This is a genomic window from Micromonospora coxensis (assembly GCF_900090295.1).
GTDB classification, from domain to species: Bacteria; Actinomycetota; Actinomycetes; order Mycobacteriales; family Micromonosporaceae; genus Micromonospora; species Micromonospora coxensis.
In genome coordinates, this window is record NZ_LT607753.1 from 6,469,195 (window position 1) to 6,526,865 (window position 57,671).

General features: G+C 73.4%; 46 protein-coding genes and 2 pseudogenes (2 of these 48 only partly in view). 32 read left to right on the forward strand and 16 right to left on the reverse strand.

What is annotated here, in order from left to right; translation table 11 throughout:
* Positions 1-2,256, forward strand: the 3' portion of a protein-coding gene (locus GA0070614_RS28705; RefSeq protein ID WP_088978877.1) for a non-ribosomal peptide synthetase. 807 nt of this gene lie to the left of the window's left edge; only the last 2,256 of its 3,063 coding nucleotides appear in the window; its start codon lies beyond the left edge, outside the window; it ends in the stop codon at positions 2,254-2,256.
* An 89-nt stretch (positions 2,257-2,345) separates the two neighbouring features.
* Here the strand turns inward: GA0070614_RS28705 and GA0070614_RS28710 are convergent, their stop codons facing one another.
* From GA0070614_RS28710 to GA0070614_RS28730, 5 genes are all read right to left on the reverse strand, one after another.
* The gene (locus GA0070614_RS28710) at positions 2,346-3,812 is read right to left on the reverse strand and encodes a serine hydrolase domain-containing protein (RefSeq protein WP_088978878.1); all 1,467 of its coding nucleotides are present in this window, start codon (positions 3,810-3,812) and stop codon (positions 2,346-2,348) included.
* 38 nt (positions 3,813-3,850) lie between these two features.
* Complete coding sequence (locus GA0070614_RS28715) at positions 3,851-4,351, reverse strand: ArsR/SmtB family transcription factor (RefSeq protein ID WP_088978879.1); 501 nt, start codon at positions 4,349-4,351, stop codon at positions 3,851-3,853.
* Between the two features lie 192 nt (positions 4,352-4,543).
* Positions 4,544-4,969, reverse strand: coding sequence for an NUDIX hydrolase (locus GA0070614_RS28720; protein WP_088978880.1), 426 nt, complete (start codon positions 4,967-4,969; stop codon positions 4,544-4,546).
* 245 nt (positions 4,970-5,214) lie between these two features.
* Complete coding sequence (locus GA0070614_RS28725) at positions 5,215-5,640, reverse strand: DUF6069 family protein (RefSeq protein WP_088978881.1); 426 nt, start codon at positions 5,638-5,640, stop codon at positions 5,215-5,217.
* On the reverse strand, positions 5,637-7,022 hold the full coding sequence (locus GA0070614_RS28730; RefSeq protein WP_088978882.1) for an FAD-binding oxidoreductase: 1,386 nt from the start codon (positions 7,020-7,022) through the stop codon (positions 5,637-5,639). The genes GA0070614_RS28725 and GA0070614_RS28730 overlap by 4 nt, the downstream gene beginning before the upstream one ends.
* A 47-nt stretch (positions 7,023-7,069) precedes the next feature.
* On the opposite strand from GA0070614_RS28730, the gene pdxR reads away from it, so the two are divergent.
* Positions 7,070-8,533 carry a MocR-like pyridoxine biosynthesis transcription factor PdxR gene (pdxR, locus tag GA0070614_RS28735; protein WP_088978883.1) on the forward strand — a complete coding sequence of 488 codons (1,464 nt, stop codon included), beginning with the start codon at positions 7,070-7,072 and terminating at the stop codon, positions 8,531-8,533.
* A 287-nt stretch (positions 8,534-8,820) separates the two neighbouring features.
* Entirely contained in the window at positions 8,821-9,918 is a 1,098-nt protein-coding gene (locus GA0070614_RS28740) for a winged helix DNA-binding domain-containing protein (RefSeq protein WP_088978884.1), read from the forward strand.
* A 112-nt stretch (positions 9,919-10,030) separates the two neighbouring features.
* Here GA0070614_RS28740 and GA0070614_RS28745 read toward each other — a convergent pair whose 3' ends face one another.
* Positions 10,031-11,026 carry a DUF1152 domain-containing protein gene (locus tag GA0070614_RS28745; protein WP_231933426.1) on the reverse strand — a complete coding sequence of 332 codons (996 nt, stop codon included), beginning with the start codon at positions 11,024-11,026 and terminating at the stop codon, positions 10,031-10,033.
* A gap of 291 nt (positions 11,027-11,317) precedes the next feature.
* Between GA0070614_RS28745 and GA0070614_RS28750 the strand changes: the two genes are divergently transcribed.
* Complete coding sequence (locus GA0070614_RS28750) at positions 11,318-12,820, forward strand: hypothetical protein (RefSeq protein WP_088978885.1); 1,503 nt, start codon at positions 11,318-11,320, stop codon at positions 12,818-12,820.
* Between the two features lie 218 nt (positions 12,821-13,038).
* Positions 13,039-13,617 (forward strand): dihydrofolate reductase family protein, encoded by a 579-nt coding sequence (locus tag GA0070614_RS28755; RefSeq protein WP_088978886.1) that lies wholly within the window; start codon positions 13,039-13,041, stop codon positions 13,615-13,617.
* Here GA0070614_RS28755 and GA0070614_RS30405 read toward each other — a convergent pair.
* Both GA0070614_RS30405 and GA0070614_RS28765 read right to left on the reverse strand, forming a co-directional pair.
* Positions 13,599-13,966, reverse strand: a pseudogene (locus GA0070614_RS30405) (hypothetical protein). The gene GA0070614_RS28755 and the pseudogene GA0070614_RS30405 sit on opposite strands and share 19 nt — an antisense overlap.
* Before the next feature lie 68 nt (positions 13,967-14,034).
* Positions 14,035-14,478, reverse strand: coding sequence for a DUF5919 domain-containing protein (locus GA0070614_RS28765; RefSeq protein ID WP_157745115.1), 444 nt, complete (start codon positions 14,476-14,478; stop codon positions 14,035-14,037).
* A gap of 490 nt (positions 14,479-14,968) precedes the next feature.
* Here GA0070614_RS28765 and GA0070614_RS28770 point away from each other — a divergent pair, with 490 nt between their 5' ends.
* Positions 14,969-16,543: an alpha/beta fold hydrolase domain-containing protein gene (locus GA0070614_RS28770; protein ID WP_408630787.1), complete on the forward strand. Its 1,575-nt coding sequence runs from the start codon at positions 14,969-14,971 to the stop codon at positions 16,541-16,543.
* Between the two features lie 190 nt (positions 16,544-16,733).
* Here GA0070614_RS28770 and GA0070614_RS28775 read toward each other — a convergent pair whose 3' ends face one another.
* Complete coding sequence (locus tag GA0070614_RS28775) at positions 16,734-17,630, reverse strand: DUF4253 domain-containing protein (RefSeq protein WP_088978889.1); 897 nt, start codon at positions 17,628-17,630, stop codon at positions 16,734-16,736.
* Positions 17,631-17,912: 282 nt separating this feature from the next.
* Between GA0070614_RS28775 and rpmF the strand changes: the two genes are divergently transcribed.
* The 19 genes from rpmF to GA0070614_RS28870 all read left to right on the forward strand — a co-directional run bounded on the left by rpmF (position 17,913) and on the right by GA0070614_RS28870 (position 42,107).
* Complete coding sequence (rpmF, locus tag GA0070614_RS28780) at positions 17,913-18,092, forward strand: 50S ribosomal protein L32 (RefSeq protein ID WP_088978890.1); 180 nt, start codon at positions 17,913-17,915, stop codon at positions 18,090-18,092.
* Entirely contained in the window at positions 18,089-19,321 is a 1,233-nt protein-coding gene (locus GA0070614_RS28785) for a GTP-binding protein (protein ID WP_088978891.1), read from the forward strand. The genes rpmF and GA0070614_RS28785 overlap by 4 nt, the downstream gene beginning before the upstream one ends.
* Before the next feature lie 2 nt (positions 19,322-19,323).
* Positions 19,324-20,052 carry a class I SAM-dependent methyltransferase gene (locus GA0070614_RS28790; RefSeq protein ID WP_231933427.1) on the forward strand — a complete coding sequence of 243 codons (729 nt, stop codon included), beginning with the start codon at positions 19,324-19,326 and terminating at the stop codon, positions 20,050-20,052.
* 178 nt (positions 20,053-20,230) lie between these two features.
* The gene (locus tag GA0070614_RS28795; RefSeq protein ID WP_088978893.1) at positions 20,231-21,409 is read left to right on the forward strand and encodes an ROK family protein; all 1,179 of its coding nucleotides are present in this window, start codon (positions 20,231-20,233) and stop codon (positions 21,407-21,409) included.
* A gap of 40 nt (positions 21,410-21,449) precedes the next feature.
* Positions 21,450-23,039 (forward strand): sugar ABC transporter ATP-binding protein, encoded by a 1,590-nt coding sequence (locus GA0070614_RS28800; RefSeq protein ID WP_088978894.1) that lies wholly within the window; start codon positions 21,450-21,452, stop codon positions 23,037-23,039.
* Positions 23,036-24,157, forward strand: coding sequence for an ABC transporter permease (locus GA0070614_RS28805; protein WP_088978895.1), 1,122 nt, complete (start codon positions 23,036-23,038; stop codon positions 24,155-24,157). The genes GA0070614_RS28800 and GA0070614_RS28805 overlap by 4 nt, the downstream gene beginning before the upstream one ends.
* 124 nt (positions 24,158-24,281) lie before the next feature.
* Positions 24,282-25,337, forward strand: coding sequence for a substrate-binding domain-containing protein (locus tag GA0070614_RS28810; RefSeq protein WP_088978896.1), 1,056 nt, complete (start codon positions 24,282-24,284; stop codon positions 25,335-25,337).
* Positions 25,338-25,390: 53 nt separating this feature from the next.
* Positions 25,391-26,602: a Gfo/Idh/MocA family protein gene (locus tag GA0070614_RS28815; RefSeq protein WP_408630788.1), complete on the forward strand. Its 1,212-nt coding sequence runs from the start codon at positions 25,391-25,393 to the stop codon at positions 26,600-26,602.
* Between the two features lie 487 nt (positions 26,603-27,089).
* A complete protein-coding gene (locus GA0070614_RS28820; RefSeq protein ID WP_088978898.1) occupies positions 27,090-28,250 on the forward strand; it encodes an inositol-3-phosphate synthase in 1,161 nt (386 codons plus the stop codon).
* Positions 28,234-29,253: an SCO3242 family prenyltransferase gene (locus GA0070614_RS28825; RefSeq protein WP_088979729.1), complete on the forward strand. Its 1,020-nt coding sequence runs from the start codon at positions 28,234-28,236 to the stop codon at positions 29,251-29,253. The genes GA0070614_RS28820 and GA0070614_RS28825 overlap by 17 nt, the downstream gene beginning before the upstream one ends.
* Positions 29,250-30,134: a sugar phosphate isomerase/epimerase family protein gene (locus GA0070614_RS28830; protein WP_088978899.1), complete on the forward strand. Its 885-nt coding sequence runs from the start codon at positions 29,250-29,252 to the stop codon at positions 30,132-30,134. Before GA0070614_RS28825 ends, GA0070614_RS28830 begins: the two co-directional genes overlap by 4 nt.
* Positions 30,135-30,196: 62 nt before the next feature.
* Entirely contained in the window at positions 30,197-30,796 is a 600-nt protein-coding gene (locus tag GA0070614_RS28835) for an EboA domain-containing protein (protein WP_088978900.1), read from the forward strand.
* A gap of 1 nt (position 30,797) precedes the next feature.
* On the forward strand, positions 30,798-31,649 hold the full coding sequence (locus GA0070614_RS28840) for a TatD family hydrolase (RefSeq protein ID WP_088978901.1): 852 nt from the start codon (positions 30,798-30,800) through the stop codon (positions 31,647-31,649).
* Positions 31,649-32,887 carry a metabolite traffic protein EboE gene (gene eboE / locus GA0070614_RS28845; RefSeq protein ID WP_088978902.1) on the forward strand — a complete coding sequence of 413 codons (1,239 nt, stop codon included), beginning with the start codon at positions 31,649-31,651 and terminating at the stop codon, positions 32,885-32,887. The genes GA0070614_RS28840 and eboE overlap by 1 nt, the downstream gene beginning before the upstream one ends.
* Positions 32,884-34,305 (forward strand): alkaline phosphatase family protein, encoded by a 1,422-nt coding sequence (locus GA0070614_RS28850; RefSeq protein ID WP_088978903.1) that lies wholly within the window; start codon positions 32,884-32,886, stop codon positions 34,303-34,305. The genes eboE and GA0070614_RS28850 overlap by 4 nt, the downstream gene beginning before the upstream one ends.
* A complete protein-coding gene (locus GA0070614_RS28855) occupies positions 34,302-35,369 on the forward strand; it encodes a polyprenyl synthetase family protein (protein WP_088978904.1) in 1,068 nt (355 codons plus the stop codon). Before GA0070614_RS28850 ends, GA0070614_RS28855 begins: the two co-directional genes overlap by 4 nt.
* A gap of 356 nt (positions 35,370-35,725) precedes the next feature.
* Positions 35,726-38,590, forward strand: a complete 2,865-nt coding sequence (locus GA0070614_RS28860; protein ID WP_088978905.1) for a PQQ-dependent sugar dehydrogenase — start codon at positions 35,726-35,728, stop codon at positions 38,588-38,590.
* Positions 38,587-40,692, forward strand: coding sequence for a ThuA domain-containing protein (locus tag GA0070614_RS28865; RefSeq protein ID WP_088978906.1), 2,106 nt, complete (start codon positions 38,587-38,589; stop codon positions 40,690-40,692). Before GA0070614_RS28860 ends, GA0070614_RS28865 begins: the two co-directional genes overlap by 4 nt.
* A 407-nt stretch (positions 40,693-41,099) precedes the next feature.
* On the forward strand, positions 41,100-42,107 hold the full coding sequence (locus tag GA0070614_RS28870; RefSeq protein WP_088978907.1) for a sugar phosphate isomerase/epimerase family protein: 1,008 nt from the start codon (positions 41,100-41,102) through the stop codon (positions 42,105-42,107).
* 122 nt (positions 42,108-42,229) lie between these two features.
* Here GA0070614_RS28870 and GA0070614_RS30410 read toward each other — a convergent pair whose 3' ends face one another.
* On the reverse strand, positions 42,230-42,436 hold the full coding sequence (locus GA0070614_RS30410) for a hypothetical protein (RefSeq protein ID WP_157745116.1): 207 nt from the start codon (positions 42,434-42,436) through the stop codon (positions 42,230-42,232).
* 188 nt (positions 42,437-42,624) lie between these two features.
* Entirely contained in the window at positions 42,625-43,131 is a 507-nt protein-coding gene (locus tag GA0070614_RS28875) for a hypothetical protein (protein WP_157745117.1), read from the reverse strand.
* A gap of 274 nt (positions 43,132-43,405) precedes the next feature.
* Here GA0070614_RS28875 and GA0070614_RS28880 point away from each other — a divergent pair, with 274 nt between their 5' ends.
* The 3 genes and pseudogenes from GA0070614_RS28880 to GA0070614_RS28890 all read left to right on the forward strand — a co-directional run bounded on the left by GA0070614_RS28880 (position 43,406) and on the right by GA0070614_RS28890 (position 46,819).
* On the forward strand, positions 43,406-44,410 hold the full coding sequence (locus GA0070614_RS28880) for a DUF3800 domain-containing protein (protein WP_088978909.1): 1,005 nt from the start codon (positions 43,406-43,408) through the stop codon (positions 44,408-44,410).
* A gap of 142 nt (positions 44,411-44,552) precedes the next feature.
* Positions 44,553-45,396, forward strand: a pseudogene (locus GA0070614_RS28885) (PhzF family phenazine biosynthesis protein).
* A 268-nt stretch (positions 45,397-45,664) separates the two neighbouring features.
* Positions 45,665-46,819 (forward strand): epoxide hydrolase family protein, encoded by a 1,155-nt coding sequence (locus tag GA0070614_RS28890; protein ID WP_088978910.1) that lies wholly within the window; start codon positions 45,665-45,667, stop codon positions 46,817-46,819.
* Positions 46,820-46,929: 110 nt separating this feature from the next.
* Here GA0070614_RS28890 and GA0070614_RS28895 read toward each other — a convergent pair whose 3' ends face one another.
* Positions 46,930-47,289, reverse strand: a complete 360-nt coding sequence (locus GA0070614_RS28895; RefSeq protein WP_088978911.1) for an ArsR/SmtB family transcription factor — start codon at positions 47,287-47,289, stop codon at positions 46,930-46,932.
* Between the two features lie 35 nt (positions 47,290-47,324).
* Here GA0070614_RS28895 and GA0070614_RS28900 point away from each other — a divergent pair, with 35 nt between their 5' ends.
* From GA0070614_RS28900 to GA0070614_RS28915, 4 genes are all read left to right on the forward strand, one after another.
* Positions 47,325-48,431, forward strand: coding sequence for a cation diffusion facilitator family transporter (locus tag GA0070614_RS28900; protein ID WP_172892526.1), 1,107 nt, complete (start codon positions 47,325-47,327; stop codon positions 48,429-48,431).
* 123 nt (positions 48,432-48,554) lie between these two features.
* Complete coding sequence (locus tag GA0070614_RS28905; RefSeq protein WP_088978912.1) at positions 48,555-49,739, forward strand: NAD(P)/FAD-dependent oxidoreductase; 1,185 nt, start codon at positions 48,555-48,557, stop codon at positions 49,737-49,739.
* A gap of 65 nt (positions 49,740-49,804) precedes the next feature.
* Positions 49,805-50,701, forward strand: coding sequence for an RNA polymerase sigma-70 factor (locus GA0070614_RS28910; RefSeq protein WP_088978913.1), 897 nt, complete (start codon positions 49,805-49,807; stop codon positions 50,699-50,701).
* 126 nt (positions 50,702-50,827) lie between these two features.
* Positions 50,828-53,971 carry a BTAD domain-containing putative transcriptional regulator gene (locus GA0070614_RS28915; protein ID WP_088979731.1) on the forward strand — a complete coding sequence of 1,048 codons (3,144 nt, stop codon included), beginning with the start codon at positions 50,828-50,830 and terminating at the stop codon, positions 53,969-53,971.
* A 52-nt stretch (positions 53,972-54,023) separates the two neighbouring features.
* Here GA0070614_RS28915 and GA0070614_RS30415 read toward each other — a convergent pair whose 3' ends face one another.
* From GA0070614_RS30415 to GA0070614_RS28935, 4 genes are all read right to left on the reverse strand, one after another.
* A complete protein-coding gene (locus GA0070614_RS30415; protein WP_157745118.1) occupies positions 54,024-54,197 on the reverse strand; it encodes a hypothetical protein in 174 nt (57 codons plus the stop codon).
* A 355-nt stretch (positions 54,198-54,552) separates the two neighbouring features.
* Positions 54,553-55,302 carry an ABC transporter permease gene (locus tag GA0070614_RS28925; RefSeq protein ID WP_088978914.1) on the reverse strand — a complete coding sequence of 250 codons (750 nt, stop codon included), beginning with the start codon at positions 55,300-55,302 and terminating at the stop codon, positions 54,553-54,555.
* The gene (locus GA0070614_RS28930) at positions 55,299-56,240 is read right to left on the reverse strand and encodes an ATP-binding cassette domain-containing protein (RefSeq protein WP_088978915.1); all 942 of its coding nucleotides are present in this window, start codon (positions 56,238-56,240) and stop codon (positions 55,299-55,301) included. Before GA0070614_RS28930 ends, GA0070614_RS28925 begins: the two co-directional genes overlap by 4 nt.
* A 170-nt stretch (positions 56,241-56,410) precedes the next feature.
* A protein-coding gene (locus tag GA0070614_RS28935) for a protein kinase domain-containing protein (protein ID WP_088978916.1) crosses the window boundary here: on the reverse strand, positions 56,411-57,671 show its 3' portion. Its footprint extends 353 nt past the window's final position; the window shows 1,261 of its 1,614 coding nt (coding positions 354-1,614); the start codon falls outside the window, past its right edge; it ends in the stop codon at positions 56,411-56,413.

Genomic DNA, 57,671 nt, shown 5'->3' on the forward strand with positions numbered 1-57,671 from the left:
ATCGGCGCCCACGTCAACGAGTTGCCGGTCGCCCTGGCCGCGCGTCGTGGCGAGACGTTCGAGGACGTCACCACCCGGCTGGTCGCCGAGTTCGGCCTCCGCTCCGACGCCGACGGGCTCTACCGCTACCGGCAGGTGCCGCTGGCGCGCGCGGTCGGCGCGGTCCGGCCGGCGGTCGCCCTCGCCCCGGTCACGCTCGGCTACCGGCGACGGGAGGCCGCTGCCAAGTTCCCCGGGCTGGACACCGTCGTGGACTGGGCGCTGCCCAACCACACCAGCCGCGGCGCCCTCCGGATCCACATCGTCGACGGCCCGGAACAGCGGCGGGTGAGCCTGCAGTTCGACCCCGGCGTGGTGAGCCGCGACGACGTCGAGCGCGTCGCCCGCGACTGGCGGGAGCTGCTCCGCGCGGTGGCCGAGCACCCCGACACCCCGTGGCACGACCTGCCCTTCACCGGGCGTGAACAGTCGCCGGCCGGCGAGGCTGCGATCAGCGCACCACCGGTCACCCTGCCCCAACTGCTCGCCGAACAGATCGGCCGGACGCCCGACGCCGTCGCGGTCGAACACGGCCCGGTATCGCTCACCTACGCGCAGCTGGGCGCGGCGATCGACGCGCTGGCCCAGCGGCTGCGTGACGCCGGGATCGGCGCCGGGGCACTCGTGGCCCTGCTGGCCCGGCGCGGCGTCGACGCGCTGGTCGCTCAGCTCGCGGTCCTGCGCAGTGGTGCGGCCTACCTTCCGCTCGACCCTGACCACCCGTCGGCGAGGAACACCCGGATCCTCGCCGACGCGCGGCCGGATCTGGTGCTGACCAGCCACGAGTGCACGAGCGTGCTGCCGGCCGTCGACGGGGCGCCGATCCTGCTGTGGGACTCGGGGAGTTCACCGGCCGGCGGCTTCACGCCGGGGCGCCCGGCGCACCCGGGTGAGTGCGCCTACGTGCTGTACACCTCCGGGTCCACCGGCCAGCCCAAGGGTGTGCAGGTGGAGCACCGCTCGCTGGCCAACCTGTTGCGGGACTTCCGCGACCGGCTCGGCTCGGGCCCCGGGCACCGCTGGCTCGCCCTCACCGCGCTGACCTTCGACATCGCCGCCCTGGAGCTGTATCTGCCGCTCATCAGCGGCGGCACCGTGGTGATCGCGCCCCCTGAGGTCGCCCGCGACGGACACCAGATCGCCCGGTTGGTCGCCGACCGGGGCGTCACCCACGTCCAGGCGACCCCGTCCGGCTGGCAGTTGATGCTCGACGGTGGCCTGGCCGTCGACGGCATCACGGCACTGACCGGCGGTGAGGCGCTCACCGAGCCGCTGGCGCAGCGCCTCGCCGGGCGTGCCGCACGACTGCTCAACGTGTACGGCCCCACCGAGACGACGATCTGGTCCACCGTCGCCGAGTTGCCGGACGCCGGTCAGGGGGCGATCGGCCGCCCGATCGCCCACACCACCGTGCACGTCCTGGACGAGTGGGGCGATCCGGTGCCGCCGGGCCTGCTCGGAGAGCTGTGGATCGGCGGGGTCGGGCTGGCCCGCGGCTACCTCGGCCGGCCCGGACTCACCGCCGACCGGTTCCGCCCCGACCCGTTCGGCCCGCCCGGAGCACGGCTCTACCGCACCGGAGACCTGGTACGCCGGCGAGACGACGGTGTCCTGGAGTTCGCCGGCAGGCGCGACGAGCAGGTCAAGCTGCGTGGGCACCGGATCGAACTGGGCGAGATCGAGGCGCGGCTGCTGGAGCACCCGCAGGTGGCCCGCGCGGCGGTGGTGAGCGTGGGCGAGGCCGGGGAGCAGCGGCTGGTCGCCTACGTGGTGCCCACGGCGACGCCACCGTCGCCACACTCCCTCCGGGAGCACCTGGCCGGCGCGCTGCCGGCGATCATGGTGCCGGCCGTCATCGCGCTGATCGATGCCCTGCCCCTCAACACCAGCGGCAAGATCGACCGCGTCGCCCTGCGCGCCCGCCCCGTCGTCGCCGCCAACCCCGACGCCGGGGTCCCGCAGGGTGACACCCCCACCGCCGCCGGGCCGGTGCGCGAGATCCAGCAGATCTGGTCCGACGTGCTCGGGACCACCGCGATCGGCATCCACGACGACCTGTTCGACCTGGGCGGGCACTCGCTGACCGTGGCGCAGATATCGGCGCGGATCCGTGCCCGGCTGGGTGTCGAACTACCCCTGCACGTCATGTACGACAGGCCCACCATCGCCGGGATGGCCGAGGAGGTGGCCGGCGCGCTGCGGGGCACACGGCTCTGACAGAGCGCGGTCCTTCGAAGCCTGGCCGTCGACCGGTTGCCCTGCGCGCCGCATCCGCCGCGTGGCCTGGGTGACCCTGGACCCGTCGGTCACGGGACGATGACGATCGTGGCGACAGCGGCGACGATGGTGGAGGCCACCACGGACACGGCTCGCCGCCGTGGGTTCGCAGCGATGACGGGCAGCGCACGCGACGTGTAGGCGGCGTGGACGGCGGCGGCTGTGGTGAGCCCGGCGCCCAGTGACCACAGCCATCCGGCGACGACGGACCAGTCACCGAGGCGGTGTGCCAGGCCGAGATAGAGCACCGCCCAGGCGACGGCGGGCACCAGGGTCAGGCGGTCGGCGGCGCGGCGGGTGGTGGAGAGCACCGCCACCGCAGGGAAGAAGGCGAACACGATCGCGACACCTGCGCCGATCCAGCCTTCCAGCCCCGGACCGGTGTCACCCGCGTGCTGTGCCGGCACGCCGAGCAGGCGCCGTCCGATGGCTTCGACGCCGCGGTCGGTGTTGCCGAGCACGACGACGCCGCGTCCGGTGACCCGGTCGAAGCCGACGTAGGAGCTGAAGCCGCCAGTCGCGCCGTTGTGCCAGACGATGTCCCGGTCGCCGTGGCGGGTGGTGAACCAGGCGTACCCGATGCGACTGTCGTCGCCGTCGTCGAAGCGGGCAGTGGCGGCTGCCCCGCCCGGCGCGGTGCCGGCGAGCATCGCCTTGACGAGCGCGGCAAGGTCGTCGGCGGTGGACCAGGCGCCGATGCCTGCGGGGGCGTATCCCGCGCCGCGCCAGAGTTCGGGGCTTCGGCCGCCGGCCTTGGTGCCGGCAGCGTGGCCGGCCGGCGGCGCGTCGACCTCCGTGACCAGCGCGGTGTCGGTCATGCCCAGTGGCTGCAACAGCTCGCGTTCGAGCAGCGCGGGGTAGGTGGTCCCGGCTTCTGCGGCGAGCGCGTGGCCGAGCAGCGACATGCCCAGATTCGAGTAGTGCACCTGCCCGCGGGTGTCATCCGGCTGTTCCTGTGCGGCGGCGTCGAGCAACCAGTCGACGTCTTGTCCGGCGTAGGGATTACCGGCGGTGAGCCCCGTCCACCAGGTGCGGAGGAACTGCCCGACGCCGGTGCCGGCGAGCCTCGGCAGGCCGGAGCGGTGGCTGGCGAGTTCGGTGTAGGTCACCTCGCCCACCGGCCCGGTCAGCTCGGGCAGTGCGGTGCGGATCGGGCCGTCCGGGTCGACTGCGCCCTGCTCGGCTCGGTGGGCGAGGAGCATGCCGGTGAGCGTCTTCTGGATCGAGCCGATCTCGAACGGCGTCTCGGCGGTCACCGGATCGCCGGCGGCGTTGCGATCACCGAGGCCGGCGATGCGCACTCCGTCGCCGTCGACGAGCGCCACCGCGAGGCCGCGCAGTCCCTGCGGGTCATCGATGACGCCGCGGACCGCTGTCGCCAGCGCCCGGTCACCTGTCACCTGGTCGGTCAGGCGGGGCACGTCGGGCCTGACGCCGAGGCCGGCGACTGCTGCTACGAGACCGACGACGATGGCGACGATGACGGGCCTGCGCATGATGCTCCTTCGAGGGGGAGGCGGTGCGGGGGAACCGGTCAGCGGCGGGCCGCGGTGAGCACCGCCAGCAGGGGTACGACCCGTTCGGCGGGCACGGCGTACCTGCCGCGCCCGGTACTGCGCAGCCACCCGGCGGCGGTCAGCTGACGCAGGTGATGATGCAGCTGACCGGTGGTGCCGAGCCCGTCCAGCTCGGCCAACGCGGCGGTGGCCTCGCGACCGCCGAGGATCTCCCGCAACAGGCGCAGCCGTACCGGGTGGGCGAGCGCGGCAAGGCTCGCCGCCACCTCGGACCAGTCGCTGTCGAGCGTGTCGTCGACCGAGCGACCGTACTGCCATTCGAAACGGCGGCCCGCCAGTCGGACGATCCCCGTGTAGAGGACCGCGCCGGTGGCGTCGTCGTCGATGCGATCGCGCAGTCCTTCCAGGGCCCAGAAGGTGCCGGCGTCGGCGGGCGCCGCATCGCTGGGGGCGAGCCGGTTCACCAGCCCGGCAACCTGTCGCTCGAGAGCGGCGAGCCGGTCCTCCACATCGGTCATAGCCACGATAGTACGTACTTACGCACTTACGTGCCAACGATGTTCTGTGGCTGCGGCCGTGGTGGAAGCGGAGTCGACGGCAGGGCCGGCCAGCCATTGCCGGGGACGACCGAGGCCAGCGCCGCCTCGTACGGTCACCGGAGCCCGAGCGTCCGCATCCGCTTCTGGCGAGGAGCGCGGGTGCCGTCGTGGTCAGGCTCGATGCTCGGCAAGAACCTTGCTGAACAGGGCGGGGTAGCTGTCATGAGCCAGGGACAGGTCGCCGAACGCGTCCTCGGTGAACCACGCGATGGCGTCGTGTTCGTCCGGCGCGACGTTGACCGGAGACCCCGTCCACGCGTCGATCAGCCAGATCTGCATGTCGAACGTGTCGGCGTGAACTTCGTGCACGGGCGGATCCGATGGCGCCGGGATGTCGATGCCCAGTTCCTCTCGAAGCTCCCGAGCAAGTGCCGCGCCGGGCAGTTCCCCGGGCTCCACGTGCCCACCGGGCAGGTCCCAGACGTCGGGGTACCACCGGCGCCGGGGAGACCGGTGACAGAGCAGTACCCGATCGCCGTCGCGCAGCAACGCCGTGACGATGCGAGCCTTGGGAGAGCCGTCCGCGGAGTTCGACACCGCCGTATCCTGCCACCGGTGGTAGCCGACACGGTGCCCTGCCGAGCGGTGGCCGGCATCCTGATCCGCCGTCGACCGTGCGCGACCGCTACCGGCCGACCCGCGTCGGATCCCACGCCGGAGCATCGCCGGTAGCGGAGCAGGTCGGCAGCATGCGGCAGCCGGCTGGCCGGCTGGGGCGGGCGTGGTGTGAGGGCTGCCGGCCCCGTTCCACACCGACGCCGGGGTGCCGTGGCGGGCGGTCGTCAGGAGGCCAGCCGACGGGCGACGACGGGGATCACGATCGCGGCCGCGACCAGGTGAGCGAGCACGAGCGTGCACTCGGTGGCGAGGTCGGCGTCGACCAGGAACGGTGGTACGAGCGACAGCGCGGTGAGTGCCACCGCCGTGCGTACCCAGGTGCGTGCCGGCCGGGACGCCCAACAACGGATCGCCCACGCGATGAGGATGCCCACGACGCTGAACGTGAACGTGAGCTGGGTGAAGCCGGCCAGGGGAATCGATTCGCCGCCGTCGGGCAGTTCGAGATCGACACCGGCGGCCATGGCGAGGGCCGCGACCGCCGTGACGGTGACGGCGGCGGCAGCCGCGGCGGCCAGGCCGGGTAGGAGCAGCCGGCGGCGCTGCCGGCCCTGGGTGCTGAGCCGGTCGGTGGAGGCGGTGGAGGTCATCGGCATCCTCTCGATCGGTCGGCCTCGGCTCGGGCGTGGCCGGGCCGGATGTTGTGGTTGAGGTGGAAGACGTTCTGCGGGTCCCAGCTGGTCTTGAGCGCGGTGAGCCTGGCGAGTTTGGCGGGCGGGTACGCGCGGCGTACCCCGCGTTGCCCCTCGTCGGCGGCGAGTGAGTTGACGTAGACGCCGTCGGCGTACGGGGCGAGCGCGGCTGCGGCCGTGCGAGCCGCTGCCATCCGGGTGTCGTCCTCGGCGGGGTCGGTCCAGCGGGAGTCGGCGCCGAACTCGAACAGGGTGCCGCGGTGGCTGAACGCGGCGTCGGCGTCGGCGATGTCGGCGATGGCGCCGCCGTGCGCCTGCAGACCGACACCGGGCAGGGGAGTGCCGGCGTGCAGGTCCGACGCACCGCGCAGCAGGAACGCCTCGATCGCCGCGGTCGGGAACTGCCGCAGGTAGTGCGCGCCGGAGTACCGGCGGTAGGCGTGGCCGCCGGAGGTGTCGTCGCGTTGTTGCAGTTCGAGGTACGACGGCGTGGTGACCCGCTCGGCGAGCGGGCGCCCGAGCGCACGCATCGCCGCCAGCAACCGGTGGGCCCCTGCGGGGTCGCCGACCCACACGAAGCCGACGGTGGCGACAGGGCCGGTGGCCGTGCCACGGACATCGGCGGTGAGGGTCGCCCGCCGCGGCGCGACGACGCTCAGGTCCCGCCAGCCTTCGAGCACCGGCACGGCGTCCGCGGCGGGGAAGTCGAACTCGGCGACCAGGGTCTGCGTTCCGGTGTCGTGCAGTCGGAACTCGAAGTCGGTGACGATGCCGAAGTTGCCGCCCCCGCCGCGCAGGCCCCAGTAGAGGTCGGGGTTCTCGGTCCGGCTCGCGGTCACCACCTCCCCCTCGGCGGTGACCATCGTGTAGGAGACGACGTTGTCGCAGGACAGCCCGTACTGACGCGCGAGCCAGCCCATGCCGCCGCCGAGGGTCAGGCCGCCCACCCCGGTGTGCGAGACGTTGCCCGCGGTGGTGGCCAGGCCGTACCGCTGCGACGCCCGGTCGAGTGCGCCGAGCAGCGCGCCGCCCCGGACCCGGGCGCGCCGCCGGATCGGGTCGACCCGGACCCCGTTCAACGGGGTCAGGTCGATCATCAGGCCGTTCGCGGGGACGGCGAGGCCGGCCACGTTGTGCCCGCCGCAGCGCACCCCGATCTCCAGGTCGAGTTCGCGGGCCAGGCGCACCGCGGTCACCACGTCGCTGACGCTCGCGGCCTGCACGATCATCCGTGGCCGACGGTCGATCATGGCGTTCCAGACGGTGCGGGCCGCGTCGTAGCCCGGGTCGCCCGGGGTGAGGAGGCGGCCGTCGAAGCGAGGGCTGGTCGCGGTCGTCATACGTCCGAGCCTGACGGAAATCGGTACACCCGGTAAGGTCCGATCGCATGGGCCAAATCAGGACCAATTCGCGTACGGCGGCGGACCTGCTCATCGATGTCGACCGGTCCGCGGCCGAGCCCCTGCACCGGCAGATCGCCGCCTCGATCCGGGGCGGCATCCGGGCGGGCCGGTTGCCGCTCGGGACGTCCCTGCCACCCACCCGCACCATCGCCGCCGATCTGGGAGTGTCACGCGGCGTCGTGGTCGAGGCCTACCAGCAGCTCGTCGCCGAGGGCTACCTCACCAGCCGGGCCGGCAGCTACACCCAGGTCGCGGTCGAGCCGGCCCCGACGCCGGCCGGCCGCCGCGCCGAGGGCCGGCCGGCGGCCCGCATCGACTTCGGGTACGGCCGCACCGACGTGTCGTCGTTCCCCCGGGACGCCTGGCTGCGATCGGTGCGAACGGTCCTCACCACCACCCCCAACGAACACTTCGCCTACCTCGACGGGCGTGGCGTGCCCGAACTGCACACCGCCCTGGCCGACTACCTCAACCGCGTCCGGGGCACGTCGGCCCGCCCGGAGAACGTCGTGATCTGCAGTGGCTACGCCCAGGGCGTCGCGCTGCTGATCCAGGTGCTCGCGGCGCGCGGCGCCCGCCGGCTGGCCGTCGAGGACCCCTGCGCGGACGACGACGCCCGCCCCGTCGCGGCCGCCGCCGGCCTGGACGTGATCGGCGTCCCGGTCGGGCCGGACGGCGTCCTCGTCGAGGAGCTGGAACGTACCGACGCGGACGCCGTCGTGCTGACGCCCTCGCACCAGTGGCCCACCGGCGGGGTCCTGTCGGCCACCGCGCGGGCCCGGGTGATCGACTGGGCGCAGCGCCGACGCGCCCTGGTGATCGAGGACGACTACGACGCGGAGTACCGCTACGACCGATCGCCCGTCGGCGCCATGCAGGGGCTGGCGCCCGACACCGTCGTGTACTGCGGCACCGCGAGCAAGACCCTGGCACCCGGGCTGCGCCTCGGCTGGCTGCTGGCGCCGGCACACCTCGTCGACGACCTCACGGCGGCCAAGGTGCTGGCCGACCGCGGCTCTCCCGTCATCGACCAACTGACCTTCGCCGACTTCCTCACCCGCGGCGAGTTCGACCGGCACCTGCGGCGCATGCGCCCGGTCTACCGCCGCCGCCGCGACGCGCTCCTGGCCGCACTGCGCACACGGCTGCCCGAACTGGAGCCGGTCGGTGTCGCGGCGGGCCAGCACGTCGTGGCCTGGCTCCCGCACGACCTCGACGAGGCCGCCGTCGTGGCCGCCGCCGCCCGGCACGGACTGGTCGTGCAGGGCGTCTCCCGGTACCGACTGAGCCCCGCCGGACCGGGCGGGCTGATCTTCGGCTACGCCACCCTCACCGAACGGGCCATCGCGGACGGAGTGGCAGCCCTCGCCGACGCGGTCGCCGAGGTCCGCAGCACTGAGCGGTCCGCGCCATCATCACCAGAAACGACGCCGTACCCGAGGCCCTGACCGGATCGGCATCAGCCCCCGACGTCGTCCCGCCACGTCCGGCCAGGATCGGACGACCCGGTGGAGCAGGGTCGACCGTGCACCGCAGCGGTGACCGGGCGTCCAGTCCGTACCCGACCTCGCTCGTGCGTGCGATCCGCACGGTTGCTGGTGAACGGTCGAGTCCGGACAGGGTCGAGGGCTCGGATCACGGGTGTGGACGCGCCTGCCCGGATCGCCTGTTCCCACGGCCCCGAGTAGCGTTGACGGGGCCGAAGATGTCCGGGGTGGGCGATAGCGTCATCGCCATGAGCGTGCTCGACCGCCGTACCCTCAATCGGGCACTCCTGGCCCGTCAGCTCCTGCTGCAGCGGCACGACATGCCGGTCGCCGACGCCCTTGAACACCTGGTGGGGTTGCAGGCACAGGAGCCCCTGGAGCCGTACGTCGGGTTGTGGAGCCGGCTGGCCGGCTTCCGGCCGCCGGCCCTGGCCGAGCTGCTGCTGAGCCGCCAGGCGGTCCGCACGCTGCTGATGCGCCGCACCCTGCACCTGGTGACCGCCCGGGACTGCCGCACGCTGCGGCCGGTGCACCAGGCGATGTTGGTCTCACGCATGTGGTCGACGCTGCGCCGGGTGCTGCCCGGCGTCGACCTCGACGAGCTGACCAGACTGGGCCGGCCGCTGTTCGAGGAGCGGCCCCGCATGCTCACCGAGGCGGCCCGTGTCATCGCCGACCGTTGGCCGGATGTGGAGCCGCGCTGGTTGGGCGACGCGCTCAGCACACTCGTGCCACTCGTGCAGGTGCCGCCCCGTGGTGTCTGGGGCGCGCGAGGCGCCGCGTACAACACCACCATCGAGCAGTGGCTGGGCCGTCCGTTGGAGCCGGCGTCGCCGGACGCCGTCGACGCGCTGGTCCTGCGCTACCTCGCCGCCTACGGTCCGGCGTCCAGCGCCGACATCCGTGCCTGGTCCGGGTTGAGCGGGCTGCGGGAGTCCGTCCGACGGCTGCGCCCGTCGTTGCGCACGTTCCGCGACGAACGCGGTCGTGAGCTGCTCGACGTGCCCGACGGCGCGCTGCCCGACCCGGAGACCCCGGCGCCGCCGCGCTTCCTGCCGGCGTTCGACAACGCGGTGCTCGGCTTCGACGACCGCAGCCGCGTCATCGACACCGAGCATCGCGGGCTGAGCGTCACCGGTGCACGCTTCCTGCTGGTCGACGGCCGGGTGGCGGGGACCTGGGCGGTCGCCGCCGACGACGGCGCGGCGACGTTGCGGATCACACCGCTGCGCCCGCTCACCACCGCCGAGCGCGACGCCGTTGTCGCCGAGGGTGAGAGCCTGCTGACCATGTTCGAGCCCGAGCCACGCTCCGGGCGCACCGTCACGTTCAGCCCGATCCCGTAGCAGTCTCGGCGAACGTCCCGCCCGGACGCTGCTGCCAACCCGCGATCGGCCACAGCCGCCCGGACGACACCGACACACCGCGACCTCCGCCGACGACGCCGCCCCCGGGCGCTCAGTGGGGGAACGCGCGGGGGATGCGGGCGGTGCGGAGTTCGTCGCGGAACGCCTGGATACGCGTGATGACCTGTCGTCTGCCGATGGTGTTCTCGATGCGGTCGAGGTACAGGCATCGGGCGGCGAGTTTGTCGAGGTCGACGGTGAAGTAAATCGCCATCAGCGGGTTGACGAACAGGTCCCCGCTGCCGGTGCGCCGGGTGAACCGGACGTCTCCGAACGCGCCGCTGGTGGCGGCGGCGATCTGGCCCTGGACGATGCTCGGCCGGTCCGGGGTGGCGGCCTGGGCGTCGGCGACGGCATCGCGGTACAGCGCCGCCTCCCGGCTGGAACCGGGGATGGACAGCGCGCCGAGGTAGCCGCCGTCGCGGTCGAGTGCGGCGAGGTTCTCCAGCACCTGGACGTGGTTGACGCCGTCGTAGGCGTCGATGCCGAAGCCGAGACTGGACACCAGCTTGACCGGCACGTCCAGCGCGGCCACGGCGGCCAGGCTGGTGATGTCCTCCACCGGGGTGCCGAGGTCGCTCTCGTCGCCGCGCAGCAGGACGTCGGTGCCACCGTCGACCAGCACCACCGCGTCGACGTCGAGGTGGTCCACCAGGTGCCGGTACGCCGCCCGTAACGGCTGGACGCCGAGCGGCGGAAAGGCGTACACGGTCGAGGGCAGCTGCTGAGCCGCCAGCCAGCGGGCGAGCGTGCGTTCCGGGAAGTACCAGTCCGGACTGGTCGTGTCCGGCCGTACCGCGGCGACGTGCTCCGCCACCCACGCGTCCCGGTCGATCAGCTCCAGCTCGGAGAAGGACAGACTGGCCAGGTGCACCTGCGCGCCGCCGCGCCACAGGGCGAACGCCAGGGGCAGGCCGGCGTACACGTCGAACCCGCCGCCCGCTCCGGCGATGAGGATGCTCCGCGCCGGGGCCAGCGCGGCGAACAGCGGCGGTACGGCCAACGAGAACACACCGGGGTCGGCCGGCAGCGCGGCGGGATTCGTCACCGTTCCATGATCAGTCACGCCCGTGCTGCCGGGGTGCCCGTGGCCCACCGGGATCGGCAGGAGCGCTTCGGCGCATCGCATGTGTGGCTCATGGCCGCTGACGGTCGATGTGTCAGCTGAGGCTCGCAGATCATCCGCCCTGGCAGCTGACAGCGCCCCGGCAGAGCCCGAGAGGGGTGTGGGAACTGTCCCTGCTCCGAGCGGTCGGCGGGGTCCTCGGCGAGACGGGAACGCCCCTAGGATCTGGCAGTGGACCTTGTACCGGGCGCAGACCATGGATCTCCGGCATTCGTGACCGACTGGGCGCGGTTGTTCGTCAGCTACTGCCAGTACGACGTGTTCACCGTGCCGGGTGCGTCCGGCGTGGGAATCTACGTCCTCGGTGACGACCTGGTGCACGTCGGCGGACCGCATCAGTTCACCGGCTTCTGCGGCATCCACACCGGCTGGATCGAGGCGCGCGTCCGTGTCCTGCCCGCGCCTCCGACGGTGATCGACACCGGCTGGGACGTGATCAGTGAGGCGACCCTGTGGAGTCCCAGCGGTCGGCTGTCGGTCGTCGGCCTGATGGGCGGCGGCGCCGAGGCTCTCACCGATGTGGCGGTCCCGCGCGGGCTGATCCGGGTACGGGTGCACGCCCGTGACCGCCTGCACGAGACCGTACGCACCGACGGCGACCCGCCCGAGCGGCACGAGCTGCACGTCTGGGCGGTGTCCGAGGAGACGCCCTGGCGCACCGTGCTGGCCGACCCGGGCGGCCGCGCCTGGGAGCAGAAGCCGGCGAAGGCCGCCGAGCAGGCGATGCTGTCACTGGTGCCGCGTCCGTCCAACCGTCCCGCCGTCCTTCGGCCGCTGCCCCCCGACCCGTACGAGGACGACGCCGGCCTGGCCCGCGTGGCGGTGGTCCGCCACCGACCCGCGCCGGTCGAGGTCCCGGTGGGGGTGCTGCCCGTCGGCGACCTGGAGGTCCGGCTGGAACGGGTCGACGGCGAGACGCTCACGTGGTCGTGGACCACCGCCGACGCGCCGATCTTCCCTGAGCCGCTGACCGCGCTGCCGGACGACGAGCCGAGCACCGTGCGGCTGACGTCCGGCCCGGACGGCGTCACGCTGCGGCACGAGGGTGTGCGGGGTCGGCACGCCGTCGCCCTCGGGCTGATCTGGGACCATCTGCTCGACGGCGCCGGCTCGTACCCGTGGCTCGAGACGTTGCGTGGGCAGGCCGCCGAGGCGACCGCGCAGGCCGAGAAGACCCGCCGCCTGAAGGCCGCGCACGACGCCGAGCGGTGGGGAGGTCCGCCGCCGCCGGAGCGTCTGCGCAGGCTCCCCAGCCAGGCGCAGTCCCTGGCCCGGATGGACCGCCCGTTGCTCGACCGCATCGACGCGCTGCCCGTCGCCCGCCGACGCGAGGCGGCCTGCTGGGCGGCCCGCCGCGCGATGCGGGTGGCCGGGCTGGAGCAGATCGGGTGGATCGCCGACGCGCTCGCCGCCGCCGAGGCCGCCCGCCCACTGCCCCGCTCCTTCACCGAGCAGGGCGGCGCCGCCGCGTTCCGCCGGCTCCTGGCCGATCCCGAGGTGCCGCACAGCACCGTCACGCTGCGCCGGGAGCCGACGAGGCTCGGCGCCCCGCACGTCACCGAGATGCTCCAGCAGGCTGCCGCGTTCCCCGCCCTGCTCGCCCTGGCCAACGACGATCCGCTGGTCGCCGCGATCGACGCCGTCCACCACGCGGCCCTCGCCCACGGCGACGACCGCGACCGGTTCCTCGCCGACGCCCACACCGCCCTGCGCTGAACCGCCGATCCGGCTGCCGAGGTGGGCGGCGGTACCGTCGCTGCCACCTGCGCAGCCGGGTCGGCAAACACGCCACTCAGCCCTTCTCGTCGTACCGACCGGGTAGCTTCAGGCCGGCGACACGCGGTGGACCCGATGTCGGTTCCGTCCAGGACGACCGCCTCGGCGGTGACCTAGCGTGGACCCGGCAGCCCGCCCGAACACGAGGGGACAGCACAATGCGTGACCTGGTCTACACCGGTTTCATGTCGCTCGACGGCGTGGTGGACTCGCCCGGCGGTGGGCCGGGGGAGGAGCACCGCAGCGGCGGGTGGGTGTTCAAGGACCTCGAGTTCGTCCCGGAAGCGTGGTCGCTCAAGGGCGAGGAACTCACCGACACGACCGCGTTGATGTTCGGCCGCCGCAGCTACGAGGCGTTCGCGCCGGTCTGGCCCGGGTCGGAGGACCACGCCGCCTACCAGGAGCTGCCCAAGTACGTCGTGTCGACCACGCTGTCCGACGACGCCCTCGTCGACGGCTGGGGGCCGACGACGATCCTGCGCTCGACCGAGGACGTCGCCGCGCTCAAGCAGGGCGAGGGCGGCGCGATCTTCATCCACGGGAGCGCGGAGCTGGCCCGGCGGCTGTCGGACGCGGGCCTGATCGACCAGTACAACCTGCTCGTCTTCCCCGTGCTGCTCGGCGCCGGCAAGAGCCTGTTCGGCCGGGCCGACCGGGACAAGCAGATGCTGACGCTGCGGGAGTCGGAGAGCTACCCGAACGGCATCCTGAAGCTGATCTACGACGTCCGACGCTGATTTAGGTCGAGGGCGATCGCGCCGCCGGCGCCCTCGCGCGGCTGGCGGGTGGTACGGCCGACGTAGGAGCGCAGGGCCCGGGCCAGGTGCGGCTCGTCGAAGTAGTCCAGCTTGGCGACGACGTCGGTGGTCGGGACGCCGGCAGCCAGCAGCTCCGCCGCCGTGCGGGCCCGCTCGATCTGCCGTACCGCGCCCCGGGTCAGTCCGTCCGGCCGGCCTGTTCCCAGAACACCAGGCCCCACCGCACCCCTGCGACGGACGTCATCGTCGTGACCTGCTCGCTCGTGCACGTCCACACGGTGTCGACCCACGGCGAGTCGGACCGGCGCGTCTCGAACCGCAGCCCCACCGGCCTGGGATTCGCCGCGGCACGTCCTGGTGGCGGGCCCGGCCGCGCGGGGACACCGCCGGCGTCCCTCACAGGTACGACGGGTCCTGCGCGAGGAACGCCTCCGCCGTCACGGTGTCCGGCGCGGACCACAGGTTCTCGATCGCGGCCAGGTACCGCTGGGCGACCGCGGCGTCGTTGCGGGCTTCGAAGACCGGCAGCGGACGGGAGGGCGACCGATTGAGGTACGGCACGAAGAAGCTGGTGCCGTCGGGCTGGTCGAAGGAGTAGCTGCGCATGCGCGGTGGTGCGTCGTAGAGGCGGATGGCGACACTCCCGGGCCGTGCCGACCCCGCCTCGCAGGCGAGGGAGAAGTCGCGCAGGTCGATCAGCGACCGCAGATGCAGGCGATTCTCCTCACGCAACTGCACGGTGGAGATCATGAACTCGCGTGCGGTCGCCTCCACGTGGGGGCTGCGCGGGTTGAGGACCAGGAACCGGACGTCCACGCCCTCCCGGATCCGCTGCTGCAACTCGGCCACGTTCAGGGCCGGCGTGTAGGCCAGGTTCGTCGCCGTCAGGAGGATGCTCCGTCGGGCTACTGCGGAAGTGTCCCTCGTTCCGGAGCGTCACCTGCGCGTCGTTGGCGAGCAGACTCCGGATCGCCTGGGCCGCCGCCAGCCCTTCGCTGGACGACCCGATGAAGACCCGTGCTCGCCGTGTCATCCGGCCTCCCGGTCGCGGCTCCACATGGCATCCGACCATGGCCCAGAACGGCATCCACGCCGTGTCACCTGCTCCTTCGCCGGCACTGCCGATCAGCGGTCGCCGTCGACCGATCGAGTCGCCGCCCGCCGCCGCCCGCCGTCGGGGCCGGCTCCCGGCGACGGCGCAGCCTGTTGACCCAAACGGCCGTCACCGACCCGCCATCCACGGGATCCTGCATCCGACGGGATGGGGGTGGCCTGGGTGACGAGAGCTGGTCGAGGTGCGGCGGTGCTGCTGCTCGGCGCCGTGCCACCGATGGTGGAGATGGCGGCGTTGGTCGGCTTCGGCCTCGGGGCGGCCCAGGCGCTCGCGCCGCAGTCGACGGCGATCTGGCCGTACGACTCGTATCACGACCTGCGGTGGTTGCTCGTCTACCACGATTCGTGGCCGGCCTTCGTCGCCGGACTGGTGGTGGTCGTCGTCGCCCGTGGCGTGTTGTCGGCCGGGCTGACCGCGCTGTCCTGGCCGGCGGAGACGCCGCGTCCTTCGATGCGCCAGCTGGTACGCCGCAACATCGAGGTCGCCGCGCTCGCCACGGTGATCATCTCGCCGTGGGCGGCGATCTCGGTGGCGTTCTCCGCGGTCGCGCTGTCCTGGTATCTCTTCGCCTCGGTGATACCCCTGTTGGTGATCGCCCCGTTCCTGCTACGCGCCGGCGTGACGGCGCACTGGTGGAAGGGGCTGCCGTCGGTTCAGCTGCTGCTCTGGTCCGTGGTCAACTTCCTGGTGATCACCGCGGCCGGCGCCGTGATCGTCAGCGTCCCGCAGTGGTGGCGGGTGCCGGTGGCCGGCCTCGCGGGGGTGGCCAACGGGCTGCTGTGGCGCACGACCGTGATCGCGGCCGTCCGGCACGAGCGGCCTCGCTGGGCGGCGGTGCCGGTGACACCGGTGGTCATCATCCTCACCATGGCCACCGCCGTCGCCGCGCCGTCACTGATCAGCGTGGCCTCCGGCACGACCGGTCGGTGGCGACCACCCGTCACGGCGGAGCCGCTGCCGGCCACCGTGCCGTACGCGGTCATCGTCCTCGCCGGCTTCGAGTCCGGCTGGGACGGGCAGCTGCCCGCGGACCCCCGGGTCGCGCACTTCTCCTACGCGGGCGTGACCCGGGACGGCCGACCCCTGCCGTACGCGCCGGAGGCGACCCACCGGTCACTGGACTCCAGCGCGGCGCTGCTCGCCGCGCAGGTCGACGCCCTGCACCGGCGTACCCGCCGCCCCGTCGCCCTCCTCGGAGAGAGCGAAGGGGCCCTGGTGATCCGCACCTACCTGGAGAAGTTCCCGCACAGCCCGGTCCAGGCGGCCCTCCTGTTCAGCCCGCTGATCTGGCCGGGACGGGCCTACTATCCGCCGCCCGGCCACGAGGGCTGGGGAACGGTCGCCGGATGGGAACTGCGGGTCATCGCCGCCCTGACGAACCTCACCAAGGCCGTCGACGCGAGCCCGGACGAGCCGTTCGTGCGCTCGGTCATCGTCGAGGCCCCCTTCTACCGCAACCGCATCCTGTGCCCGGTGCCCGGAATCCGCATGATGGCCTTCCTGCCGCTGGTCAGCGCCGCCGAGGCGCCCTCCGGGGAGTACTCCCGGATACCGGTCGTCGAGGTGCCGGCCCTGCACGGCGGCCTGCTCAACCGCCGCGCCATCCACGAACGCGCGATGCGGTTCCTGGCCGGGCAGCCGGTCACCCAGCCCTGGCGCGGCTACGTGGTGCTGCAGCGACTCGGCGCGGCCTGGCAGTCCCCGCCGCTGGTGCTGGCGGTCAACCCGATCTGGAGCACCTCCCGCGAGGGGGACCCGGCCCTGAGCGGCCGTATCTGCCAGCCCCGATGACATCGTGACGGACCGCGGCGGTCGACCCGCTCGCCGTGGTGGCGCCGCGCCCGGCGGACGACTCCGGGCGCCTGGTGCGCTGCCGCGCGCGGTCACCGGGTTCGATCCGTCGGGCGCCGCGCGGCTGGGGCAGCAGGGCGATGACCGGGGCCGTCAGAAGGAGGGGGGCGAGCCGAGGCTCCGAGGCGGCTCAGGGTCGGGAGAACAGGACCCACCGGTCCAGGTGTGGCAGCAGGTGCGCGTGCTCGCGCAGCGTGACGGCCGGTGTGGCGAGCGTGTTCTCGGCGAGCGTGTAGTGCTCGAACGCCAGACGCCACGCCTCGTCCGGGTCGGTGGGTGGCCGGGCGACCGTGAGCCAGGTCGTCACCTCCCACGCGGCGACCGGCTCCGCGCCGTATCGCTCGTACCAGCGGCGGGCCGCCGCGACCAGCAGGTCGTGACCGTACCCGCAGGCGTCGTGCAGAGCGTCGACGTAGGCGTAGACCGCCCACGGCTGCGCGACCGGCAGCAGCACGAGCGTCGCGCGCTCCTCGGTCGACCCGAACCAGTCCTGGACACCCGTGTCGGGCCCGACCAGGGGCTCGCGGCCACCTTCCCAACCGAACAGGTGCCGGTTGACGGCGATCTCCACCGGATCGGCGCCGGTGACGGCGGCGCGGATCTCCTGCGCGGCCGGGGCGTCGCCGTAACGGGCACGGGTGGCCTCGCGCTCGAGTTCGATCGTCTCGTCGACCCGGGCGACGAGGCCGTCGGGATAGTGCGCGTGTCGCTCGGCCAGCCGGGCGTCGACATCGATCGTCTCGGCCCGGGCCAGCACGCCCGCCGGGCTGCTGTCGGCGCCGTTGCTGCCCTCGTCGAAGTAGAACCGCGAGAACAGGCTCCCGTCGCGTGCCGCGTGCCGCGGGCACAGCACCGGCCAGCGACCCGTACGCGCGACCGCCGCCCGGGCCGCCGCCCACGCGTCGAGCATCTCGTCCGGGGACACGTCGACCAGCAGCGCCCGGCCCCCGCCGGCGGCGTCCAGCACGTACGCCTCCCGGCCGGCCAGGCCGGCGGTGTCGAGGATGGACTGTTCCCGTGGAGTCACGAGCGGAGCCTACCGACGCTCGGACGGGTCTGGGGACCTGCTGCCGTGGCGGCCGGGCGGGTTCGGGCGGCGGGCCGGGGCATGAGTCCGGGCTGAGCGGGATCGGCGCTGTCGCCGACCCGGGTCACGTACCAGCGGATGCGGACGCCGACGGGTTCGGTCCGCCCACCGTCCGCCGCCCTGGGCGACCGCACGACCGCGCCGCTGGGCCGGCCACCCCCCGACATTAATGAAAACGAAAACCGTTAAGATCCTGCGGACGGCAACCAAGGGGAGGATGGCATGGCGGTACCCAAGCGGAAGATGTCGCGGTCGAACACCCGGCACCGGCGCGCGCAGTGGAAGGCGAGCGTGCCCCCACTGACCCCCTGCCCCTGTCCCCGCAGGGAGATGGTGGTCCCGCACCGGGCCTGCGCGCACTGCGGCCTGTACAAGGGACGACAGGTGGTGGATCAGCCGTGACCGGCCGGCTGCCGGTGACGGTGCTGTCGGGATTCCTCGGCGCGGGGAAGACCAGCCTGCTCAACCACGTCCTGGCCAACCGGGACGGGCTGCGGGTGGCGGTGATCGTCAACGACATGAGCGAGGTGAACATCGACGCCGCGCTGGTGCGCGACGGCGCGACGCTGTCGCGCACCGAGGAGCGGCTGGTCGAGCTGACCAACGGGTGCATCTGCTGCACCCTGCGCGAGGACCTGCTCGACGAGGTGGCCCGGTTGGCGCGCCAGGGCCGCTTCGACTACCTGCTGATCGAGTCCAGCGGCATCTCCGAACCGATGCCGGTGGCCGCCACGTTCGCCTTCGGGGTGGAGGACGGGCAGGTCCTCGACGACCTGGCCCGGCTCGACACCACCGTCACGGTGGTCGACGCGGCGGGTCTGCTGGCCCGCGTCGAGGCGGGGGAGACGCTGCAGGCGCGCGGGCTGGCCGCGTACGAGGGCGACGACCGCAGCATCGCCGACCTGCTGGTCGACCAGATCGAGTTCGCCGACGTGCTGGTGGTCAACAAGACCGACCTGGTGGCCCCGGACGATCTGGCGGTGGTGCGGGCGCTGCTGACCCGGCTGAACCCGGCCGCCCGGCAGGTGCCCGCCGTACACGGGCGAGTGCCGCCGCGCGAGATCCTGCACACCGGCCGGTTCGACCTGGACCGCGCGGAGACCGCGCCCGGCTGGGTCGCCGAACTCAACGGCGCGCACGTGCCGGAGACCGAGGAGTACGGCATCTCCAGCATCGTGTTCCGTGACCACCGGCCGTTCCACCCGCAGCGGCTGTGGGACCTGCTGACCGGTGGCCTCGACGGCTACGGCGTGCTGCGGTCGAAGGGCTTCCTCTGGTTGGCCAGCCGTCCGGACGTGCAGGCCCTGTGGTCACAGGCCGGACCGTCCGGGCGCTGCGATCCGGTCGGCATCCCGGTGGCGGTGTCCGGGGACTGGCCACAGGATCCCGCCGAGCGGACGGAGCTGGAGTCCCGCTGGCACCCGGTCTTCGGTGACCGGCAGCAGGAACTGGTCCTCATCGGCGTCGGCCTGGACGGCGACGGCCTGCGCGCGGCGCTGACCGCCTGCCTGCTCACCGACGCCGAGATCGCCGCCGGGGAGCCCGCCTGGCGGGCCCTTGCCGACCCGTTCCCCGAATGGGACCTCGGCGACCTGCACGACCACGACATCGCCGAATCCGTCCCGGCCTGACGGTGCCGCCCGCCCTGACGCCGAAGGACGTCGCCCGGTGGCGGCGCGGCTGGGAGAGCATGATGCGTCACTACCAGCCGGGCCGCGACGATCTCCTCGCCGCCGGCCTCGCCGCCGCCGAGGAGATCCACGGGCGCGCGCCCGAGCGGGTCCTCGACGTCGGTGGTGGGCCCGGCACCACTGCCGAGGTCCTGCTGCGCCGGTGGCCCGGCGCGCACGTCACCGTGCTGGACGTCGACCCGGCCCTGCTGGCGTTGACCTCCACCGCCCTGCCGCACGTGCGTACCGTCCGGGCCGATTTCGGCACGGCCCGGTGGCTCGCGTCCGCCGGTGGCCCGTACGACCTGGCGCTGGCCCTGATGACCCTGCACTACCTGCCCGAGGACCGGGTGCGCGACTGGTACGCCGAGGCCCGGCGGCTGCTGCGACCGGGCGGGCTGCTCCTGGTCGCCGACGCCGTGCCGGACGCACCCGTGTCCAGCCGGCGTCAGGGCGGTGCGGCGGACCCGTGGACCGAGTGGTGGGCCGCCCTGGCCCGTGAGCCGGCGATGACCCCGCTGCTGCGTGAGCGGGCGCAGGCCCTGGTCGGCCTCTCCGGCGGGGAGTTCGTCGCCCCGGTCCCGTGGCACCGCGAGGTGGCCCGGCGAGCCGGGTTCCTCGACCCCACGGTGCCCCACCACCGCGCCGGTCACGCCCTGATGGCGTTCCGCCGTCCTCCGGACAGGCGGTGATCGGACGCGGTCGAGGAATGTCTTTCCTTGATCCACTGACAACTTTCGTCCTGACCGACAAAAGTTGGGATCAGATCGGCCGAAGCTCTGGACATGCGCCACGGAAGCCTCCTACTGTGTCGAACACAACACATCGGCGTCACGTCGATGTGAACGAGTTCGATGAAGAGGTGAGTCCGTGCGGACCGTCGACCCCCTGCACGTACGGCTGTTGCGGTTGCTCCGCGACGAGGGGGCGATGTCCCGGGCCGAGCTGGGCGACCGGTTGCAGATGCCCCGCCCCCGCCTGCTGGCCGAGCTGCAACGACTGGTCGGCCTCGGCTACGTCGCCGAGGCCGGACTGGCCGCCTCCCGGGGCGGCCGACGCTCCACCCTGGTCGAGCTGAGCCCACACCTGCGCTTCGCCGCCGTGGACCTGGGCGCCAGCTCCATCGACGTCGAGGTGGTCAACGGCCGCCTCGAACCGGTCGCCGCGTACGCCGAGCCGGCCGACATCCGCAACGGCCCGAAGGTGACCCTCCACCGGGTCAACGAGCTGCTGCACAAGGCCCGGGTGGACGGCGCGTACGAGCGGCTGGACGCGGTCGGCGTCGGGGTGCCGGGGCCGGTCAGCTTCCGCGACGGCGTCCCGGTCTCCCCGCCGATCATGCCCGGCTGGGACCGCTTCCCCGTCCGGGAGCTGCTCACCCGGGAGCACGGCTGCCCGGCGGTGGTCGACAACGACGTCAACATCATGGCCATCGGCGAGCGGCACGGCGGCGTCGCCCACTCCGTGGACGACTTCCTCTTCGTCAAGATCGGCACCGGAATAGGGTGTGGGATCTACCTCAGCGGCGAGGTCTACCGCGGCACCGACGGCTGCGCCGGGGACATCGGCCACATCCAGGTCGACTCGCACGGTCCGATGTGCTCCTGCGGCAACATCGGCTGCCTGGAGGCGCTGTTCAGCGGCGCCGCCCTGGCCAAGGACGCCACCGCCGCCGCCCGCAGCGGCGCCTCACCCGCGCTGGCCGAGCGGCTCAGCACCCGCGGCGCGGTGACCGCCATGGACGTCGCCGAGGGCGCCGTCGAGGGCGACGTCACCTGCATCCAGCTGATCCGCGACGGGGGGCGGCGGGTCGGCGGCGTGCTCGCCGGACTGGTCAGCTTCACCAACCCCTCCATGATCGTCATCGGCGGTGGGCTGGCCCAGCTCGGGCACATCCTGCTCGCCGAGATCCGCAGCGTGGTCTACCGCCGGTCGCTGCCGCTGGCCACCGGCAACCTCCCGGTCGTCCTGTCCGAGCTGGGTCCCCGCGCGGGCGTGGCCGGCGCCGCCGTGCTGGCCAGCGACGTGGCCTTCGCGGAGGCGTCGTGAGCACGCAGACCGACCGCCGGCAGCACCGCGGAGCGCCGGCATGAGTGAGCGAGCCGAGGAGACCGACGTGTCAGATGCGCCGTTGCTCGACGCCCCCGCCGACGCCGTCGCGGGCGAGGTGGTCCTGCGCCTCACCGACGTGGTCAAGACCTTCCCGGGCGTACGCGCGCTCGACGGGGTGCAGCTGGAGGTACGCGCCGGCGAGGTGCACTGCCTGCTCGGGCAGAACGGCGCCGGCAAGTCGACCCTGATCAAGGTGCTGGCCGGGGTGCACCGCCCCGACTCGGGGCTCGTCGAGTGGCGCGGCGAACCCGCCGCCTTCGCCAACCCGCAGGCCGCCATGCGCGCCGGCATCGCCACCATCTACCAGGAACTCGACCTGGTCGAGGACCTGTCGGTCGCGGAGAACGCCTTCCTCGGCCACGAGCCGCGCCGCCTCGGCTTCGTCCGGCGCGGGCAGATGGCGCGGCGCACCCGGCAGATCCTCGGCCGGCTCGGGCACCCCGAGATCCCGCCCGGGCGGATGGTCCGCGCGCTGCCCGCCGCCGGCAAGCAGGTGGTCAGCATGGCCCGCGCGCTGTCGCACGAGGCCCGCCTGATCATCATGGACGAGCCGAGCGCCGTGCTGGCCCACGACGAGGTGGGCAACCTGTTCCGGATCATCCGCGAGCTGACCGCACAGGGCATCGCCGTCGTCTACATCTCCCACCGGTTGGAGGAGATCCGCGAGATCGGCGACCGGGTGACCGTACTCAAGGACGGCCGGACCACCGCGGCGAACCTGCCGGCCCGCGACACCCCGACCCGCGACCTGGTCGCCCGGATGACCGGCCGCACCATCGAGTACGTCTTCCCCGACCGCCCGGCCGACACCGCCGCCGGCGATGGACTGCTCACCGTGGCCGGACTCACCCGAGCCGGCGAGTTCACCGACGTCTCGCTCACCGTGCGGGCCGGGGAGATCGTCGGCATCGCCGGGCTGGTCGGCTCCGGCCGATCCGAGCTGCTGGAGACCATCTACGGCGCCCGGCGCGCCGACTCCGGATCGGTGCGGATGGCCGGCCGGACGCTGCGGGCCGGCAGCGTGGGCGCGGCCGTCCGGGCCGGCATGGGGATGGCCCCCGAGGAACGCAAGAGCCAGGCGCTGCTGCTCGGCGAGCCCATCTACCGCAACGTCACCCTGGCCACCTTCGGCCGCTACGCCCGCGCGGGCTTCACCGACACCGGTCGGGAGCGCGCCGAGGCCGAGCGGATCGCCGAGAGCCTGGAACTGCGCCCCCGCGACGTACGCCGCCCGGTGCGCACCCTCTCCGGTGGCAACCAGCAGAAGGTGGTGGTCGGGCGCTGGCTGCTCGGCGACACGAGGCTGCTGCTGCTCGACGAGCCCACCCGGGGCGTCGACGTCGGCGCCCGGGCGGAGCTGTACCAGGTCATCCGCGCCCTCGCCGCGCGTGGCGTCGGGGTGCTGCTGGTCTCCAGCGAGGTGCCCGAGGTGCTCGGCCTGGCCGACCGGGTGCTGGTGATGCGGGAGGGGCGGGTCGTCCGCGAGGCCCCGGCCGGCGAACTCGACGAGAACACCGTGCTCGACCTCGTCATGGCGGGGTCCCTGATGGAAGGCGCACCGGTATGACCGACGTGACCCCCACCGCCGCGCCGGAGCGGGCGGCGCAGTTGCCGGCCCAGTCGCCGCCGGTCGACCCGGCCGAGACCGCGGCGGCGGCCGAGAAGACGGCCCCCGCCGGCCGGCTCTCCTGGTGGCGCGGCGACGGCGGCGAGGGCGCCAAGCGCAATCTCGCCCTGATCGGCGTGCTCGTGGTGCTGATCGCGATCGGCGCCCTGACCCGCTCCGACCTGTACTCCGACCCGGACTGGGTCTGGGACAACGTGCTGAGCATCCTCCAACTCGCCTCGGTGGTCGGCGTGGTCACGGTCGGGATGACGTTCGTGATCATCGGCGGCGGCATCGACCTCTCGGTCGGCGCGATCGTCGCCCTGGCCGGCGTCTGGTGCACGACGGTGGCCACCCAGAGCTACGGCGCCGGCGGCATGATCTTCACCGCGCTCACCGTCGGCCTGGCGGTCGGCCTGGTCAACGGCCTGCTCATCTCGTACGGCCGGCTGGTGCCGTTCATCGCCACGCTGGCGATGCTGGTGGCGGCCCGCGGCCTTGCCGCGGAGATCTCCGCGAAGCAGACCCAGGTCTCCGGCAACGAGTTCATCAACAGGATCGCCAGCGACAAGCTGCTCGGCATCCCGCTGCTGGTCTACATCCTCGCCCTGGTCGGCGCCGCGGGCTGGGTGCTGCTCAACCGCACCACCTTCGGCCGCCGCACCGTCGCCGTGGGCGGCAACCCGGAGGCAGCCCGGTTGGCGGGCATCGACGTCAAACGGCACACCGTGCTGCTCTACGCGCTCTCCGGCCTCTGCTGCGGGATCGCCGCCATCATGCTCACCGCCCAGGCCAACTCGGCCCAGGCGGCGATGGCGAACCTCTACGAGCTGGACGCGATCGCCGCCGCGATCATCGGCGGCACGCTGCTCAGCGGCGGGCGGGGCACCATCGTCGGTTCCCTGCTCGGGGTGGTCATCTTCGCCACCATCACCAACCTGTTCGCCATCAACGGCCTCACCACCGAGGCCCAGAACATGGTCAAGGGCGGCATCATCGTCGTGGCCGTCCTGGTCCAGCAGGTCCAGTTCCGCAGCGTCAGCCGCTTCCTGGGCCGCAACCGGCTCACCACCGGCTGACCCGTCCCGAGCCGGGCAGCACCACCCGCACCCGAGAACGTCCCGCACCTGGGCCACCCGAGCAGACGACGGTGGCCGGACCGCACACACCCTTTTTCCTCCACCGTGAACCCAGGAGGTCGTCATGACCCAGCACAGTCGCGACCTGTCACGCCGCCGACTGCTCTTCGGCGGGGCCGCCGTCGGCGCCGGCGTCCTGCTCGCCGGCTGCACCAGCAACGAGGCGTCGCCGACCGAGGCCCAGACGAAGGCGGCCGCCGCCCCGGGCGGCAACAACGAACCCGGCAAGCGGGTGACGATCGGCTTCTCGGCGCCCGCCGCCGACCACGGCTGGATCGCCGCCATCACCAACAACGCCAAGGCGCAGGCCGGCGCGTACTCCGACGTGGAGTTCAAGACGGTCGAGGCCGGCGCGGACGCGGCGGCCCAGCGGGCGGCGCTGTCCACCCTGATCTCCCAGAAGCCCGACGTGATCGTGCTGCTGCCGCACGACGGCAAGGAGCTCAACGCCTTCGGCCTGGAGGCGATGCGGGCGGGCATCCCGGTGGTCAACCTCGACCGGGCCTTCCCGGACGCCCGCGCCTACCGGCTGCAGATCAAGGGCGACAACTACGGCATGGGCGTGGCCGCGGCGACGTACATGGTCGCGCAGTTCAAGGCCAAGGGTCTCAGCAACCCGGTGATCGCCGAGATCGCCGGGATGGACGAGCTGGAGCTGACCCAGGAGCGGTCGAAGGGCTTCGCCGACACGCTGACGGCCAACGGCTTCCGGATCGCCAACCGGCGGGCGGCCCGGTTCACCGCCGACTCCGGCCAGCAGGAGGCCTCGCAACTGCTGCGGGCCCTGCCGAAGATCGACGCGCTCTGGAACCACGACGACGACCAGGGCATCGGGGTCCTCGCCGCCGTCAACCAGGCCAACCGCAAGGAGTTCTTCATGGTCGGCGGCGCCGGCTCGAAGAAGGCGATGGAGGACATCCAGGCCGACAACACGGTGCTGAAGGCGACCGTCACCTACAGCCCGTCGATGGCCTCCTCGGCGGTCTCCCTGGCCCGGCTGATCGCCCAGGGCCGGGGCATGTCCGACCTGGTGGAACTCCAGGTGCCCAAGGAGATCATCCTCGCCTCCGAGACGATCACCAAGGAGAACGCGAGCAACTACCTCAAGCTCGGGTTCTGACACACGGGGGGAGACCCACCTTGTCCACGACAGACAGAGAACTGCGGGTCGGCATGGTCGGCTACGCGTTCATGGGCGCCGCGCACTCGCAGGCGTGGCGCACCGTGAACCGGGTGTACGACCTGCCGGCGCGGGCCCGGATGGCGTTGATCTGCGGCCGGGACGCCGCGAAGGTGGCCGACGCCGCCGACCGGCTCGGCTGGGAGGCGTACACCACGGACTGGCGTGAGCTGATCGCCCGGGACGACATCGACGTGGTCGACGTCTGCACGCCGGGCGACAGCCACGCCGAGATCGCCCTCGCCGCGTTGGCCGCCGGCAAGCACGTGCTGTGCGAGAAGCCGCTGGCCAACACGGTCGCCGAGGCCCGGGAGATGGCCGCCGCGGCGGCCACCGCGCGGGCTGCCGGGGTGCGGTCGATGTGCGGGTTCAACTACCGACGGGTGCCCGCGGTCACCATGATGCGGCAGCTGGTCGCCGACGGGCGGCTCGGGGTGATCCGGCACGTCCGCGCGACGTACCTGCAGGACTGGATCGTGGATCCGCAGTTCCCGCTGGTCTGGCGGTTGCAGCGGGACAGGGCGGGCTCCGGCGCGCTGGGCGACATCGGCGCGCACATCATCGACCTGACCCAGTTCGTCACCGGGCGGCGGATCACCGGGGTCAGCGCCGTCACCGAGACGTTCGTCAAGGAGCGGCCGCTGCCGGCGGGGTCGAGCGGGCTCGCGGCCACGGTGAACGGCGCCGGGGCGGCCGACGGGCACGGCGCCGTCGACGGTCACGGCCCGGCCACCGGGACGGTCACCGTCGACGACGCGGCGGTCTTCGTGGCCCGGCTCGACGGTGGCGCGCTGGCCACGTACGAGGCGAGCCGGTTCGCCACGGGCCGCAAGAACGCCCTGCGGGTGGAGATCAACGGGTCGCTCGGCACGGTGGTCTTCGACCTGGAGCGCCTCAACGAGCTGGAGTTCTACGACGCGACGCGACCCGCCGCCGAGCAGGGCTTCACCCGCATCCTGGTGACCGAGGGTGAGCACCCCTACATGTCGGCGTGGTGGCCGCCGGGCCACATCATCGGCTACGAGCACTCGTTCACGCACCAGATGCGCGACTTCATCGAGGCGGTCGCCACCGGCGCCGACCCGGCCCCCTCCTTCGCCGACGCGTTGCAGGTCCAGCTGGTGCTGGACGCGGTGACCCGGTCGGCGGACCTCGGCTCCTCGTGGACCGAGGTGGAGCCGGCGCTGGCGACGGTCGCCGCCTGAGCCACCTCCGGCGCCGGCCGGCGAGGGACCGGCCGCGGTTGCGCCCCGCGGCCGGGACGAGGCCGGTGCCGGAGGGACGTGTCGCCGGGCCGAACGGCCCGATGGCGCGAGCAGGACGGTCGTCCGGTGCGGCCGGACCGGGATTCCCCGGCCGCACCGGAGGACCACCGCACTCGGCGGAGGCGGCCCGTCCCGGGCCGTGTCCGCGTACGACCTCCGATCGGGGCGCGCCGTCGCCCCGCCGGTCGGATGCGGGGGAGGCAGGGCCGAGACGCCGACCGACCCTGCCTGCCAGCCCCGTCCGTCCGTCACCGCACCGGATTCCGGCCGGCGTCGTCACCGCCGACTTCGACGCCGGCCGGTGGGCTCCGCCGGAGCGGCCGGGGGACGGGGCCCATCCGCACAGACCGGTACCTCCACGAGCAAACTTCTGATATCCATGTACTTCAATGCACGGCTGGTTCCTCCTGCACCGGGAAGGAGCACCATGCGTACGGGTGTCTGGCTGGTGGGCGCGCGCGGCTCGGTCGCGACCACCAGCATCGTCGGGGCGCTGGCCCTGCGGGCCGGGCTCGCCGATCCGACCGGCTGCGTCACCGAGCTGCCCGACCTGCGCGGGCCCGCCCTGCCCGCCTTCACCGACCTGGTCCTCGGCGGACACGACGTCGTCACCACCCCGCTGACCAAGCGCGCCGAGGCCCTGGCCGCCGCCGGCGTGCTGCCCGGCCGGCTGGTCGCCGCCCTCCCCGACGAGCTGGCCGCCGTCGACCGCGAACTGCGTCCCGCGCCGACCGGCGGCACCCAGGCCGACCGCGCCGCCGCCACCGTCCGCGACCTCACCGCCTTCCGGGACCGGCACGCGCTGGACCGGGTCGTCGTGGTCAACCTCTCGGCCACCGAGCCGCCCGCCCGGGCGCACCCGGCGCACGACGACCCCGACGCGCTGCGGGCCGCGCTCGCCGGCCCCGACGAGGTGCTCCCGCCCAGCTCGCTGTACGCGTACGCGGCGGTGCTGGCCGGCTGCCCGTACGTCGACTTCACCCCGTCCACCGGGCTGCGGCTGCCCGCCCTGACGGCGCTGGCCGCCCGGCGCGGCCTGCCGTACGCCGGGCACGACGGGAAGACGGGGGAGACCCTGGTCAAGTCGGTGCTGGCCCCGATGTTCGCGATGCGGCACCTGAGGGTGCGCTCCTGGTCCGGCGTCAACCTGCTCGGCGGCGGCGACGGGGCCACCCTCGCCGACCCGGCCGCCAACGCCGCCAAGGTGCACAGCAAGCAACGGGTGCTCGGCGAGACCCTCGGCTACCAGCCGCAGGGCGGCGCCCGGATCGAGTACGTCGAGGAACTGGGCGACTTCAAGACCGCCTGGGACCTCATCACCTTCGCCGGCTTCCTCGGCACCGGGATGCGGATGGAGTTCACCTGGCACGGCTGCGACTCCGCGCTGGCCGCGCCCCTGGTGCTCGACCTGGCCCGGCTCACCGCCGCCGCGCACGCCGCCGGGCACACCGGCCCGCTGGTGGACCTCGCCTTCTTCTTCAAGGACCCGCTCGGCGCGCCGACCCACTCGCTGGCCGAGCAGTGGACCCGCCTGTGCGGCTTCGCCCACCGGCTGCCCACCGGAGGTGCCCATGGCGCGCCTGACTGACCTCGCCGACCTGGTCCGGGCGCCGGCCGCGCTGTCGGTGCCCGGGGACGTCGTCGCCGGTGCCGCCGCGGCCGGGACGCTCGGTCGACGTACGCCCGCGCTGGCCGCCGCCTCCGTGTTGCTCTACTGGGCCGGCATGGCCGGCAACGACTGGGCCGACCGCCGGTTGGACGCCGTCGAGCGTCCGGAGCGGCCCATCCCCAGCGGCCGGGTCGCCCCGGCGACCGCCCTCGGCCTCGCTGCCGGACTCACCGCCGCCGGGGTCGGCCTCGCCGCCACCGCCGGGGGCCGCCGCGCCGCCGCGATCGCGGTCCCGCTCGCCGCCACCATCTGGGGGTACGACCTGGCGGCGAAGAACACCGCCGCCGGGCCGGCCGTGATGGCCGCCTGCCGGGGTCTGGACGTGCTGCTCGGCGCGTCCGGCGGTCGGCTGCCGCGGGCGCTGCCGGCGGCGCTCACCGTCGCCGCGCACACCTGGACGGTCACCGCGCTCTCCCGGCGGGAGGTCACCGGCGCCGACGCCGCGCTGCCGCTGCGTACCCTCGCCGGCACGGCCCTGGTCGCGGCGAGCGCCGCCACGGCCCGCGCGCCCCGACCACCCGCCCAGGCCGCGCCCGGCCGTGCCGAGCCCGGCCGTGCCGCACCTGGCCAGGCCGCGCCCGCGCGGGTCAAGCGTGGTTGTGCCGCCCTCGCCCAGGCCGCGTTCCCCCGAACCGCGCCCGGCCGTCTCGGTTGCGGTGCTGGGCCGGCGCGGCGGGTCGCCGCCGTGCTGCCGGTCCTGCTCGCGGCCTGGTACGCCGCCCGCTACGGCGCGGCGCAGGCCCGGGTGGTCGTCGAGCCCTCCGCCGCCCGGGTGCGGGCGGCGGTCGGGGCCGGGATCACCGGGCTGCCCGCGTTGCAGGGCGCGCTGGCCGCGCGGGCCGGCGCGGGATCGCTCGGGCTGGTGGTCGCGGCGGCGGCGCCGCTGGGGCGCCGGCTCGCCCGGAAGGTCTCCCCGACATGACCGCGCCGCGACCGGCCCCGGCGACACCCGGCGCGCTGCGGTTCGGCTACGGCACGAACGGCTTCGCCAACCACCGGCTCGACGACGCGCTCGCGGTCGTCGCCGACCTCGGCTACCAGGGGGTCGCCCTGACCCTGGACCACCACCACCTCGACCCGTTCGCGCCCTACCTGGCCCGGCGGGTGGCGGCCGTCGGCCGCCGGTTGGCGGCGCTCGGCCTGGCCGTGGTCGTCGAGACCGGCGCGCGGTACCTGCTCGACCCGTGGCACAAGCACGCCCCGACGCTGCTGCACGACGACCCGGCCCCGCGGATCGATTTCCTGCGCCGGGCCGTGCGCATCGGCGCGGACCTGGGCGCGGAGGCGGTCTCCTTCTGGGCCGGGGTACGCCCCGACGCCGTCGCGCCCGACACCGCCCGGGACCGGCTCGTCGCCGGCTGCGCCGCGGTGCTCGACACCGCCGACGCCGCCGGTGTGAGCCTGGGCTTCGAACCGGAGCCGGGCATGCTCGTCGAGGACATCGCCGGCTGGCGCCGGCTGCGCGCGGCGCTCGGTGATCCGCCCCGCTTCGGCATCACCCTCGACATCGGACACTGTCGCTGCCTGGAGCCCCTGCCGGTGCCCGACTGCGTGCACGAGGTGGCCGCGCACCTGGTCAACGTCCAGATCGACGACATGCGCCGGGGCGTGCACGAGCACCTGGAGTTCGGTGCCGGTGAGATCGACTTCCCGCCGGTGCTGCGCGCCCTGGCCGACGCCGGCTACCGGGGACTGGTCGCCGTCGAGCTGCCCCGGCACTCGCACGCCGCTCCCGCCGTCGCCGCCCGGTCGCTGGACTTCCTGCGCGCCGCCCGGGCCGCCGCCGCCCCGGATCCGCCGTGAGGTGACGCAGCGCAGCGGACCCGCGCAGGTACCTGCCCGAGCAGCACCAGGGAGGAGACGGGATGACACCGGATTCACTACGGGCCGCGCTGCGGGGCGTACCCGATCCCGGCTGGCTGGACGCGGCGCTGCGCCGGGTGGCGGCCGACCCGGGCACCCTCACGGCGGCGTTCGCCGTGGCCCGGCGGCGATGCGGCCGCGCCCCACTGCCCGGGGCGGAGGACTGGAGCGCCGACGAGGCGGCCCGGGCGCTGTTGCTGACCGCCCTGCCGAGCGACCACGCGCGGCACGCCGACGCCCTCTACCGGCACGGCGACGCCGCCGAGAAACGTGCCGTGCTCCGGGCCCTGCCGCTGCTGCCGATCGGCGCGGCCGGCGTGCCGCTGCTGCACGACGCCGTCCGCACCAACGACACCCGGCTGCTCGCCGCCGCCCTCGGCCCGTACGCCCGGCACCTCGACCCGCCCGCCTGGCGGCAGGCGGTGCTCAAGTGCGTCTTCACGGGCGTGCCGCTGGCCGTGGTGCACGACCTCGACGCCCGCGCCGACGCCGAGCTGGCCGCGATGCTCGCCGGGCTGGCCGCCGAGCGGCGGGCCGCCGGTCGCGCCGTGCCCGCCGACGCCACCGACCTGCTCGACCGGCTCACGATCCAGGAGACGTGACATGCGCATCTTCGACCCGCACATCCACATGACCTCACGGACCACCGACGACTACGAGCGGATGGCCGCCGCCGGGGTGCGGGCCGTGGTGGAGCCGGCCTTCTGGCTGGGCCAGCCGCGCACCAGCGCCGCCTCCTTCGCCGACTACTTCGACTCGCTGATCGGCTGGGAACCCTTCCGGGCCGGGCAGTTCGGGGTACGCCACCACGCCACCGTCGCGCTCAACCCGAAGGAGGCGAACGACCCGCGCTGCCGCCCGGTGCTCGACCTGCTGCCGCGCTACCTCGACAAGGACGCCGTGGTCGCGGTCGGCGAGATCGGCTACGACTCGATGACGCCGCAGGAGGACGACGCCTTCGCCGCCCAGCTCGCCCTCGCCGTCGCGCACGACCTGCCGGCGCTGGTGCACACCCCGCACCGGGACAAGGCCCGGGGCGTGGAGCGCAGCCTCGCCGTCGTCGCCGAGTCCGGCATCGAGCCGGGGCGGGTGGTGCTGGACCACCTCAACGAGGTCACCGTCGGACTGGTCCGGGACACCGGCTGCTGGCTGGGCTTCTCCATCTACCCCGACACCAAGATGTCCCCGCCGCGGATGGTGCAGCTGCTGCGGGCGTACGGGACCGAACGGATGCTGGTCAACTCGGCGGCCGACTGGGGGCGCTCCGACCCGCTGCTCACCCGGGCCACCGGCGAGGCGATGCTGCTCGCCGGGTTCACCGACGACGACGTCGACCGGGTGCTGTGGCGCAATCCGGTGGAGTTCTACGGCCAGTCCGGGCGACTGGAACTGAGCGACCTCGACGCGCCGGAGCAGAGCTACGCCGGCAACTCGATCCTGCGCGGCGGCAGCTGATGCGGCTGCGGCACGCCGGCGGCGCCACCGTCCACCTCGGCTACTGCACCAACGTGCACCCCGCCGAGGAGCTCGCCGGCATCCTCGCCCAGCTCGACACCTACGCCGTGCCCGTACGGGAGGCGCTCGGCGTCGACCTGCTCGGCCTCGGGCTCTGGCTGGCCGCCCCGGTCGCCGCCGAGCTGGCCGCCGACGCGCGGCCGCGCCGCCGGGTCCGGGCCGAACTGGCCCACCGCGGGCTGGAGGTGGTCACCCTCAACGGCTTCCCGTACGCGGCCTTCCAGGCCCCGGTGGTCAAGGGCGACGTCTACCATCCGGACTGGACCACGCCCGAGCGGCTCGCGTACACCCTGGACCTGGCCCGGGTGCTGGCCGACCTGCTGCCCGACGACGCCGCGCGGGGCTCGGTCTCCACCCTGCCGCTGGCCTGGCGGCGGCCCTGGGACACCGCCCGCGCCGACGCCGCCCGCCGTCGCCTGGACCGGCTCGCGGCCGGTCTCGCCGCCGTCGAGCGGGACACCGGCCGGCCGGTCCGGGTCGGCGTCGAGCCCGAGCCGGGCTGCGTGGTGGAGAGCACCGGGCAGGCCGGCGCCCTGCTGGCCGGGGCGGATCCGGAGCGGCTGGGCGTCTGCCTGGACCTGGCCCACCTCGCCTGTGCCTGGGAGGAGCCCGCCGAGGCGCTGGACCGGCTGGCCGCCGCCGGGCTGCCGGTGGTGAAGGTCCAGGTCTCCGCCGCCCTGGAGGCGACCGACCCGGCCGGGTCCGCCGACGCGCTGCGCCGCTGGGTGGAGCCGCGCTTCCTGCACCAGACCCGCGCGGCGGGCTGCGCGGCGGCGACCGGCGTGCCGGCGCCCCGGTCGGGCCCGTACCCCGCCGACCCGGCCGACCCGGCGTGGGCCGCCGACGACCTGGACGCGGCCCTGGCCGCCCGGCTGCCCGGGCCGTGGCGGGTGCACTACCACGTGCCGCTGCACGCCCCGCCCGAGCCGCCGCTGGGCTCGACGGTGCCGGTGCTGCGCGCCGCGCTGGCCGCCCTCTACGCCGGCCCGGACGCCGGCTGCGACCACCTCGACGTCGAGACGTACACCTGGGGGGTGCTGCCGGCCTCGCGGCGCCCGCGCGGCGCCGCGGAGCTGGCCGCCGGGATCGCCGCCGAGCTGGCCTTCACCCGCGACGAGCTGGTCGCCCTCGGCCTCACCCCGGCCGGCCGGGCGACCCCGACGGGGGTACGGCGATGAGCCGGCGGCTGGTGGTGCTGGACGTGGTGGGGTTGACGCCGCGCCTGCTGGCGCACATGCCCCGGCTGCGCGCGGTGGCCGACGCCGGGTTCGCCGCCGAGCTGGGTACGGTCCTGCCGGCGGTGACCTGCACGGTGCAGTCGACCTTCCTCACCGGGACGCTCCCGGCCGCGCACGGTGTCGTCGGTAACGGGTGGTACTTCCGGGACCTCGGCGAGGTGCTGCTCTGGCGGCAGCACCACGCCCTGGTCGAGGGGGAGAAGCTGTGGCAGGCGGCCCGCCGGCGCGAGCCCGGCTACACGGTGGCCAACGTCTGCTGGTGGTACGCGATGGGCGCGGACGTGAACTGGACGGTGACCCCCCGGCCGGTCTACCACGCCGACGGGCGCAAGGACCCGGACTGCTACACCGACCCGCCGGAGCTGCACGACGCGCTGACCGACCGGCTGGGCGCGTTCCCGCTGTTCAGCTACTGGGGGCCCGGCGCCGGGCTGGTCTCGTCGCGCTGGATATGCCGGGCGGCCGAGCGGATCCTCACCGACCAGTCCCCGGACCTGACCCTGGTCTACCTGCCGCACCTGGACTACGACCTGCAACGCTTCGGCGCGTCCTCGCCCCGGGCCGCCGTCGCGGCGGCCGAGCTGGACGCGGTGCTCGGGCCGCTGCTGGACGCCGCCCGGGCCCGCGACACCACCGTGGTGGCGCTGTCGGAGTACGGCATCACCGACGTGTCCCGGCCGGTGGACGTCAACCGGTCGCTGCGCGCCGAGGGGCTGCTGCGGGTGTACACGCAGGCCGGGATGGAGTACCTGGACCCGTGGACGTCGCGCGCCTTCGCGGTCGCCGACCACCAGGTCGCGCACGTCTACGTGCGGGACGCGGCGGACGTGCCGGCGGTGGCGAAGCGCTGCGCCGCCCTGCCCGGGGTGGCCGAGGTGCTCGACGCCGGCGGCAAGGCCGCCCACGGGCTGGACCATCCGCGCGCGGGCGAGCTGGTGCTGATCGCCGAGCCGGACTCGTGGTTCACCTACTACTACTGGCTCGACGACGCCCGCGCCCCCGACTTCGCCCGGCTGGTGGAGATCCACCGCAAGCCCGGGTACGACCCGGCGGAGCTGCTGTTCGACCCGGCCGCCCCCGGCGCGGCGAAGCGCCGGGCCGCGGTGGCGTTGGCCCGCCGCAAGCTCGGCATGCGCTACCTGATGAGCGTGGTCGGGTTGGACGCGGGCGCGCGGGCGGTGCGCGGGTCGCACGGGCGGCTGCCCGCCGACCCGGCCGACGGGCCGGTGCTGCTCTGCTCGGAGGCGTCCGCGGCCCGGGACCGGGTCGCGGCGACCGAGGTCAAGGCCCTGCTGCTGGAGCTGGCCGGGTTGGCGGTGCCCGACACCGGCCGGCGACCCGCCGGGGAGGCGTCGTGACCGTCACCGTCGCCCCCGCCGACGCCAGTGGCCTGCGGGCCCGCTTCGACGCCGAGCTGGCCGCGTTCCTCGACCGGCAGGGCCCACAGTGGCCGGACGGCGCTCCCCGGGGTGTGTTCACCGCGCTGCACCGGTTCGTGCTGACCGGCGGCAAGCGGCTGCGTCCCCTGTTCTGTTACTGGGGCTGGCGCGGCGCGGGCGGCGGGGACGGCAGACCGATCGTGGTGGCCGCCGCCGCGCTGGAGCTGTTCCACGCCTTCGCGCTGATCCACGACGACATCCTGGACGGCAGTGACCGCCGCCGGGGCGAACCGTCGGTGCACCGGCTCTTCGCCGACCTGCACGCCCGGTCGGCGTGGCGGGGCGATCCGGAGGCGTACGGGCGCAACACCGCCCTGCTCTGTGGCGACCTCTGTGCCGCCTGGTCGGATCAGATGTTCCACGAGTGCGGGCTGAGCAGCGAGCAGGTGCAGCGGGGGTACGCGGTGTTCGCGTTGATGCGCACCGAGGTGATCGCGGGGGAGTACCTGGACCTGGTGTCCGGGGTGGGCGACGGGTCGGTGGCCAGCGCGTTGACCGTGATCCGGATGAAGGCGGCCCGCTACACGGTGACCCGGCCGTTGCAGATCGGCGCGACGCTGGCCGGCGCGGGGCCGGAGCTGGTGGCCGCGCTGGCCGAGTTCGGTGACCCGCTGGGCGACGCGTTCCAGTTGCGCGACGACGTGCTGGGGGTGTTCGGTGACCCGGCGGTCACCGGCAAGTCCGTCCTGGACGATCTGCGCGAGGGCAAGCCCACCGTGATGATGGCGCTGGCGCGCAGCGCCGCCGACCGGGCGCAGACGGCCCGGCTGAAGGAGCTGTTCGGCAATCCGGCGCTGGACGCCGAGGGCGCCGCCGAGCTGCGGGCGGTCATCGAGGGCACCGGCGCCCGGGAGCGGATCGAGCAGATGATCCGGGTCCGCGCCGACGCCGCGCTGGCCGCGCTGGCCGCCGCCCCGGTCGACGCCGAAACCCGCGACGCCCTCGGCGTCCTCGCCGCCCAGGCGGTCCACCGCCCGCGCTGACCCCTTGCTGCGGGTCGATCCGGGGCTGCCGCACGGGCGGGGCCTCCGGACAGGCGCGCGCCACGGGGGCGGACTTTTGCCCGGATCGACGAAAGTCCACGTTGGATGGGCAGAAGGTCTGGACACATCGACGTACACAATTTAATGTCGTGGCCATCACGAAGTTGTTCCGTCGAGGTGAACCGGCGGCGCGGGAACCCATCGACTGGTGACCACCGAGCACGTGGTCCCCACCCCATCCATGGTCACGGCAGGCCGGGCGGCACCCGGCGGGCCGAGGAGCATCTCCCCGCTACGGCATCCGGCGCGACGGCGCGCGCCCGCCCTGGCAGTCACTCGTCAGGAAGGGACGGCACATGTCCACCCAGGACACCCCCACCACATCCCGAACGCGACAATGGATCTCCACCGCCGCGACTCTGCTGCTCGCCGCCACCGCCGGCCCGCTCGCACTGAGCGCCGGCCCGGCCGCGCTCGGCGGCGCCACGCCCGCCCGGGCGCACCCCATCGTCGCCACCGACTTCCAACAGGTCACCCTCGCCAAGGGGGTCGCCGAGGTCGGCGAGCCGATGACCATCGCGGTGCTGCCCGACCGGTCGGTCCTGCACACCGCGCGCAACGGCACCGTGCGCCGCACCGACTCCGCCGGCAACACCTCGGTGATCGGCACGCTGCCGGTCTACACCCACGACGAGGAGGGGTTGCAGGGCATCGGGGTCGACCCGAACTTCGCCAGCAACCGGCACGTCTACCTCTACTACGCGCCGCCGCTGTCCACCCCCGGCGGCGACGCGCCCACCACCGGCAGCGACTTCTCCGCCTGGCGAGGCGTGAACCGGCTCTCCCGGTACACCCTCAACAGCGACTTCACCCTCAACACCGGCAGCAAGGTCGACATCCTCGACGTGCCGGCCGACCGGGGCATCTGCTGCCACGTCGGCGGCGACATCGACTTCGACGCCGCCGGCAACCTCTACCTGTCCACCGGCGACGACACCAACCCGTTCGACTCCGCCGGCTACGCCCCGCTCGACGAGCGCACCAACCGCAACCCCGCGTACGACGCGCAACGCACCTCCGCCAACACCAACGACCTGCGCGGCAAGATCCTGCGGATCAAGGTCAACGCCGACGGGACGTACGCCATCCCGGCGGGCAACATGTTCGTCGACTCGGACCCGAAGACCCGCCCCGAGATCTACGCGATGGGCTTCCGCAACCCGTTCCGGATGAGCGTCGACCGGGCCACCGGCATCGTCTACGTCGGCGACTACGGACCGGACGCCGGCACCACCACCGCCCGCGGCCCCAGCGGTCAGGTCGAGTTCAACCGGATCACCGGGCCGGGCAACTACGGCTGGCCGTACTGCACCGGCACCAACACCGCGACCGAGACGTACGCGGAGTGGGACTTCGCCACCGGCACGGCCGGGGCGAAGTACAACTGCACCGGCGGGCCGACGAACAACTCGTTCCGCAACACCGGCCTGACCACCCTCCCGGGCGCCAAGGCCGCCTGGATCCGCTACGCCGGCGACGCCGGCAGCCCGCCGGAGTTCGGCGGCGGCTCCGAGTCGCCGATGGCCGGCCCGGTCTACCGGTACAACGCCTCGTCGACCTCCACCACCAAGTTCCCGCAGTCCTTCGACGGGCAGTTCTTCGCCGGCGAGCTGGGCCGCGGCTGGGTCAAGCCGATCCACCTCGACGCCGACGGCTCCCCGGGCGGCATCGACACCTTCCCGTGGAACGGCAAGCAGGTCATGGACATGGCCTTCGGGCCCGAGGGCGCGCTCTACGTCCTCGACTACGGCACCGGCTACTTCAACGGCGACGCCAACTCGGCGCTCTACCGCTACGACTACATCGCCGGCGGGAACCGGGCGCCGACCGCGGCGGCCTCGGCCGACAAGACCTCCGGCGCGGCCCCGTTGACCGTGAACTTCTCCTCGGCCGGGTCGTCGGACCCGGAGGGCGGGGCGCTGACGTACTCCTGGAACTTCGGCGACGGCACCAGCTCCACGGCGGCCAACCCGAGCAAGACGTACACCGCCAACGGCACGTACACCGTCACCCTGACGGTGCGTGACCCGCAGGGCGCGACCGGCACCGCCAACGTGCAGATCGGCGTCGGCAACACCGCCCCCACCGTCACCATCGTCAACCCCGGCAACGGCCAGGTCTTCAGCTACGGCGACACCGTGCCCTTCCGCGTCACGGTGACCGACCCCGAGGACGGCGCCATCGACTGCGCCAAGGTCAAGATGACCTACGTCCTCGGCCACGACAGCCACGGTCACCAGATCACCTCCAGGACCGGCTGCACCGGCTCCATCACCATCCCGGTCGACGGTGAGCACGACGACGCGGCGAACATCTTCGCCATCTTCGACGCCGAGTACACCGACGCGGGCGGGCTGACCACCCACAAGCAGCACACCCTGCAACCCAAGAAGCGCCAGGCGGAGCACTACAGGACCTCCGCCGGCATCGCCACCTTCGACAAGGCCACGGCCGAGGGCGGCAAGACCGTCGGCAACATCAACAACGGCGACTGGATCGCCTTCGAGCCCTACCGCCTCGACACCGTCACCTCGTTCAGCGCCCGGGTCTCCTCGGCCGGCGCCGGCGGCACCCTCCAGCTGCGGGCCGGCTCGGCCACCGGCACGGTGCTCGGCTCCGCCACCGTGCCCGTCACCGGGGCCTGGGACACCTTCACCACGGTCAACGGCGCCGTCTCCGGAGCGCCCGCCGGCACCACCACGCTCTACCTGACCTTCGCCGGCGCCGGCACCGGCGCCCTCTACGACGTGGACTCGTTCACCCTCGACACCGCCGCCGTCCGGACCGGGCCGATCGTCGGACTCGGCGGCAAGTGCCTGGACGTGCGCAACGCCGCCACCGCCGACGGCACCCAGATCCAGATCTACACCTGCAACGGCACCACCGCGCAGAGCTGGACGGTGACGCCGAATTCGACGGTCAAGGCGTTGGGCAAGTGTCTGGACGTCTCCGGCGGCGGCTCCGCCGACGGGACGAAGATCCAGCTCTGGACCTGTAACGGCACCGGGGCGCAGAACTGGTCCGCCCAGGCCGACGGCACGCTGCGCAACCCGCAGTCGGGCAAGTGCCTGGACGTCTCGGGCAACAACTCCGCCGACGGCACCGCGGTGCACCTGTGGACCTGCCACACCGGCGCCAACCAGAAGTGGACCCTGCCATGAGAATCCTCCGACCCGCCCTCGGCGTGGCCACCGCCGTCCTCGCCGTCCTCGCCTGCACCACCCCCGCCACCCCGGCCAGCGCCGCCGACGCCCCGTACGACGTGCTGGTCTTCTCCAAGACCGCCGGCTTCCGGCACGACTCCATCGCGGTCGGCACCCAGACCATCCGCGACCTCGGCGCGGCGAACAGCTTCACCGTCACCGCCACCGAGGACGCCGCCGCGTTCACCACCGCCAACCTGGCGCAGTACGAGGCGGTCGTCTTCCTCAACACCACCGGCGACGTGCTCAACGCCACCCAGCAGACCGCCTTCGAGTCGTACATCGGCTCCGGCGGCGGGTTCGTCGGCGTGCACTCCGCCGCCGACACCGAGTACGGCTGGTCCTTCTACGGCAACCTGGTCGGGGCGTACTTCGCCTCGCACCCGGCCATCCAGCAGGCCAACGTCAAGGTGGAGAACCGGGCGCACCCGGGCACCGCCCACCTGCCGCAGACCTGGACCCGCACCGACGAGTGGTACAACTACCAGACCAACGCCCGCTCCACCGCCCGCGTGCTGGCCACCCTCGACGAGTCGTCCTACTCGGGCGGCTCGATGGGCGCCGACCACCCGCACGCCTGGTGCAAGACCTACAGCGGCGGCCGGGCCTTCTACACCGGCGGCGGCCACACCCAGGCGTCGTACTCCGACGCCGCGTTCCGGGCCCACCTGCTCGGCGGCATCCGGTACGCGGCCGGCCGCGCCAAGGCCGACTGTCGCCCGGAGAGCGGCTACACGGCGCTGTACAACGGCGCCACCACCGGCTGGTCGCAGGCCGGGCCGGGCGGCTTCACCAACTCCGACGCCACCCTCACCTCCTCGGGCGGGCTCGGCCTGTTCTGGTACAGCGCCAAGCAGTTCACCAACTACTCGCTGAAGCTGGACTGGAAGCTCGCCGGCGACGACAACTCCGGCGTCTTCATCGGCTTCCCACCGTCGAGCGACCCGTACTCGGCGGTGAACAACGGCTACGAGGTGCAGATCGACGCCACCGACACCGCCGATCGCACCACCGGCGCCGTCTACACCTTCAAGTCCGCCGACATCGCCGCCCGGGACGCGGCGCTCAACCCGCCCGGGCAGTGGAACACCTACGAGCTGCTGGTCGAGGGGGAACGCCTGCAGGTGTTCCTCAACGGCTCGAAGATCAACGACTTCACCAACACCGACCCGGCCCGCTCCCTGGCCGGCCACGTCGGCATCCAGAACCACGGCGCCGGCGACGACGTGTCGTTCCGTAACATCCGGATCAAGGAGCTGGGCTCCACCCCGGGCGGGAACACCACCGTGCAGGCCGAGTCGTTCAGCTCGGCCGGCGGGGTCACCCCGTTCAGCAAGGCCGGCGCCAACGGTGGCCAGACCCTCGGCTACATCGACCCGGGCGACTGGGCGGCCTACCAGGGGCTGGACCTGACCGGGGTGACGTCGTTCAAGGCGCGGATCGTCTCCGGCGGCCCGGGCGGCACCATCCAGGTCCGCACCGGCTCCACCACCGGCACGGTGCTCGGCTCGGTCGCCGTACCGAACACCGGCGGCTGGACCACCTTCGCCGACGTCACCACGAACCTGTCCGGGGTGCCGTCCGGCACCCAGAACCTCTACCTGACCTTCACCGGCTCCGGGTCGGGACTCTTCGACGTCGACGACTTCACCCTGGTGAGGGGCGCCGGCGGTGGCACCGGCACCGGCCCGGTCAAGGGCCTGGCCGGCAAGTGCCTGGACGTGCGCAACGGCGCCACCGCCGACGGCACCCAGATCCAGATCTACACCTGCAACGGCTCGGCCGCGCAAGCGTGGACGGTGACGGCGAACTCGACGGTCAAGGCGTTGGGCAAGTGTCTGGACGTCTCCGGCGGCGGCTCCGCCGACGGGACGAAGATCCAGCTCTGGACCTGTAACGGCACCGGGGCGCAGAACTGGTCCGCCCAGGCCGACGGCACGCTGCGCAACCCGCAGTCGGGCAAGTGCCTGGACGTCTCGGGCAACAACTCCGCCGACGGCACCGCGGTGCACCTGTGGACCTGCCACACCGGCGCCAACCAGAAGTGGACCCTGCCATGACCTGAGTCGTCGGTCATCCCGACACCGTCACGTCCACGGGGCCCCTGTCACGGCAGGGGCCCCGTGCCGTCGGACGGCACGGGCGGTGCCGCGACGAGTCCCGGGTGCCGTCCGGCAGCCACGGGCGCCCGGCAGCCCTCGGACCCGCAGGCTCGCCCACACCCGCCGGACGGGCGCGCGCCCCTGCCCGAGCAGCGGCCCTTCCGCCGGGGTGGTGGTGGACCTAGAGTGAGGGGCGGCGACCGTGCAGGTGGCCGGTGACCCGACGGGAGGCGCAACCCGTCGGGCCCAGGCGCGTCCCCGTGCCCACCGGTCCGCACGCCCGGTGCGCCGCCACACCGGCCCGTCCCGGTCACCCTCGCCCCGGTCCCGCAAGGAATCCCCCATCACGACAGGGGAGAAGGACAATGGCGCGACCCATCACGCTCTTCACCGGCCAGTGGGCCGACCTTCCGTTCGACGAGGTCTGCCGGCTCGCCTCCGAGTGGGGCTACGACGGCCTGGAGATCGCCTGCTGGGGCGACCACTTCGAGGTCGACAAGGCGCTCGCCGACGACTCGTACGTCGAGCGCAAGCGGGAGACCCTCGCCAAGCACCACCTCGGCGTGTACGCGATCTCCAACCACCTGGTCGGCCAGGCCGTCTGCGACCATCCGATCGACGAACGGCACCAGGGCATCCTGCCGGCCCGGATCTGGGGCGACGGTGAGCCCGAGGGCGTACGCCGGCGCGCCGCCGAGGAGATCAAGGACACCGCCCGCGCGGCGGCCCGACTCGGGGTGGACACGGTGGTCGGGTTCACCGGCTCGTCGATCTGGCACACCCTGGCGATGTTCCCGCCGGTGCCCCCGTCGATGATCGAACGCGGCTACCAGGACTTCGCCGACCGGTGGAACCCGATCCTCGACGTCTTCGACGAGGTGGGCGTCCGCTTCGCCCACGAGGTGCACCCGAGCGAGATCGCCTACGACTACTGGACGACGAAGCGGACGCTGGAGGCGGTCGACCACCGGCCCGCGTTCGGCCTGAACTGGGACCCGTCGCACTTCGTCTGGCAGGAGCTGGACCCGGTCAACTTCATCTTCGACTTCGCCGACCGGATCTACCACGTCGACTGCAAGGACGCGAAGGTCCGCACCGGGGACGGCCGGCGCGGTCGGCTCGCCTCCCACCTGCCCTGGGCCGACATGCGGCGGGGCTGGGACTTCGTCTCCACCGGCCACGGGGACGTGCCGTGGGAGGACTGCTTCCGGGCGTTGAACGCGATCGGCTACGCCGGCCCGATCTCGATCGAGTGGGAGGACGCCGGCATGGACCGGCTCGTCGGCGCGCCCGAGGCGCTCCAGTTCGTCCGCCGGCTCGCCTTCGACGCCCCGGCGGCAGCCTTCGACGCCGCCTTCACCAGCAAGGACTGAGCAGCACCGGCCCTCCGCTCGTCAACGGCGACGGGCGGGAGGTCGTCGGCCGACACGGGGCCGTCCGGCGTACGCGCCCGCCGGGCGGCCCTCTCGGCGCTCGATTCGTCCGGGCGGGTCCCTCACCTGCTGAAGGCGGCGACCAGCAGCGCGAGGGCTCCGGCGAGCAGGGCGAGTTCTCCGAGCAGCAGGTAGGCCCGCCGCTGGTCGCGGTGCGTTGCCGGGGCGGGCGGTGGCTGCGGGTTCGGCCCCGGCAGCCGGGCGGACACCGCTCGGGAGTTCAGTACGGGCCACTCGGCCGGCGGTTGGTGCGCCCGGGACCTCGTCATGTCGCCTCCGCGTGGATCGGTGCCGGCGCCCGGGCGGCCCTTCGACGGTCGCGGGAGGAGGGGTCGGAGATCCGCCCGGGGCGTGAAGGGCCGCGCGGCCCCTCACTCCTCAATAGGCGGTGTCCTGCTGGTCGGCATTACATCTCGTAGATCCGGACGGCCCGGTAGCGCCCCGGTGGGACGCCCGCCTACGTGCCTGCGGTCCGGTTCTCGTCGGCGGTGCGGTCGGCGACCAGCCCCTCGTCGGTGGTGAACCGCCGAAGGACCGGCCCGGTGGGGTCGCCGTAGTCGACGACGACCTCGGCGGCCGGACCGCTCCTGCCGCCGTCGCCCGCCGCCGGGTCACCGGAGGGCGGGTTCTGCGGGCACTCGTCGACGAGGCACACGCTGACGCGGTACACCTCGCCACCGGTGGGGACAGGGCTGCTGACGATCATGGCGACGGCCGGGTCGACGGGATCCGAGCCCGTCGCGGGTCGGTCGGGCGGCGAGCCGTCCGGCATCGGGGTGATGCAGTTGCAGGCCCGGCCGCGGGCGTGCAGGGCTCTGGTCAGTTGCCCGGCGAAGGTCAGGTGCGCCGGGGAACAGGCGACCGCCACCCGCAGCGCCCGCCCTGCCGCCGCCGCCACGATGCCGTCGGCAACGGCCGCCAACACCTTCCGCTCCCGTGTCTCGAACGCCAGATCGATGGCCACCTGTGTCTCCATCTCCGAGTTGCCGCGATGGCCAGGCCCGTCGGCCCGACATCGGTCATGGGGCACGGTGTTGCTGGTCCGGCGGCCCGCCCCTGGGAAGTACCGCCCGATCAGCGCCCGGTCGGCGTCCGCCGTTACACCACGTTCGTCGGCGGCACGAGGCGTCGGCGGGCGCGTCGCGGACGGCCTCGACCGGCACGGCGCCACGCCGGCAATTTCGGTTGTCCGCTCGGGGTGGGCGGGCGAGCATGGCGGGCATGGCGGAGGACCGGAGGTGAGGCTGCCCCTCCAGGGCGGACTGCCGCCGGTGGACACGGTGACCGACGCCGTCGTGCGGATCGCCTGTGACGAATCCGGGTTCTCCGGCACCAACCTGCTCGATCCGGCCACCCCGGTCATCACGCACGCGAGCGTCGACCTGTCCGTCGACGAGGCCGTCGAGCTGATCGCGGCGCTGCGCTCCCGGTTCCGCTTCTCGCCGAACGAGTTCAAGTCCGGGCAGTTCCGCCGCAGCCCGAACGCCCGGGAGGCGCTGGAGTGGCTCCTGACGGCGCTCAGCGGCCGAGCCCGCGTCCACCTGGTCGACAAGGAGTACTTCCTCGTCACCCGGATCGTCGATCTGCTCCTGGCCGAGCCGTCGTACGCGGCCGGCACCCGCCTGAGCGAGGAGCGCCGTCCGGCCGCCCTCGCCGTGTACCGGGCCGGGCGCTCGGCCGGTCCCGACTGGCCGGTCTTCCTCGCCGCCTTCGTCGACCTGGTCCGGACCAAGCGGCGGCACCGGCCCGATCGCCCGGCGCTGGAGCGGTTCTTCCAGGCCCGCGACGCGCTGGTACGCGCGCGGCTCGGCGCACCGGCCGCGACCGTCCTGGACGGGCTCGACCGGGGGCGGGTCTGGGCCTTCCTGACCCGTCTCTTCGCCGACGACCGGTCGATCCCGCCGCCGCTGGAGCCGATGCTGCCGGCCCTGGCCGAAACCGTCCTGTGCTGGAGCGGCGGACAGCGGCAGGTGCTGGTGGTCCACGACGAGCAGAGCGCCCTCACGGCCGCCAGGTTGACCCGCCTGCGGCAGGTGCTGGCCGACGCCGCCGTGTGGCCACCGGCGGGCGCCGACGCGGCGGCGTCACCGCTGGTCGGGCTGGTGATGGTCGACTCCCGCGACGACCCCCGGGTCCAGGTCGCCGACCTGCTCGCCGGGATGGCACGCAGGGCGCCGGGGATCCTCGCCGGCCCGCTCCAGCCGTTCGTCTCGCCGACCTCGCTGCACGACCCCGACCGGTGACGCGCGGCCGACCCGTCGGCCCACGTGCCGGCCACCGCCGTCGCCGGATCGCGCCGGCATCCGAGGCCCCGGTCGTCGTCGCGGGACCACCGTCGCCGGATCGGCTCTGGTGGCCGCCTGCCGGCCCTTGTACGGTCCTCCCGTGCAGATCTTGCGCTACACGGCGTTCAGTGACGACCCGGCAGGCGGCAACCCGGCGGGTGTCGTGCTCGACGCCACCGGCGCGGACGACGCGCAGATGCTCCGGGTGGCCGCCGACGTCGGATACTCCGAGACCGCGTTCCTCATCCCGCGCGGCGGTGGACGATTCGAGGCACGCTACTTCAGCCCTCTCGCCGAGGTGCCCTTCTGCGGTCACGCCACCATCGCCTCCGCGGTCGCGTACGCCGAGCGGCACGGCCCCGGCCCGCTGCGCCTGGACACCCGGGCCGGGCCGGGTCGACGTCACCACCACCGTCGCAGCGGACGGCACGACCAGCGCCACCCTGGTCTCCGTGCCCCCGCGGACCGCGCCGATCGCCCCCACCGACCTCGCGACCCTGCTGGCGGCGCTGCGCTGGTCGCCGGACGACCTCGACCCGGCGTTGCCACCACGCGTCGCGTTCGCCGGAGCCTGGCATCCGATCCTGGCCGCCGCGACCCGGGACCGCCTCGCCGACCTCGCCTACGACATGGCCGCCCTGGCGACGCTGATGCGGCAGCGGGACTGGACGACGGTCGACCTCGTCTGGCGCGAGTCCGAGCACGTGTTCCACGCCCGCAACCCGTTCCCTCCCGGCGGCGTGGTCGAGGACCCGGCCACCGGCGCGGCCGCCGCGGCGCTCGGCGGCTACCTGCGCGAACTCGCACTTGTCACACCGCCGGCGACGGTCACCGTGCACCAGGGTCAGGACCTGGGTCGTCCCAGCCTGCTGACGGTGGGGATCCGCCCCGGCCCGCGGACCGGCATCGAGGTGACCGGCGTCGCCGTCGCACTCGCGCCGTAGCGGCGCCCGCCGACGGGCCAGGCGCACGGGTGCGCTGTCGGGTCCGCCCGTGCCACCTGGTCCCGGCGGTGTGCGTCACACCGGGGCGGCGACGACGGCACGGGCGCACCCGGTGGCGGGCCGTCGCGTATGGTCGTGCCGGCAGCCAGTGAGGAGGTGGGCCCGATGTGGACGATCAGAGATCTCCGGGCGCTCCCCGCTGTGCCGTCTGTCTGACCGGCACCCAGGAGCGCCGCCCCGGCACCCGCACTCCTGAGCGAAGGACACCATGACAGCAACGGCTTTCCGTATCTCCGTCCCCGACGACGTCCTCGACGACCTCCGTTCGCGGCTGGTCCGCACGAGGTTCACGACGGCGTCCGACACCACCGCTTGGGCGGCCGGGGTCGATCCCGGCCAGCTGCGCGACCTCGTCGACCACTGGGCGCACGGCTTCGACTGGCGCGCGGCGGAGGCCGCCCTCAACACGTTTCCCCACTACCTGGCCGAGATCGCCGGGGCGCGGGTGCACTTCGTGCACCTGCGGGCCGAGCGTCCGGCGGGCACACCGGCGCCGCTGCCGCTGGTCCTGACCCACGGCTGGCCGAGCAGCTTCGTGGAGATGCTGGCCGTCGCCCGGCGCCTGGCGGACCCGGTCGGCCACGGCGCCGACGCCGCCGACGCGTTCGACGTGGTCGTCCCCTCGCTGCCGGGCTTCCTGTACTCCGAACCGGTGCGAGGGCCGTTCACCCGCAGGCGGGTCGCCGAGGTCTGGCATGCGCTCATGACCGGGACCCTCGGCTACGACCGCTTCGGAGCCTTCGGCGGCGACATCGGCGGTGGGGTCACCCAGTGGCTGGGCGCCCTCTACCCCGGCGAGGTCACCGGCATCCACATCACCTCCGCCGTGGTGACGACCGACTTCCGGGACCAGCCGCCGACGGCCGAGGAGCAGGCGTACCTCGACGCCCTCGCCGCGTACGACGCCACCGACGGCGGCTACAGCGAGATCATGTGCACCCGACCGGACACCCTCGCCGCCGCCCTGGCGGACTCCCCGGCGGGACTCCTCGCCTGGATCATCGACAAGTACCGCGAGTGGAGCGACTGCGGCGGCGACCTGGAGTCCCAATGGGACAGGGACACCATCCTGACCGTCGCGACGCTCTACTGGGTGACCGGCACCATCGGCTCGTCGTTCCAGCAGTACTACCACTACCCGCTGAACCGGCCGGTCCCGGCGGTGACCGTGCCCGCCGCGGTCACCCTGAGCCACGAGCCGGCGTACGCGGGCCTGCCCCGCAGCCTCACCGAACGGGTCCTCACCGACCTTCGGCACTGGAGCACGCCGGGCCGGGGTGGCCACTTCATGGCCCACGAGGAGCCCGAACAGGTGGCCGACGAACTGCGCACGTTCTTCCGCCCGCTGAGATCCGACGGCTGACCCGCGCCGCCCCGGCGACCGGGAGGAGGTTCCGGACCTCCTCCCGGTCGCCCGGGTCGTCCGATCGTGGACCGGCCGACCCGCACTCCGTCCGTCGCGTGACGCCCTGCTCAGTCGTGCTCCGGTTCGCCGGTGATCCGGTGCGCCGCCGCGTGCAGCACCTCGGCCACCAGCCGGCGCACGTGTCCGTCCCGGGTCCGGTACAGCGCCCGGCGGCCGTCGCGCCGGACGCTGACCAGCCCGGCCAGCCGCAGCTTGCCCAGGTGCTGTGACACCGCCGGTCGGGTCGTGCCCACCGCCGCGACCAGCGCCGTCACGTCGTGCTCGCCCTCGCCGAGCAGCGACATCAGCCGCAACCGGGTGGGGTCGGCCAGCATCTGCAACATCTGCGTGGCCGCCTCGACGTCCGGATCGCCGGGCAGGCGTTGTTGCAGGTCACTGGCACCTGCCACGTTGTCGCGTGCGTACATGAGCACATATTATCGCCGCTGTCACCGAACACCGTGTGACCGGCGGACTGGGGGAACGGGTGAACGACCACGACCACGGCCACCCACACGAGCACCACGACCACGGCGGGCGGCTCGTCGGCCGGTGGCGCCGGCTGACCCACCTCGTCGTCCCGCACTCGCACGACTCCCGTACGAAGATCGACCCGGCGCTGGAGTCGTCCCGTGCCGGCCTGCGCGCCCTGTGGATCTCACTGCTCGGCCTCGGGGCCACCGCGGCCGCCCAGGCGGTCATCGTCGTCCTCTCCGGTTCGGTGGCCCTGCTCGGCGACACCCTGCACAACGTCGCCGACGCCCTGACCGCCGTGCCGCTGGCCATCGCCTTCCTGCTCGGCCGCCGCGCCGCGACCCGCGCCTACACCTACGGCTACGGGCGCGCCGAAGACCTCGCCGGCATCGTCATCGTCCTGGTGATCGCCGGCTCCGCCGTCGCCGCCGCCTGGACCGCCGTCGCCCGGCTGCTGCATACGACCGAGGTGACCCACCTGCCCTGGGTCGCCGCCGCCGGCCTCGTCGGATTCGTCGGCAACGAGACCGTCGCCCGGTACCGCATCCGGGTCGGCCGGCGTATCGGCTCCGCCGCACTGGTCGCCGACGGCCTGCACGCGCGCACCGACGGCTACACCTCCCTCGCCGTCCTCGCCGCCGCCGGCGGCGCCGCCCTCGGCTGGCGCTGGGCCGACCCCGCCATCGGCCTGATCATCGCCGTCGCCATCACCGTCGTCCTCAAGGACGCCGCCCGCGAGGTCTACCGACGCCTCATGGACGCCGTCGACCCCGATCTCGTCGACCGGGCCGAGACGACCCTCAGGGCCGTGCCCGGCGTCCAGGACGTCACCGCGGTACGACTGCGCTGGATCGGCCACCGGCTGCACGCCGAGGCCGACCTCGTCGTCGCCGCCGACCTGAGCCTCCTCGCCGCACACGAGATCGCCGCCGACGCCGAGCACCAACTGACCCACGCCGTGCCCCGGCTGGCCACCGCCACCGTCCACACCGACCCCGACAGCCACCCCGGCGGACACCACCACACCGACCTGTCCCACCGACGCCGGCAGGCCGCTTCCCAGCCGGCGGGGCCCGCCGCGACGCGGCACGGCTGACCCGCGGCCGTCGCCCCGTCCCCCGGGGACCGCCCCGTCTCGTCGGGTGATCCGGCTCACGTCCGTCACACCGACGGCACCGGCGGTGTCTGGTGACCGAAGCCGAGCGACGAGGGGGACATCATGGCGGGCAACACCGAGGTGGTCGTGGTCGGCGGCGGTTACGCCGGCGTCATGGCGGCCAACCGGCTGACCCAGCGCGACGACGTGACCGTCACCGTGGTCAATCCGCGCCCGACGTTCGTGGCGCGGCTGCGCCTGCACCAACTGGTCGGCGGATCGCATCCGGCCGTCGTCGACTACCGGGAGGTCCTGGCCGACCGCGTCCGGCTGGTCGTCGACACGGTGACCCGGGTCGACCCGGCCGGACGCCGCGTGATCCTGGCCGACGGCCGCCCGATCGGCTACGACTACCTGGTCTACGCCGCCGGCAGCGGCGACACCGACCGGCGGGTGCCGGGCGCGGCGGAGTTCACCCACCCGATCGCCACCCTGGAGGCGGCGCAGCGGCTGCGGTCGGTCCTCGACACCACGCCGGCGACGGCCCGTCTGACGGTCGTCGGGGCCGGCCCGACCGGCATCGAGACCGCCGCCGAGCTGGCGGAGCAGGGCCGCCCGGTGACCCTGGTCTGCGGAGGCGTGCTGGGCCGGTACCTGCACCCCCGCGCGCGGCGCACCGCGTCCAAGCGGCTCGCCGCGCTCGGCGTCACCGTGATCGAGGGCCCGGACGCGAAGGTCACCGCGGTCACCCGCGAGAGCGTGCGGCTCGGTGACGGCCGCGAGCTGCCCAGCGGGGTCACCGTCTGGACCGCCGGGTTCGCCGTGCCCGACCTCGCCGCGCGCAGCGGACTGCGCACCGACGCCGCGGGTCGCCTGGTCACGGACGAGACGCTGACCAGCGTCGACGACGAGCGCATCGTCGCCGCCGGGGACTGCGCCGCGCCGTCGAACCTGCCGCTGCGGATGAGCGCCTACGTCGCGAGCTGCCTGGGCGCACACGCCGCCGACACGGTGCTGCACCGGATCACCGGCGGGCAGCCCACGCCGGTGAGCGTGCTCTTCACCGCCATGTGCGTCAGTCTCGGTCGCCACAGCGGGGTCTACCAGCTCGCCCGCCGCGACGACACCGCGATGCCGCTGTACGTCAGCGGCCGGGCCGGCGCGAAGCTCAAGGAGATCGCCTGCGACTTCAGCGTCAAGCACCTGGTGGACGAGGCGCGCCGGCCCGGCACCCACACGTGGCTCAGGAACAGCCATCGGCAGCGGCTGCTGCGGGCCGAACAGGCGCGGGTCGCGACCCACCAGTGAACCCGGCCCGACCGGCGTGGTCCTGCGACGACGCCGGACCGGACGCGAAGGAGAACCGTCGACCCATGAGCGACCAGGCCACCGATGCCGCGACCGAGACCTTCCTCGCCCACCGCAACCTGCTCTTCACCGTCGCCTACGAGATGCTCGGATCGGCGGCCGACGCCGAGGACGTCCTGCAGGAGACCTGGCTGCGCTGGGTCAAGGTCCCCTCCCGACAGGTACGCGACCAGCGCGCCTACCTCGTACGGATCACCACCCGACTGTCGCTCAACCGGCTGCGCGCCCTGCGCCGCCGCAAGGAGTCGTACGTCGGTCCCTGGCTGCCCGAGCCGTTGCTCACCACGCCGGACGTGGCCGAGGACGTCGAACTCGCCGAGAGCATGTCGATGGCCCTCATGCTGGTCCTGGAGACCCTGTCACCGACCGAACGCGCCGTCTTCGTCCTGCGTGAGGCCTTCGCCACCAGCTACGACGAGATCGCCGCCGCCATCGGCAAGAGTCCCGCCGCGGTCCGCCAGATCGCCCACCGCGCCCGCCGGCACGTCGACGCCCGCCGACCCCGCCGGACGGTTCCTCCGGGCCAGGCCCGGGCGGTGGTGGAGTCCCTGCGGCGCGCGCTGCGGACCGGAGATCCGCAGCGCCTGCTCGACCTGCTCGCCCCCGACGTCGTCCTGGTCAGCGACGGCGGCGGGGTAAAGCACGCGGCGCTGCGTCCCGTCGTCGGCGCCGACCGGGTGGTCCGCATGTTCCTCGGTGGTCTCGGCAAGCTGGACGGCACCCTCACCGGGGAACCCACCACGGTCAACGGCAGCCCGGCACTGCTCGTCCGGTACCAGGGCGAGATCGACGGCGTCCTGGCCAGCCGGGTCGAGGACGGCCTCATCGCCGGGTTGTACTACGTCCGCAACCCGGAGAAGCTGACCCGCCTCACCGGCGAAACCCCGCTCACCCTGCGCTGACCACCGACCGCGGACCCGGCCGGGCGGACACCCGGCCCGACGGGCGGGCCGGAGTGGCGACTCACCGCTGTGGCGCAGCCGTCCGCTGGTGCGGGGCGGGACATCGGCCGTGGCAAGATCGGCGGGGTGCAGATCGGGATGCTCGGGCCGTTCGAGGTGCGTACGGACGGCGGCGTGGTCGCCGACGTGCCGGGCGCACGGCTGCGCGGACTGCTGGTCGCCCTCGCGCTCGAACCCGGACGCGTGGTGGGCAAGGCGACGCTCGTCGACTGGATCTGGGGCGAACAGCCACCCGCCGACGCGTCGAACGCCCTGCACCGGCTGGTCTCCCGGCTCCGCAAGGCGCTGCCGGACGGCTCGGTCGAGGGGCACCCGGACGGCTACCGGTTGGCGGTGCCACCCGAGGCCGTCGACGCCGTGCGCTTCGAACGCCTCGTCACCGCCGGCCAGGCCCGCAGCGGCGACGATCCACAGCGGCTGGAGCTGCTGCGCGAGGCCCTCGCCCTGTGGCGCGGCGCCGCCCTGCAGGACGTCGCCCTGCCGGACAGCGCGGCGTGCGACGCGGCCGTCACCCGGCTCGAAGGGCTGCGCCTGAGGGCCCTGGAGGACCGGTTCGACGCCGAGGTCGGCCTCGGCCACGGGGCCGAGCTGATCACCGAACTGACCGATCTGGTGGCCGCGCACCCGGTACGGGAACGGCTGGTCGCCGCGCTGATGCGCGCCCTCGTCGCGGCGGGTCGCGGCAACGAGGCGCTGCTGGTGTACGAGCGGACGAGAGCGGCCCTGGCCGACGCGCTGGGCGTCGACCCCGCACCGGAGTTGTCCGCGCTGCACGTCGCGCTGCTGCGGGGCGAGCTGGGCCGGCGGGAGGAGACCCGCAGGACCAACCTGCGCGCCGAGCTGACCAGCTTCGTCGGCCGGGACGCCGAGGTCGCGGTGGTCCGCGAACTCGTCACCGGACATCGGCTGACCACCCTGATCGGGCCGGGTGGTTCGGGCAAGACCAGGCTGGCCACGGAGACCGCGCGTACCCTGCTCGACGACCTGCCGGACGGGGCCTGGCTGGTGGAGCTGGCGGCCATCGGCGCCGACGGTGACGTGGCGCGGTCCACCCTCGCCGGGCTCGGCCTGCGCGACGCCCTGCTCGGCGAGGCGCCGAACACGGAGCTGACCGACCGGATCGTCGCCGCCATCCGCGAACGTGAGGCGCTGCTGATCCTGGACAACTGCGAGCACGTCATCGAGTCGGCGGCGGCCTTCGCCCACCGGCTGCTCGGGGAGTGCCGGCGGCTGCGGATCCTGGCGACGAGCCGGGAACCGCTGGGCATCACCGGCGAGGCGCTGTGGCTGGTCGAGCCGCTGGCCCTGCCGCAGGGCGACGCCGACCCGGGCCAGATCGAGACCTCTCCCGCCGTACGGCTGCTGCGCGACCGGGCGGGCGCGGTGCGCAAGGAGTTGGCGGTCGACGCCGACGCGCTGCCGACGATGGCGCGGATCTGCCGGGCGCTGGACGGGATGCCGCTGGCGATCGAGCTGGCCGCGGCCAGGCTGCGCACCATGTCCGTCGACCAACTCGCCGACGGGCTGCACGACCGGTTCCGTCTGCTGACCGGCGGCAGCCGTACCGCGTTGCCGCGGCACAAGACGCTGCGCGCGGTGGTCGACTGGAGCTGGGAGCTGCTCACCGACGCCGAGCGGACGGTGCTGCGCCGGCTGTCGGTGTTCTCCGGCGGGGCCAGCCTGCCCGCCGCCGAGCGGGTCTGCGCCGGCGACGGGGTCGTCCAGGAGCAGGTGCTGGAACTGCTCACCTCGCTGGCCGAGAAGTCCCTGCTGCTCACCGAGGTCGACGGCGCTCCGCGCTACCGGATGATCGGCACGATCAAGGAGTACGCCCGGCAGCGGCTCGCCGAGGCGGGGGAGTCGGACCGGGCCCGGCACGCGCACCTCGCCTACGTCACCGAACTCGCCGAGACCGCCGAGCCGCACCTGCGCCGTGGCGAGCAGCTACGGTGGCTCGCCACCCTCGGGACCGAACACGACAACATCGCCGCGGCGATGCGCGGCGCGCTCGCCGCCGGCGAGGCCCAGGCGGCGATGCGGCTCGCGGCGGGCGCGGGCTGGTACTGGTGGCTCGGCGGGCACAAGGCCGAGGGCCTCGAACTGGTCATCGCCGCCACGAGGACTCCCGGCGAGGTGACCGACGAGGTCCGCGCCATGGTGTACGCCCTGGTCGTGCTCTTCCTGACCTCCGGGCGGGGCGACGAGCACGACGCGAAGGAGTGGATCCACCAGGCGTACCGGTTCAGCCGGCGCAGCCGCTCCCGCAACCCGGTGCTGGAGCTGGTCGCTCCGCTGGAGCGCATGCTGCGCACGCCGGACGCGCACCTGTCCGCGTTCGAGCCGTTGCTCGACAACGAGGACCCCTGGGTACGCGCGCTGGCCCGGTTCCACCTCGGCAAGATGCGGATCATGCTCGGCCGGGGCGGACGCGACGCCGACCGCCATCTCGAGATGGCGCTGGCCGAGTTCCGGGCGCTCGGCGAACGGTTCGGGATCTCCCTGGCGTTGACCGAGCTGGCGGAACGGCTCGCCACGCGTGGCGAGTTCGCCGACGCGTGCGCGCACTACGAGCAGGCGATCGCGGTGGTCACCGACGTCGGCGCCGTCGAGGACGTCATCCGGATGCGGTCACGACAGGCGCAGCTGTACTGGCTGCTCGGCGACGAGACGTCCAGCGCCGCTGCCCTCGCCGAGGCGCGCCGCTGCGCGGAACGGGTCACCTGGCCGGACGCACTGGTCGAGCTGGCCCTGTCCGGGGCGGAGATCGCCCGCTGGGGCGGCGACGCCGCGCAGGCCCGAGCGCAACTCGACGTCGCGACCACCATCCTGGGCGACGACGCGGAGCGGTCGAACATCCGCGCGGTCACCCACGACCTGCGCGGCTACCTCACCGACGACCTCGACGAGTCCCGCGCGCACCGGACGGCGGCCTACCGGGCGGCGACCGAGGCGGGGGTCGCGCCCCTGATCGCACAGGTGCTCGTCGGGGTCGCCGACCTGGCACTGCGCGGCGACCAGCACGAGCAGGCCGCGCGGCTGCTCGCGGCCAGCGACGGCGTGCGCGGACTGCCGGACCGCTCCCACCCGGACGCGGCCCGCATCGAGCGGGCCACGCGGCGCCACCTCGGCGACGTACGGTTCGCCGAGGCGACCGAGCAGGGTACGCGGACGGACTGGACGCACCTGGTCGCGGTCACCCTCGCCCCCTGACACCGACCGGAGTCCGTGCCCGGGGAGCAGGAGCCGGCTGCGGTGACGGGGCTCAGGGCCGACCTGCCGCGGGCCGGATGACGATGTCGCCGTACCGGGTGCGGGCCCGGACGGTGACCTCGCTGTCCGACCCGTCGGGGGTCTCCCGCGACGCCCGACAGTCGCGTACCGACCCGCGCCTGCTGTGGGCGTCCACCCGGGCGGCGGCGCCCTCGCTGATTCCCACACAGTCGACCGTCGGCGAAGTCGACCTTGGTCTTCTCGGCCACCCTGACGTTCGCCGGGTTCGCGGTGTCGACGGGTGCGACCCGTACGACGGTGTCGGTCCGGTCGCCGGCGGTGACCCGTACCCGGGCCCCGGCGACCTGCACGGTGGCGGCGATGGGCCCTGGCGTGACGAATGTGGGCATGATGGTCCTCCGGTCTGGCGCGGTGATGGGTGATGGTCGGTGACGCGGCGGGCCCGCTCGTCGGCCCCGTGTCGGGTCCGTCGGCAGCCGGCGAGCGGGCCGCGTCGACTCGTCGATCTCGGCTGCGGGGTCACCGCGTTCACGGCCCCCGCCACGGCGTCGTGCGGGAGGTCAGGCCCGCTTCTCGAAGGTGGACCGCGCCCAGAGGTATCCGACGGCGGCGATGCCGACGCACCAGGCGATGGCGGCGATCGTGTCGTTGGAGGACGGCGCCCCGGCCAGCAGCCCACGCAGCGTCTCGATGATCGGCGTGAAGGGCTGGTACTCGGCGAACTGCCGCACGCCCGGCCCCATCTTCTCCGCCGGCACGATGGCGCTGCTGAAGAACGGCAGCATGACCAACGGCACGGCGGCCAGACCCGCCGTCTCCGGGGACTTCGCCGCCAGTCCCAGGGCGACCGTGAGCCAGCCGGCCGCGAGACCGAGCAGGACGACGAGGCCGACCACGCCGAGCCAGTCGAGGAGACCCGCCGCCGGGCTGAAGCCCAGCAGGAAGGCCACCCCGATCAGGGCCGCGATGGCGACCACGTTTGTCAACACACTGGTGACGACGTGCCCGGTCAGCACCGCGCCACGGGAGACGTGCATGACTTTGAACCGGTTGATGATGCCCTTCGTCATGTCGGAGTTCACCGCCGTCGCGGTCGCTCCCAGCCCGTAACAGACGGCCAGCAGCACCAGTCCAGGCGTCGCGTAGTCGATGTAGTCGACGCCGACGTCGAAGGCGTCGCCGAACACGTAGACGAACATCAACATGATCACGATCGGCATCAGGACCGAGTTGAACACCGAGGTCGGGTTCCGGGCCACGTGCCGGAAGTTGCGGCGCAACATCACCATCGTGTGGGATCTGGTGCTCATTTCGCTGCCACCTCCGTGGTGTGGCCCGTCAGGGCGAGGAAGACGTCGTCGAGGTCCGGCGTGTGCACGGAGAACTCCTCGGCGCTGAGCGCGTGCTCGTCGAGCCGGTCCAGCAGCGCCCGCAGCGAGGTCGTCCCGCCGTCGCTGGGCACCCGCAGGGTCAGGGCCTCGGCGTCGCGTGTGTGGTCGGTGAAGAGTCGTGCCGCCGCGTCGAGCTGGGTGACGGTGGCGAACCTGAGCCGGACGTGGGTGCCGGGGATCCGGCGCTTCAGCTCGTCGGGGGTGCCCTGCGCGACCAGACGGCCCCGGTCGAGCACCGCGACCCGGTCGGCGAGCTGATCGGCTTCCTCGAGGTACTGGGTGGTGAGGAAGATGGTCACGCCGTCGGCCACCAGGTCCCGCACGATCGACCACATGGTGCGGCGACTGCGCGGGTCCAGCCCCGTCGTCGGCTCGTCCAGGAAGATGATCCGCGGGTTGCCGATCAGCGTCATCGCCAGGTCGAGCTTGCGACGCATCCCCCCGGAGTACGTCGCCACCATCTTCTGCGCCGACTGCGCCAGGTCGAACCGCTCCAGCAGTTCCGTGCCGACCCGCCTGCCCTCGTCGGCGCGCAGACCCTTCAGGTCCGCCATCAGCTGCAGGTTCTCCTGGCCCGTCAGCAGCTCGTCGACCGCGGCGAACTGGCCGGTGACCCCGATGGCCGCCCGCACCGCCCTGGTCTCGGTCGCCAGATCGTGCCCGGCGAGGCGGGCGGTCCCACCGTCGGGCCTCATCAACGTGGTCAGCAGGTTCACCGTCGTGGTCTTGCCCGCCCCGTTCGGGCCGAGCAGGGAGAAGACCGTGCCCTCACGGACCTCCAGATCGATACCGTCGAGGACGACCTTGTCCCCGAAGGCCTTGCGCAGCCCGGAGGCGGCAATCGCTGTGCGTGTCATGCCACCACGATCGGCAGCCGGCCTGACACCCACCTGACACGCCCCTGACACGGGCGCTGACACGGCTACGAGTCGACGTTGAGGTCAGGGTCGCAATGCAGACCGGTCACGGTGGCTGTCCCGCTCGAATATTCCGAGGTGCACCTCATCATGGCGGTGAGAGAGGTCGGTCATCCTTGGAAGTCGTCCGACAGCAGATGGTCGACGGCCCTGTTCACGGAGTCCCGGACGCTCGTACCCACGTCACCCAGCAGGGCCAAGGGTGACGCCGGGCGATCGCCGTCAGGGAGATCGGCCATCGCTCTCTCTGCGAGGAGCACCAAACCGCGGGCGGCAAGCTCCCTCGGATGGATCTTCACCGCAACTTCAGCGTATCGCAGCGCCTCGCGTGGCCGGCCCAGGTCGACAAGCCACCCTGCCAGTGCCCCGAGGTAGAAGAGGTTGAGCGAGCGGAGCATGGCCATCTGCATCGCGACGACGGCGTCCTCGACCAAGTCCTCCCCATGGAGCAGGATCGCCAGGTTCGACCAGGCGACACTCGACTGGGGAATCATCCGCGCGCTCCGTGCGAACAGTTGTAGCGCCTCAGCCCGGCGTCCGGCGGCCAGCGAGACGCGCGCCCGCTCTCCGGTGAGTGCGCCTTGCCAGACGTCGTCCGCGTCGGCCATGCGCTCGGCCAGCCAGTCGAGGTGCTCCTCCGCCTCTTGCCAGCGCCTCTGGTCGTTCAATGCCCGGACCATCAGGTACCGGGTGTGCTCATCGTCGCTGATCTCCGGCCGCCGCGCTGTGCTCCGGTTGTAGGAGTCGATCGCGTCGTCGGCAAATCCGAGGTTGACCAAGCCGCGGATCGCCTCTCGGATGGTGCTCACGTCGGGACCGGACGGTTCGTGTGCCGGCAGTGAGACGCGCAGCGGCGCGGCCACGGCGCGGACGACCCGGCCGATCTCGACGGGATCCGGGCGCTCATGCGGGCGTTTTGCCAGGCACCGATGGATCAGAGCGGCCAGATCAGCAGGCACGTGGGGGCTGAGCGTGCTCAGTGGCAGCGGTGTGCCGTACCGATGCTGGAGCCGGTAGTCCACGGTGTTGTCCGGCACACCGTACGGCGGGATGCCAGACAGCATCTCAAAGAGCACGCAACCCAGCGCGTAGATGTCACTTGCCGGCACGGCGGGGCCGTCGACCTGCTCCGGCGCCATGTAGAGGGGTGTTCCGGCGCCCGCGTCGTCGTCATCGGTGAGATCACCGGAGGGCCGTGCCAGCAAGGCCCTGGCCAACCCGAGGTCGGTTATCTTTGCGGCTGACACATCATCCAGCAGGATGTTCTCTGGCTTCAGATCCGCGTGCACGAAGTCGGGCAGCTGCGCGCGGGCGTACCTGAGCCCCTGGGTCACCTCCCACGCCAGCCGCAGCGTCCGCTCGACGCCGAGT

Coding starts and splice junctions, on each gene's coding strand:
- GA0070614_RS28825 (WP_088979729.1), top strand. CDS start 28,234: ATGGCGCGCCTGACTGACCTCGCCGACCTGGTCCGGGCGCCGGCCGCG.
- GA0070614_RS28730 (WP_088978882.1), bottom strand. CDS start 7,022: ATGACGACCGCGACCAGCCCTCGCTTCGACGGCCGCCTCCTCACCCCG.
- GA0070614_RS28800 (WP_088978894.1), top strand. CDS start 21,450: ATGAGTGAGCGAGCCGAGGAGACCGACGTGTCAGATGCGCCGTTGCTC.
- GA0070614_RS28870 (WP_088978907.1), top strand. CDS start 41,100: ATGGCGCGACCCATCACGCTCTTCACCGGCCAGTGGGCCGACCTTCCG.
- GA0070614_RS30410 (WP_157745116.1), bottom strand. CDS start 42,436: ATGACGAGGTCCCGGGCGCACCAACCGCCGGCCGAGTGGCCCGTACTG.
- GA0070614_RS28835 (WP_088978900.1), top strand. CDS start 30,197: ATGACACCGGATTCACTACGGGCCGCGCTGCGGGGCGTACCCGATCCC.
- GA0070614_RS28910 (WP_088978913.1), top strand. CDS start 49,805: ATGAGCGACCAGGCCACCGATGCCGCGACCGAGACCTTCCTCGCCCAC.
- GA0070614_RS28805 (WP_088978895.1), top strand. CDS start 23,036: ATGACCGACGTGACCCCCACCGCCGCGCCGGAGCGGGCGGCGCAGTTG.
- GA0070614_RS28815 (WP_408630788.1), top strand. CDS start 25,391: ATGGTCGGCTACGCGTTCATGGGCGCCGCGCACTCGCAGGCGTGGCGC.
- GA0070614_RS28710 (WP_088978878.1), bottom strand. CDS start 3,812: ATGCGCAGGCCCGTCATCGTCGCCATCGTCGTCGGTCTCGTAGCAGCA.
- pdxR (WP_088978883.1), top strand. CDS start 7,070: ATGGGCCAAATCAGGACCAATTCGCGTACGGCGGCGGACCTGCTCATC.
- GA0070614_RS28840 (WP_088978901.1), top strand. CDS start 30,798: ATGCGCATCTTCGACCCGCACATCCACATGACCTCACGGACCACCGAC.
- GA0070614_RS28755 (WP_088978886.1), top strand. CDS start 13,039: ATGCGTGACCTGGTCTACACCGGTTTCATGTCGCTCGACGGCGTGGTG.
- GA0070614_RS28860 (WP_088978905.1), top strand. CDS start 35,726: ATGTCCACCCAGGACACCCCCACCACATCCCGAACGCGACAATGGATC.
- GA0070614_RS28820 (WP_088978898.1), top strand. CDS start 27,090: ATGCGTACGGGTGTCTGGCTGGTGGGCGCGCGCGGCTCGGTCGCGACC.
- GA0070614_RS28810 (WP_088978896.1), top strand. CDS start 24,282: ATGACCCAGCACAGTCGCGACCTGTCACGCCGCCGACTGCTCTTCGGC.
- GA0070614_RS28890 (WP_088978910.1), top strand. CDS start 45,665: ATGACAGCAACGGCTTTCCGTATCTCCGTCCCCGACGACGTCCTCGAC.
- GA0070614_RS28895 (WP_088978911.1), bottom strand. CDS start 47,289: ATGTACGCACGCGACAACGTGGCAGGTGCCAGTGACCTGCAACAACGC.
- GA0070614_RS28715 (WP_088978879.1), bottom strand. CDS start 4,351: ATGACCGATGTGGAGGACCGGCTCGCCGCTCTCGAGCGACAGGTTGCC.
- GA0070614_RS28850 (WP_088978903.1), top strand. CDS start 32,884: ATGAGCCGGCGGCTGGTGGTGCTGGACGTGGTGGGGTTGACGCCGCGC.
- GA0070614_RS28905 (WP_088978912.1), top strand. CDS start 48,555: ATGGCGGGCAACACCGAGGTGGTCGTGGTCGGCGGCGGTTACGCCGGC.
- eboE (WP_088978902.1), top strand. CDS start 31,649: ATGCGGCTGCGGCACGCCGGCGGCGCCACCGTCCACCTCGGCTACTGC.
- GA0070614_RS28770 (WP_408630787.1), top strand. CDS start 14,969: ATGGTGGAGATGGCGGCGTTGGTCGGCTTCGGCCTCGGGGCGGCCCAG.
- GA0070614_RS28930 (WP_088978915.1), bottom strand. CDS start 56,240: ATGACACGCACAGCGATTGCCGCCTCCGGGCTGCGCAAGGCCTTCGGG.
- rpmF (WP_088978890.1), top strand. CDS start 17,913: ATGGCGGTACCCAAGCGGAAGATGTCGCGGTCGAACACCCGGCACCGG.
- GA0070614_RS28740 (WP_088978884.1), top strand. CDS start 8,821: ATGAGCGTGCTCGACCGCCGTACCCTCAATCGGGCACTCCTGGCCCGT.
- GA0070614_RS28830 (WP_088978899.1), top strand. CDS start 29,250: ATGACCGCGCCGCGACCGGCCCCGGCGACACCCGGCGCGCTGCGGTTC.
- GA0070614_RS28865 (WP_088978906.1), top strand. CDS start 38,587: ATGAGAATCCTCCGACCCGCCCTCGGCGTGGCCACCGCCGTCCTCGCC.
- GA0070614_RS28925 (WP_088978914.1), bottom strand. CDS start 55,302: ATGAGCACCAGATCCCACACGATGGTGATGTTGCGCCGCAACTTCCGG.
- GA0070614_RS28725 (WP_088978881.1), bottom strand. CDS start 5,640: ATGACCTCCACCGCCTCCACCGACCGGCTCAGCACCCAGGGCCGGCAG.